We start from the raw sequence: 57,671 nt of genomic DNA on the forward strand, positions 1-57,671 counted from the left end.
AGTCTAACAAACAGACTGATATCTGCATGAATGTATAGCTTTTCATCCTGTATGTCTAATGCAAATTGGATTGAGTCTTTTTCCAATTGGGGAATGAAATCGATCATAACTTGCTCAATTAACCCCTTGACACTTACTTTTTCCATTTGAATGTTAATATTTTTATAGTTGAGATTAGCATATTCAAGCAAATCATTGACTTGATTTTTCAAATTTTCGCATTTTGCTTCTAAAATTTCGATATAGTCATGACACAGGCTAGGGTTGTCTAGATTGAGTTTAGCCAATTCTATATATCCAGACAGAGATGTCAGCGGGGTTCTTAAATCATGTGATATATTGCTGATCATTTCATTTCTAGCTTGTTCTGATTGTTTTTGTTTCTCAAGAGAATCCTTGATCGTTTCGACCATTAAACAGATATTTCGAGAAAGTTCTCCAACTTCATCATTGGTTTTGATTTCAATCAAGCTATCAAAATTCCCTTTTTTCACCGAGTTGGCATAAGCATTAAGCTGTTCGATGCGCCTAATGATTGTTCGAGAAAACACCATAAATGTGATCGTTGTGAAGATGAGGAATACGAGAAAATAAAGAAATGTATATTGTTCTTCTATTCGAGCTAAATCGTGATCACTTAAATCGAACAGTTTCGATAAGATGATTTGAAAAACAACCATCATAAGCGATGCACAAATGATACTGAAGATGAATATCATTAAAAACTTAAACTGAACGCCTTTTAATAGGTTAATTTTCAATCTTATAACCAACTCCCCAGACATTTTTAATGATTTGATCATCCCTTATTCCATCATTCAATTTTTCACGTAGCCGAGCAATGTGTACCATCACTGTGTTATGGCTTTCAAAATATCTTTCCTTCCATACACTCTCAAATATTTCCTCTAACGTATATACACGATTTGGCGTTTTTGCCAAAAGTAATAAAATCTCAAATTCCGTTTTTGTTAGTCTAAGCTTTTCTCCATATAATGAAACATCTCTGGATTGTTCATTCATTTCTAATCCACGAATCCGTATGGTTTGGTCGATAGCGTTCGTTATGTTTTGGTTGAAAAACATGTATCTTCTTAACTGAGCTTTTACTCTAGCCAGCAGTTCGACAGTGCTGAACGGTTTGATGATATAATCATCAGCTCCAACACTTAAACCAACGACCTTGTCTGTATCCGAATCCTTTGCACTGAGCAGGATAATTGGAATACTGCTCTTTTCTCTTATTTTCCGACAAACTTCTATTCCATCTATCCCAGGCATCATAATATCAAGTATGAGTAAACAAACATGATGTGTTTCCATTAGACGAATGGCCTCAAAACCATCACTTGCTTTCAAAACATGATATCCTTCATTCGTTAAATTGATGTCAAGCAATCTGACAATATCATCATCATCATCAACTACTAAAACTGTTTGCTGAGTTGTCAATTGATTCACTCCACTCTATGCTGTAGATCTTACTCATATTTTAGCACCTTATCATAAGAACCATAAGATGAAAAAAAGCTGTAAAGAAGTCGATTCTATTCACTTTTAACAAATGTTACTATATCAAGATATGGAGGCATTACTGTCAGGTAACCCGAGGATTTCGGCAATTTGTGATACCTGTCCAGTAGTGAAGATAAAATTTCAACGTGATGACGACAAAGAAAAAGCTATGAAAAGGTGATTTTTCTAGTATTTCAACGAAGTATATATCTCTTTGCTTGTTTATCAGATATTTGGCTTTTAATTTAGTGACGTATACTTTACTATTATGTTGTGCTACAATAAATATAAAATATATTTTTGAGAATAAAATTCGCAATACACATGAATACAATTGATACAAAAGAACATAATATAAAACAAAAAGATCGAAGATGCTATCAACATCTCCGATCGGCAATAGAATAGCTCCTGTAAGGGAGTCGGCTTTTTCCAAAAGTCTAATTTTGAGTAGGAACGCTAAGATGTGGGAGTCTGGGGCGTTCTTACTTTTTTTTATTCAAAAAACTATGGGCAAGCGACAGAATTCCTACAATCAGGATTCCAAAAGAAATCATCAATTGAATTGCGCTTTCCACAGCCATGATCTCACCTCCCCTCTTTCAGAACTGGAGGCTTTATAGGAACTTTATGAAAAACACAAGACCCCAAGCCTAATAGGAAGAGTCAGCTTATTAAGGCTCTTTCACCTAAGGTTTCATCCCATTTCCTTTTTAGAAGACAGTACACGAAAGTAATAACTAGGATTCCTCTTCTTATTTGCTTCTGTTAGCTTTGGAAAAGCTCATCCGTCATGTTGGTTATATGGTTTGTCGCCTAGAAGGAAAAAGCCATGCTTTCAATCTTTTATTATGTTATATTCCATTGGTGAACAGCCTGAGAAATTATAAAATGTTTCTCACTAGAAAATTTCATGTATATAGACTTGTCAACGATTGATTGAAGCTGTCCCAATACTTTTGCGAATTCATTAAAAACACGTCTTTCATGAGATCAACAGCCTGATGAATATTTCTTGATTTTATTAGAAAAACCTTCCCTTAAAAGCGACACGACTTTTTATTGCATATATTGAACAGTCGTAGTACACTTGAGTTAACTTAATTAAATTAATTTATTAAGTATGTCTGATTAATTAGGAGGAGTTATGAATACAGTAGCCGCTTTATCAAAAGAATTTCACTCCATTTTCAATACATCAAAGACTCCTAGAGCCTTTTTTGCACCTGGAAGAATCAATTTAATTGGAGAACATACGGATTATAATGGCGGTCATGTTTTTCCTGCCGCTATTTCATATGGCACATATGCACTCGGTCTGAAACGTGACGACCAAAAAATTCGCTTCTACTCAATGAATTTCCCTGACATAGGGATGATTGAATGCGAACTGACTGATTTAACCTTTAATCAATCACACAACTGGGCCAATTATCCAAAAGGGATGCTATATTTATTAAAAGAAGTTGGGAAACAAATTCTCCACGGTGCTGATATTTTGTTCTATGGGAATATACCAAATGGTGCAGGCCTCTCATCTTCAGCATCGATTGAACTTGCAACAGGTGTTTTGTTAAATGAACTGTTCGAGCTGAAAATGGAACCTATATCGTTAATCAAGCTTGGGCAAAGAGTTGAAAACGCATACATTGGTGTGAACAGCGGAATTATGGATCAATTCGCAATCGGTATGGGTAAGAAAGACCATGCCATCCTCTTAAATTGCCAAACATTAGACTACAAATATGCTCCATTTACCTTAAATGAGCATGTCATGATCATTATGAATACAAATAAGCAACGAACATTGGCTGGATCTAAATATAATGAAAGACGAATCGAGTGTGAAAAGGCATTAAGTGATTTACAAACGACACTTTCTATCAGTAGCTTAGGTCAATTAACAACTGAAGAGTTCGAGAAACATCGACATCTTATTCAAAATAAAGTAAACCAAAAACGGGCAAAACACGCTGTATATGAAAACGTTCGAACATTAAAAGCACTGGAAAAGCTTCAACAAGGTGACCTGACAGCTTTTGGCATCCTCATGAATGAATCTCATCTATCATTAAGGGATGATTATGAAGTAACCGGTCTTGAGCTTGATACGATTGTCCAGACTGCCTGGGAACAAAAAGGGGTCTTGGGCGCGCGTATGACCGGAGCTGGATTTGGCGGCTGTGCAATTGCCATTGTTGAGAAAGAAGCGGTTGAAGATTTCAAGAAAAATGTAAATACCATTTACCAACAAACAGTCGGTTATGAAGCATCGTTCTATACAGCCGCAATTGGTGACGGTGCCAAAGAAATTTAGAGATGAGGTGTTTTAAATGAGTGTATTGGTATTAGGCGGGGCAGGATATATTGGATCACATGCTGTCTACCAATTAATTGACAAAAATGAGAGTGTTGTTGTGATTGATAATTTTGATACTGGTCAAAGAAACGCCCTCCATCCTGAGGCTGTTTTCTATGAAGGGGATATCCGTAATATCGACTTCCTTCGTTCTGTCTTTCAAAAAGAAGACATTGAGGCGGTCATCCATTTCGCCGCTCATTCCCTTGTTGGCGAGTCAATGGAACATCCTCTCAAATATTTTGATAACAATGTGTATGGAACACAGGTATTACTGCAAGCGATGATTGAACATGACGTGAAAAATATTGTGTTCTCATCAACTGCAGCCACCTATGGTGAACCTGAATCAGTACCGATTACAGAAGAAATGCCAACAAGTCCGACTAGTACTTACGGCGAAACAAAACTGACCATGGAAAAATTAATTAAGCGAACTGCTGAAGCTCATGGAGTCAACTATGTTTCTTTACGTTATTTTAATGTAGCTGGTGCAAGAGAAACCGGGGAGATCGGTGAAGACCACCATCCTGAAACACACCTTGTCCCCATTATCTTACAGACAGCTTTAGGTCAGAGACCTCACATCACGATTTTCGGAGATGATTATGACACTTCTGACGGAACATGCATCCGTGACTATGTCCATGTTGAAGATCTGATCGACGCCCATTTATTAGCATTAGAATACTTGCAAAATGGTGGCAAAAGTGATGTATTCAACCTTGGCAGCAACCAAGGTTTTTCCGTCAAAGAAATGATTCAGACAGCTAGAATGGTTACTGGGAAAGAAATTCCTACGCAAATCGGAAGGCGGAGAGCTGGTGATCCAAGTATTTTGATTGCCTCGTCTGACAAAGCAAAAAAAATACTCAACTGGAATCCATCTCGGACTTCTGTAAAAAAAATCATTGAAGATGCTTGGAAATGGCATTCATCACATCCAAACGGCTATGAAAAGGGAGTGTAACCGTGATTTACAGAAACATCGAGAGTCTCATTCAAAAAGCAGTTGCATTAAACTTAATTGAATCCGCTGATGTGATTTATACCCGAAATCAGGTCATGAATCTATTAAAACTAGATTCATTTCCTGAAGAAGTCGGCACTATTCGTGATGAGTCTATCCCAGATCTGCTCGAAAAAATAGTAGCCTATGCTGTTGAGCATAACTTAGTCAGTGAGACGATCAGTGACAAAGAAATATTATCTGCAAATATCATGAACTGTTTTGTCCCAAGACCATCGGTTGTCCATTCAGTTTTCAACCAAAAATATAAGGAATCACCTGTTGCAGCAACATCATATTTTTATCATCTTAGTGAAAACAGCAATTACATCCAAACAAAACAGATTGCAAAAAATATGAAATTTAAAGTGGATACCGCTTACGGTCAAATGGACATTACGATTAATTTATCAAAACCAGAAAAAGATCCTGAACAAATTAAACGAGAACGTGCTCTTAAGCAAAACCACAACTATCCAAAATGTCTTTTATGCAAGGAAAACGAAGGATACACTGGACGGCTTGGCTACCCGGCACGGGCAAACCATAGAGTGATTAAGATTCCTTTACTCGGAGAAAATTGGTTTTTCCAATACTCTCCATACGCTTACTATCACGAACACAGCATTTTATTCTCTGAAGAACATCGTCATATGAAAATTGATGAGCATGTCTTTGAAAGGTTACTGACCTTTACAAAAAATTTCCCTCACTACTTTATTGGATCAAATGCGGATTTACCAATTGTCGGAGGCTCTATCTTAAGCCATGATCATTATCAAGCCGGGTGTTATGAATTTGCGATGACACGGGCGGATGCTGCTTTCTCATTTCAGTTAACAGCTCATCCGGATATTGAAGCTTCTGTCTTAAAATGGCCAATGTCTGTTATCCGTTTAAAAGGAACAACATTAAGCAGTCTTTCCAAGGCGGCAAATGACATTTTTACGACTTGGCAAACATACTCTGATGAACTAGCAGATGTCGTCGCATTTACAAATGGTACACCACATAATACAGTGACCCCAATTGCGAGACATCGCAACGGTATCTTTGAAATCGATCTAGTCTTGAGAAATAACCGAACAACAGATGAACATCCGCTCGGACTTTTTCATCCACATGCTGATGTTCACCACATCAAAAAGGAAAACATTGGATTGATTGAGGTAATGGGCTTGGCTGTCCTGCCTCCTCGTTTAAAAACTGAACTTACGGAAATAAAAAAATATCTGCTCGGTCAGCCAACCGAAGTCAAAGCCTATCATCAAACATGGGCAGAAGAGCTCAAAAGTAAGTATGGAACACTTACGAACGAAGATCAAGCAGAAGAGATGTTACGTCAAGAAGTTGGTAAGAAATTTGTAAAAGTACTTGAAGATGCCGGAGTATTTAAAGAACACCAAGCATTTATGCGCTTCATTCACGCTATTAATCAGAAATGACATTTTGTTTGTTGCTCCCCATAAGGTAGACAGATACCTTATGAGGAGTCTTTATGATTAAAAGAGATTGATTCGGTTGAATGGCTAACCACTACATATTAGATAGCGAAATTGGAATTGTGGCATTATCCCACAACATACTGATAGTAGCTGACATTCGCTAATTCCTTTTAGAAAAAAAACGACAAAACAAGTGGAAAAACGCCTTGTTGCATTTTTGACAGCCCCGCTATCATGGCATTTTTTAATAGACAGTGCTAGACTAGAAACTAAAATAATCTAGTAATGTTATACATAGATTGAGGATTATGGATGTTAAGGAGGCGTTTATGAAAAAGTATGTTGTTATCGCTTTATGTACAGTGATGGTTATCGCTGGCGTTATTTTTGCTGTGATTTATAAAAACAAAGAAGAAAGTGATGCAAGTCATTTTCCGTTAACTACCCAGCAAAAAACGATGATTAAAAATGCAAAGAAGTCAGGTCAGGATTTGTCTGACGTGGAGGTTGACACGTTTACCATTGGTCAAGGAAAACGATTACTCAATAAATATTTTAAAAAACGCAACTTGCAATATAAAGTTGGATCGAAAAAGTATATCGAATTTCTAGCTAGCATTGGTGAAAGCAGAGAATATCAAAAAAGGCCTGAATTTACTATCATCGATTCGTATGCCAGTGTTTATCTATCCGAGCTTCAAAAAGCTAACCCACTATTCTTTAAGTTTCATTTGAAGCGATCAACTTTGGATAAAACGATTAAAGAAATTCGGCTTGAACATAACGAATAAACTAAACGCTGATGAACTTATGGATGTCATCATATTTACAAATAGTGCACCACATCATACAGTTACCCCTATTGCAAGAAATCGCAATGATATCTTTGAAATTGATCTAGTCTTGAGAAATGAATATCCACTCGTACTTTTTCCTCTACATGCTGATGTTCACTACATCAAAGCGTAATCGGCTTAGCTTCCTGCCTCCTTGTTTACAGACTGAACTGATTTGCTAGTTAACCCACCGGAAGTCAATGCCTACCATCAAGCAGAAGAGGTTTTTGTAAAAGATGGGGGCCTGAAAGTAATGTGCATGAATGAACGTCAGGGAATTTGCTCGCTTTTCGCGGGCGATCCGCGAGCCTGCTCGAAGCTCGTTCTTTGCTCCTACGGGGTCTCGCAATCCCCCCTGATCCATGTTGCTAAAGGACTTTTTAGACAGCCCAGTATTTATCATGTGATTAACATAATTAAATAGGCTGAATGATGATTTCAGCCTATTTTTTTGATTGGATCAAATAGCTCTACCAATAGTAATGAAACTGCCCCTAATAATGTTGCATCATCACCAAGTTGAGTCACCGTCACCTTTGTTTGTCTAGCTTCAACAGTTAAAGCGTTTTTCTGGATTGTTTCGATGATGGTCGGCATCATGAATTTTTCACTTTTCATGACCCCACCACCTAAGACAATTTTTCTTGGATTTACAAGATGAATGAAGTTTGTTAAGCCGATTCCAATGATATGACCCGTTTCATGAAACAGATCGACACAAGCTTGATTACCTTTTTCTGCCATGTCAAACAAATCTTTAGCCGTAAATCGACTATCTTTCAACTGATGCCTTCCTCGTCTGGCAATCGCTGCTCCACTCACAAATGTTTGCAAACAGCCACGATTTCCACATTCACAAATCTGACCATTCATATCAATGGTCATATGCCCAAACTCTCCGGCAATTCCATGAGCCCCATAATATAACTTCCCATTGATCACAACACCTGCCCCAACACCTCGCCCAATATTAACGACAGCCATACTAGCAATATCACCATGGCCACCAAACCATGATTCACCTAATGCCATTGCGCGAGCATCATTTTCTACCTTTACCTTTAAATCAAAGTCTTTTTCTAGCTCCGCTTGAATAGGTATGTTTTTCAAATTTAAATTAGGGGCGATCAGTGACATTCCTGTTTCAGTATCAACGACCCCGTGCATCGCGATTCCAATGCCGATGATTTTTTCTTGATTTACTTTAGACAAATCTAAAATTGAACGAATGACATCCTTTAAAACTTCAATAAACTGCTCACCAGTAATCGGTTTTTTGAGTAGACAAGATGAACGCTGAAGAATATCACCTGATAAATCAGTTAATACACCTTCCACCGCTTCAGGCCCCGCATCAACCCCGATCACATAAAAAGCACCTGTATGAATGTGCAACATTGTTGGTTTCCGTCCCCCGCTAGAGTGACCTAATCTACTTTCCTTCACTAATCCTTGGTCTATTAGCTCTTTCACAATGCTGCTGACTGTCGGAGGCGTAATTTTCGTTTCCTTCGCAATCTCTGCTCTCGATATCGGCTCAGCTGTTCTAATCTTATTCAAGATGATCGATTTATTAACTGATTTCATTAATTGAAATGTACCACGCTGCATAGGGAATCCTCCATTTTAAAACTATCATAAGATTGATTGTACCACAGTTAATAAATTAAATTAATAAACATTTATTTACTTGTCTTAAAAATAGATCGTTTATAGATGTTTAGCTGCTACAATAACACTAAATGAATAAAATGAGGGGGAACCTTGCGTATATAAAGCATTCATGTTTAATCTCTCTTACCATGATAAAAGCGTTTTCTTTCAAGAATCTCTTGAACATATTGAAACACTTCCGTTATATCTACACCTACACCAATTTCAAAAGCTAATGTTAAGGAGGGGGTATATCTTTTATTTTCGATTGAAGTCATCGTTTGTCTACTAACCCCAGCTTTTTCAGCTCATTTCCTTTGCGTCATTCTTCGCTCAGCTCTTCATACAGTCATTCGATTGGTTAAATGTCCTGTTTGTTTTTGCCCCCATTCATGTTCTCTTCTTTCAACTGGTAAAGCAACCTTTACATATTATATAAATCAATTTTACTTAATGGTTTTGTGAAATCCAAATATATTGAAACCGCTTGCAAAATGAAAATGTTAGCAGTATTATACTTGTATACAAGTATACTTTATGATGAGGAGGTGAGTGGATGAACTATTTATATCCAGAAAAATGGCTTGCACGAGCTTCAACTGGTGAACGTGTAGCATGTGAACTTAGAATGCGTATCATTTCCGGAGTCATCGAAAGTGGTACAAGACTATCAGAAAACAAACTTGCCGCTGAATTTTCTGTCAGCCGGTCACCTGTTCGTGAAGCCTTGAAAATACTAGCAGCAGAAAAACTGATTCGCTTAGAGCGAATGGGCGCCATAGTGATTGGATTAACAGAAAAAGAAATTGGAGAAATATATGATGTGCGCTTGTTAATAGAAACCTTTGTATTCGAACGACTGGCAACAGCTGATGTCAATCAGTTAGTAAAAGACCTCAGCAAAATACTGGAAATGATGAAAGTTTCTATCAAATATCAAGATGCTGATGAGTTTTCACTTCAAGACGTCTTATTCCATGAAACGATTGTGAGGTCCATTCATCATTCATACATCTTGATGATTTGGAACAATTTAAAACCTGTTATGGAAAGTTTCATTCTTTTATCAATGCGGGCCCGTTTAAAAGAAAAGTATGAAGACTTTACACGAATTTTGGATAATCATGAGCTTTATATTCAAGCGATTCAAACAAAAGATAGAGCCCTGATGATTCAGTCGTTACATCAAAATTTTGATGATGTCCAAGAAAAAGTAGAAGATCTTTGGTTATCGCAACAAATGTTGTCTAAAGGGGCTGAACTAGAAGATGACTAGTTTTATGTTAGGTATTGATATTGGCACAACAAGTACGAAGGCTGTTTTATTTAATGAAAAAGGGGATATCATTCAAAAAGAACAGATCTGTTATCCGCTCTACACACCAGATATCTCAACAGCTGAACAAAACCCTGAAGAAATTTTTCAGGCTGTTATCACTGCGGCTGCTAACATCATGAAACAGCATCCACAAAAAAAGCTCTCCTTTGTATCATTCAGTAGTGCCATGCACAGTGTCATTGCCATGGATCAACATGATCAGCCATTAACACCGTGCATCACTTGGGCTGATAATCGAAGTGAGGGCTGGGCTCAACAAATAAAAGAAGAACGAAATGGTCAAGAAGTCTATAAACGAACTGGGACCCCCATTCATCCGATGTCACCTTTAAGCAAACTGGCCTGGATTGTGAACGAACGTCCTGAAGTAGCCTTAAAAGCCAAAAAATATATCGGAATCAAAGAGTACATCTTTAAAAAACTGTTTGACCAATATGTCATCGATTATTCGCTCGCTTCAGCAATGGGAATGATGAATTTAAAAAGCTTGGATTGGGATGATCAAGCCTTAACCATCGCAGGTGTGAAACGTCATCATTTATCAAAGCTTGTGCCTACGACAGCGATTTTTCAAAATTGCCACCGTGGATTCGCTAAATTGATGAGCATTGACCCTCATACACCTTTTGTCATCGGTGCAAGTGATGGCGTACTTTCCAACTTAGGTGTAGGAGCCATTAAAAAAGGAGAAATTGCCGTCACCATTGGGACAAGCGGCGCCATTCGCACAATGATAGACAAACCCCAAACTGATGAAAAAGGCCGGATTTTTTGCTATGCCTTAACCGAGGATCACTGGGTCATTGGTGGACCTGTAAACAATGGCGGAATCGTTCTTCGCTGGATTAAAGATGAATTCGCTTCTTCAGAAATAGAAACAGCAAAACGACTCGGAATGGATCCGTATGATGTATTAACTAAACTGGCTGAACGCGTCAAACCAGGGGCTGACGGATTGTTATTTCATCCCTATCTCGCCGGTGAACGTGCTCCCTTATGGAACCCTGATGTGCGCGGCTCATTCTTTGGCCTCACCATGTCACATAAGAAAGAACATCTGATTCGCGCAGCAATGGAAGGCGTCATTTACAATTTATATACTGTCTTTTTGGCTTTGACTGAATGTATGGACGGATCTGTCTCCCGAATTGTAGCAACAGGGGGGTTTGCAAGATCAAGTTTATGGCGGCAAATGATAGCCGATATTTTTGAATCAGAAGTCGCTGTACCAGATCGTTTTGAAAGCTCATGTCTGGGTGCCTGCATTTTAGGTCTATATGCCACTGAAAAAATTAACTCCTTTGACATTGTCTCTGACATGATTGGCAGTACTAGCCGACATTTGCCAAATGAAAGGGCAGTAAAAGAGTACAGACAATTGACACCAATCTTTATGAACATAGCAAAAGCTTTGGAAAAACAATATACACAAATCGCTCATTATCAAAGACATTGAATCAATAAAAAAGGCAAACGAATTGGAGATGCTAAATCATGCCATTAATTATTGTAGCAATCGCAATTGTTGTATTACTGCTGTTGATTATGGGTTTGAAGCTAAACACTTTTGTTTCCTTAATGATTGTCTCGTTTGGCTCTGCATTAGCACTGGGAATGCCATTGGATAAGATTGTCAAAACGATTGAAGAGGGATTAGGGGGAACCCTTGGTCACATTGCCCTGATTTTTGGTCTTGGTGCCATGCTGGGCAAGCTAATTGCTGACTCAGGTGGCGCACAGCGGATTGCCATGACTCTCGTCAACAAGTTTGGCGAAAAAAACATTCAATGGGCCGTTGTCATTGCCTCATTTATTATCGGTGTTGCTCTTTTCTTTGAAGTAGGATTAGTTTTATTAATTCCCATTATTTTTGCGATTTCAAAAGAATTAAAGATTTCTATTTTATTTCTCGGCATTCCAATGGTCGCAGCTTTATCTGTTACACACGGATTTCTGCCGCCACATCCGGGACCAACAGCAATTGCCGGAGAGTATGGTGCCGACATCGGGGAAGTATTGCTTTACGGTTTCGTTGTTGCCATCCCAACAGTGCTAATAGCCGGACCTCTATTTACGAAGTTTACGAAAAAATTCACCCCTCAAGTCTTTATGAAAACTGGCAATATTACATCTTTGGGTGAACATAAAACATTCAAACTTGAAGATACACCTAGTTTTGGAATCAGTGTCTTTACAGCACTGCTTCCTGTCATTATCATGTCCGTCTCTACCATCATGACTTTACTTCAAGAAACCCTCGGGTTGGCTGAAAATGGAGGACTTGCCGTCATACAATTCATCGGAAATGCATCGACTTCAATGGTAATCTCTTTATTAGTTGCCATCTATACGATGGGGATTGCCAGAAACATTCCCATTAAAACCGTAATGGATTCTTGTTCGGCCGCCATTTCCCAAATCGGAATGATGCTATTGATCATCGGTGGGGGCGGTGCCTTCAAACAAGTCTTAATTAATGGTGGGGTGGGTAACTATGTGGCCGAATTATTTAAAGGAACTTCCATGTCCCCGATCTTACTTGCCTGGATGATCGCAGCCATTTTGCGCATTTCTTTAGGATCTGCCACAGTTGCCGCATTAAGCACGACAGGATTAGTGATTCCAATGCTCGGGTCTGATGTCAATCTTGCTCTAGTGGTACTTGCAACAGGCGCCGGAAGTGTAATCGCTTCCCATGTAAATGACGCTGGCTTCTGGATGTTCAAAGAGTACTTTGGTTTAAGCATGAAAGAAACATTTGCAACATGGACATTGCTAGAATCTGTGATCTCTGTAGCCGGATTAGGATTCATTCTCTTGATTAGCCTATTTGTATAACAAAGGAGTAGATCATATGTTAAATACAATCGGTATCATAGGGTTAGGGGTTATGGGCAGCAACATTGCCCTCAACCTAGCCAGCAAAAAGGAAAAAGTGGCTGTCTATAATTACACAAGAGACTTAACTGATCGACTTGTACAACAGCTGAATGGAGAAGCTGTCTTTCCTTATGATAAACTCCAAGATTTTGTTCAATCTATTCAAAAGCCGCGAAAAATTCTTCTCATGGTGACAGCCGGTCAGCCGGTAGATTCAGTGATTGACTCACTCATCCCCTTGCTTGATAAAGGGGACATCATCATGGACGGTGGCAACTCTCATTATAAAGATACAGAACGAAGATATGAGAAGCTAAAAACAAACGCGATCGGCTACTTAGGCATTGGCATTTCAGGCGGAGAAGCAGGTGCTTTAAAAGGGCCTGCCATTATGCCCGGCGGGGACCAAGAAATTTATGAAAAAGTGGCTCCCTCTCTGAAAAAAATCGCTGCGCGAGTCGGTGATGATTCATGCTGCGTGTATATTGGCCCAAAAGGTGCAGGGCATTTTGTAAAAATGGTGCACAATGGGATTGAATACGCAGATATGCAGTTGATTGCGGAAGCCTATACATGTTTAAGAGATACATTGCATTTATCTATTGATGAGATAGCCCATATTTTTGAAACATGGAACGAAGGTGAATTGAAAAGCTATTTAATTGAAATCACAGCGCATATTTTACGGAAGAAAGACGAGCGAACAGGTCAGCCGCTTATTGACGTGATTCTTGATCAAACAGGCCAAAAAGGAACAGGCAAATGGACAACCATTCAAGCTATTCATCATGGCATACCATCATCAATTATCACAGAGGCCTTATTTGCCCGCTACCTTTCTTCTTTAAAACCTGAACGTGTTTTTGCGGAAACCATCTTAATCGGACCAAAAAGAAAAGGGCAACAACTAAATTTATCAATTGACGATGTCAGACAAGCGCTATATATGGGAAAAGTTTGTGCCTACGCTCAAGGCTTTGCCCAATACCATATGACTTCTAAACTGTACGGATGGGATTTACCTTTAAAAGATATCGCCCTGATATTCCGAGGTGGCTGTATCATCCGTGCCGAGTTTTTAAATACGATCAGTGAAGTGCTCCAAGATCAGCCGGAATTGCCTAATTTGCTAATCGCCCCCTACTTTGCTGAAAAACTGAAGGAATATCAAACAGGATTACGGAAAGTTGTCTGTAACGGCATAAATACAGGTATTTCACTCCCATGCTTAAGCACCTCCCTCTCATATTATGACAGCTATCGTACTGGTCGATCAAATGCAAACCTTTTGCAGGCTCAGCGCGATTACTTCGGTTCGCATACGTATGGACGAACAGATATGGAAGGACATTTTCATACGAATTGGCAACAGTGAACAGCACATTCAATGAACTGAATGCATACATTTATGCCATTAGACTTATCCATTTGGAATTTCATTTATATGCGATAAGACCTATTTTGATGATGATTCATACTTTGTTCAATATTTCACAAACTTTTATGATCAACTCCATGTTATGATAATTTCAGTCCTAGAATAAGGAGCTGATAGGATGAAAAAACATGATTCTTATCAAAAACAATATCAACTTAAAATTTTTTATTTCAACTTGTGAAATATTTCACAAACTTTTAGGTTGATTAGCTGTTAATGTATTTCATTTTTCTTTCAAGAAAATCCCAGAAATCCTATTTTGTAAATGAGTGAAAAACTATCAATTTCAACGGAGGGTTTACAATGGCAGTCGAAGAGAAGGAAATGAAACAAAAGCAAAATGTCTCAAAAATGATTGATCAACTCGTAGAAAAAGGTCTTAAGGCACTAGAAGAATTCCGCAGCTTTGATCAGGAGAAAATCGACCATATTGTGAAACAAATGGCGTTGGCTGGACTAGATCAGCATATGCCTCTTGCAAAGCTTGCGATTGAAGAAACAAAACGCGGTGTATACGAAGATAAGATTATCAAGAATATGTTTGCAACAGAATATGTCTATCATAATATTAAAAACAATAAAACCGTTGGGATTATTAACGAAGATCCCCATGCTGGTGTAATTGAAATAGCGGAACCGGTTGGTGTAATTGCTGGGGTGACACCAGTTACGAACCCGACATCAACCACTATGTTCAAAGCTTTAATTTCAATTAAAACAAGAAACCCGATTGTCTTTGCTTTCCATCCATCTGCACAAAAATGCAGCAGTGAGGCAGCAAGAATACTTAGAGATGCAGCCATTCAAGCAGGAGCACCAGAAAATTGCATTCAGTGGATTGAAACACCATCATTAGATGCTACTCAAGGTTTAATGACTCATCCGAAGGTTTCCCTCATTCTTGCAACAGGGGGCGCCGGTATGGTGAAATCCGCTTATAGCTCCGGTAAACCAGCTCTTGGCGTTGGACCTGGAAACGTTCCTTGCTATATTGAAAAAACAGCTCACCTAAAACAAGCTGTAAACGATCTCATTTTATCAAAAACATTTGATAATGGAATGATTTGCGCTTCAGAACAGGCTGTGATCATTGATAAAGATGTGTATTCAGATGTAAAAGCTGAAATGACATCCCACAATTGCTATTTCTTAAATGAAAGTGAAAAAGCAAAAGTTGAAAAACTGGTCATCAATGAAGATAAGTGTGCCGTAAATCCTGATATTGTCGGTATGCCTGCATATAAAATTGCTGAAATGGCTGGTGTAAAAGTTCCAGAAGACACAAAAATCCTTGTTGCCGAATTAAAAGGTGTCGGACCGCAATATCCGCTTTCAAGAGAAAAACTAAGTCCTGTTTTAGCCTGCTACAAAGTAAACGGCCTTCAAGAAGGTTTAGAACGAGCCGAACAGATGCTAGAGTTTGGCGGTATCGGCCACTCTGCCGTGATTCATACAACCGATCAAGATGCAATTCAAAAATTTGGACTAAGAATGAAAGCAGGTCGGATCATTGTGAATGCTCCATCTTCCCAAGGAGCAATTGGTGATATTTACAATGCCTATATGCCATCCCTAACACTTGGCTGTGGTACTTATGGAGGAAATGCTGTCTCTACAAACGTAGGTGCAATTCATTTAGTCAACACTAAAAAAGTGGCGAAAAGGAATGTTAATATGCAATGGTTTAAAGTTCCGCCAAAAATTTATTTCGAAAAAAATTCTACTCAATATTTAGCGAAAATGCCTAATATCTCAAAAGCATTTATTGTAACAGACCCTGGAATGGTGAAATTCGGCTATGTTGACCGCGTTCTTCACTACTTGAGAAAACGTCCGGATTACGTTCATTGCGAAATTTTCTCTGAAGTAGAACCTGATCCATCAATTGAAACGGTCATGAAAGGCGTTGACATGATGGCCAAATTCCAGCCAGATGTTATCATCGCACTTGGTGGAGGTTCTGCAATGGATGCCGCTAAAGGGATGTGGATGTTCTATGAACACCCAGATGCTAAATTCTTTGAATTAAAACAAAAATTCTTAGATATTCGCAAACGTATTGTCAAATACCCGAAATTAGGTGAAAAATCACAATTCGTAGCGATACCAACTACATCTGGAACAGGTTCTGAGGTCACTTCATTCTCTGTTATTACAGATAAAGAGGCAGGCACAAAATACCCATTAGCTGATTATGAATTAACACCAGATGTGGCGATCATTGATCCACAGTTTGTCATGACCGTACCAAAACATATTACAGCAGATACAGGAATGGACGTACTAACACACGCTGTTGAATCTTATGTATCATGCATGGCCAATGACTATACTGATGGTTTAGCAATGAAAGCCATCCAACTCATCTTTGAATACTTGCCAAGAGCATACAAAAACGGCAGTGACGAGTTGGCACGTGAAAAGGTACACAATGCATCAACAATTGCTGGTATGGCCTTTTCCAACGCATTCCTAGGAATCAACCATAGTTTAGCACATAAACTAGGAGCCGAATTCCACATTGCGCATGGACGAGCAAATGCAGTTTTATTACCGCATGTCATTCGCTATAATGCAACTAAACCGAAAAAATTCACAGCATTCCCTAAATACAACCATTTTATAGCTGATCAACGCTATGCGGAAATTGCTAGAACACTCGGTTTACCAGCAAAAACAACAGAAGAAGGTGTGGAAAGCTTAGTTCAAGCCATTATTAAACTAGCCAAAGAGCTTGATATTCCAATGAGCCTCAAACAAAACAATATTGATGCACAAGCATTTGAAAGCAAAGTAGATACCTTAGCAGACCGTGCTTTTGAAGATCAATGTACAACAGCTAATCCAAAACTTCCATTGGTAACTGAGCTGGCTGAGATTTACCGTTCTGCATTTAAAGGTGTTTAATCATCAATTCAATGAAAGTCATCCTTTTAGAGGATGGCTTTTTTTGTTTTTTAGCTCCGGTCAACCATGAATAATTTAAAACCTTCTTTCCTAACATAAATGTGACTTGCTTGTTTCATGAGGAGGAATTTTCTTGGATTTTAATTTTGTCTGGAAAGCTGTTGTCATTGTCATAGGAGGCGTACTCATTTTGCGGTTAGCTGGAAGAAAATCCATTTCACAGCTCACCGTTGCTCAGACTGTCATGATGATCGCTGTTGGTTCATTAATTATTCAACCAGTGAATGACAGAAATATTTGGATTACAATGATTGTCACATTTTTAATGACCCTCACTCTTCTGTTGATTGAGTATATGACGTTAAAGTTTGATGCTTTCGAAAGCTTTATTTATGGAAAATCAGTTCTAGTGGTCGAAAACGGCCAAATTAATATAAGTCATTTAAAAAAACTGCGCTTAACTGTAGATATGCTTGAAGTAAGGTTGAGACAACAAAACATTCAAACATTTAAAGATTTACAATGGGCGACAATCGAATCGAACGGTCAATTAGGATACATGTTAAAACCGAATAAACAATATGCCACTAAAGAGGATATAGAGCAGTTGAAAGCCTTAATTGAAATGAATATCAACCACTCTCCAATTGAGACCCCCATAACACAAGCCAATTCCTCAGATAACATTTTTTCGGAAATTAAAGATGAAATGCATTCAAAAAAACATGCGAAAGAATTGAAATGAGGTTGCTTTAAATTGATAAATTATAAAATTTTCTTACAGACTCTTGGAAAATGGATATTATGTGGCGGTGTCATTGGGGGAATTGTAGGATCTACGACTGCTTTCCTGCTAAAAGCAAATGATGATCTCGGCCACATCAGAGAAAAAAATGGCTGGCTCATATACCTTCTGCCTCTTAGTGGACTTGTCCTTGGCTACATATACATGAAATATGGAAAAGTGATTTTGGATCAAACCTTACATAACACCGCCCAATTAAATAATCTTGTCATTGACGCTGTTAACGGAGAAAAAAAGGTTCCGCAAAGAATGGGACCCATTGTCTACCTTGGAACTTTTATTACAGTTTTTTTTGGCGGATCCACGGGAAGAGAAGGGGCAGCTGTCCAAATGGGCGGAAGTGTGGCTCAAATGATCAACAATTTGTTTAAGATTCGGTTATTAGACACGAACATTTTTATAATGAGCGGTATTAGTGCCGGGTTTGGGGCTGCATTTGGTACACCCATTACTGGCGCAGTATTTGGAATGGAGATGTCCGCTTTAGGAAAATTAAAATTTGAAGGGCTTGTTCCTTGTTTGGTGGCTAGCTTCACTGGCCACTATATAACGGAGGCAGCATGGGGAGTTAAGCACGAAGAATTTATCATCAACGCTTTACCGGAGTTATCTTTTATCACATTTATAAAGATCCTTCTTGTTTCTATTCTGTTTAGCCTATTAAGCATTACATATTGTCAGTTGAGACACGGAATCGAAACAATCACCGAGAAAATTTTTAAGAAAAACCATATGATAAGAGCATTTGTGGGTGGATTCATCATTGTATGTTTATATTTATTGGTTGGTTCTCAAGATTACAATGGCCGAGGCTTACCTATGTTAGAGCAGGCTTTCAAAGAAGAGGTTCCTCCTTTTGCCTTTCTCGCTAAGTTGATTTTTACAGCGATTACTTTAGGAACAGGATTTGTTGGGGGTGAAGCGATACCGTTATTCTTCATGGGAGCAACTCTAGGTAATACACTACACTCGATTGCGGATTTACCCATCGCGTTTTTAGCCGCATTGGGATTAATTGCGACTTTTAGTGGTGGTGCAAATACACCTATTACAGCATTCCTGTTGGCTATGGAAATGTTTGATGGGAAAGGATTAGAGTATTTTTTTATTGCTAGTTTGGTTAGTTATATATTTTCTGGTCATCATGGATTATGGCCTTCTCAAAAAATGTATGAACCGAAGAGCAGATTATACAATGTTATCAACGGAGAAACGATCAAAAATATTGAAAAAAAGAAAAAGCCTTAGGGGCTGCTCCAGATATCAACGATTTCGATTGATTCTTCTGTTTTATCCTCACGTTTTTTTCAAAGTTCTTTTATCTTGACAAAAAATATATGTTATTTAATAATAAATACATAATTATAATTATTATAAAGAGATAAGATTTACAATTATACTTATTTGGGAGGAAGAATTAATATGTCTTTAATCGGAACAGAAGTAAAACCATTCGTAGCAAAAGCTTATAAAAACGGGGAGTTTATTGATGTGACAAATGAAAGCTTGAAAGGTCAATGGAGTATTTTCTGCTTCTATCCAGCAGATTTCTCATTCGTTTGTCCAACCGAACTCGAAGATCTTCAAAATCAATACGCTAATCTAAAAGAACTTGGTGTTGAAGTCTACTCTGTTTCTACAGATACTCACTTCGTTCATAAAGGTTGGCATGATAGTTCTGAAAAAATCTCTAAAATTACTTACGCCATGATCGGTGACCCATCTCAAACAATTTCTCGTCACTTTGAAGTGCTAAACGAAGAAGAAGGGCTTGCTGACCGTGGTACATTTATCATCGATCCAGATGGAGTGATCCAAGCTGTTGAAATTAATGCAGGTGGTATCGGCCGTGATGCAAGTGGATTAATGAATAAAGTAAAAGCAGCACAATATGTTCGTCAAAACCCAGGTGAAGTGTGCCCAGCAAAATGGGAAGAAGGCTCTGAAACTCTTAGACCTAGCCTTGATCTAGTAGGCAAGATTTAAGGGGGAACGTTCTATGGTACTGGAAGCAAATATCAAAAACCAACTAAACCAATACATGCAGCTCATTGAAAATGAGCTGATTCTCAAAGTGAGTGCAGGTGAAGACAAAACCTCTATGGAAATGCTAGCTCTTGTTGAAGAGCTAGCTTCCATGTCTACTAAAATCACTGTTGAAAAAACACGCTTAAATAGAACGCCCAGCTTCAGTGTTACTCGCGCCGGAGCAGAAACAGGCGTGACATTTGCCGGTGTTCCACTCGGCCACGAATTCACATCTTTAGTGCTAGCACTATTGCAAGTCAGTGGCAGAGCACCTAAGGTTGACCAAAAAGTCATTGAGCAAATTAAAAACATAAGCGGTGATTACCATTTCGAGTCTTATATCAGTCTGACATGCCATAACTGTCCTGACGTTGTTCAAGCTTTAAACATGATGAGCATTCTTAACCCAAACATCACACACACAATGATTGATGGTGCAGCATACAAATCAGAAGTTGAAAGCAAAAACATAATGGCAGTGCCAACTGTCTACTTAAACGGCGAACCATTCGGAAGCGGTCGAATGACACTCGAAGAAATTCTTAAAAAATTGGTGGGCAGTGGGAAAGACGCAGCTGAACTATCTAACAAAGACCCATATGATATGCTTATCATCGGAGGCGGTCCAGCAGGTGCAAGTGCAGCAATTTACGCAGCACGAAAAGGTATTCGGACAGGTATTGTGGCCGAACGTTTTGGCGGCCAAGTCCTTGACACAATGAGCATCGAAAACTTCATCAGTGTAAAAGCAACAGAAGGACCTAAGCTTGTAGCAAACCTTGAAGAACACGTAAAAGACTATCATATTGATGTCATGAATCTAAACCGTGCAAAACAGCTAGACAAAAAAGAACTTTTCGAAGTTGAACTTGAAAATGGTGCTATCTTGAAAAGTAAAGCTGTCATCATTTCAACAGGTGCCCGTTGGCGCAATATTGGCGTACCAGGTGAACAAGCGTTCAAAAACAAAGGTGTCGCATACTGTCCTCATTGTGACGGCCCATTGTTTGAAGGAAAACATGTAGCTGTAATAGGGGGCGGCAACTCCGGTATTGAGGCAGCAATCGATCTTGCTGGTATTGTTAAGCATGTCACGGTTCTTGAGTTTATGCCAGAGCTAAAAGCTGACGATGTCCTGCAAAAACGGCTCAACAGCCTTCCAAATGTAACAGTCCTGAAAAATGTTCAAACGAAAGAAATTACCGGCACAGACACTGTCAACGGGATTACCTATATTGACCGCACCACCGAGGAAGAAAAACATATCGAATTACAAGGCGTATTCGTTCAAATCGGACTCGCGCCAAATACCGATTGGCTACCTGAAACCGTTGAACGGAACCGTATCGGTGAGATTATCGTAGATAAACATGGAGCCACAAACATCCCCGGATTGTTTGCTGCAGGCGATTGCACAGATCATCCGTATCATCAAATTATTATTTCAATGGGATCGGGAGCAAATGCGGCTTTAGGGGCGTTTGATTACCTTATCCGTAACTAATATAAGAAGCCACTATATTACCTAATTGGTAGTATAATGGCTTTCTTTCAAATTCCTAAAATGACCTTATTTTGATCCCTAGAGTAAACACATATTTTGTTTTGATAGACAATAGGATCATGATTCGCTCCCAACAAACCCTTAATTAACTATTTAAATAGCAGTTTAAGACCATAAAGTGCACCACCAGCTACAGTCCACAGCCAATTATTTTCAAATCTCCCTCAACAATAGATCCCATTTAGTTATCTTCTTTCTAATTCATATTTATTATACGGTTAACATCGCCTTTGATTTTCATAATTACATAACACTCATTCTTCTAAAAACGAATATACTTAAACCAATTGAAAAAGTAGCAGTTAGTGATGTTACTATTATGATTTGGATAGTATCATTCATCGATATTTCTGTTAATAAAGCCAATTGAACCTGTCCAAATATTGTATAATCATATATTTTTTTAACAAAATCAATTTTCGAAGCAATCACTTGAAAAAAAACATATACATTGTAGATAGCATAGAAAAGCCCCATCGTTATAATAGGATTTTTAAGTATTAAGCAAACTAATACTGCCATAGCTGTTAATCCTATATATATAAACTCACTTAATAGTATAATTCGTATGACTGTTAAAAAAGATACATCTCCAAATCCATTTAAATATGTATTCGTAAGAACTGTAAATAATGGCATAATAGAACTCATAATAATAATCAGTACTGAGAATACGAAGCTTTTCGTTAAAATAATAATACTTCTCCTATGCCCATAAGATATATACCTTTTAAAACCTCCCGTTTGATATTCGTTTGTAATATAATATGCCCCAATAATCCCCATAAAAATGATTAAAGGAAACATTAATTGTATTTCATATACAAACTTTAACATTTCAATCCCAGTATAGGACTGAAACCAATATGATAATGCGAACGACATAAAAACCAGAGTAAGAAATAAAATAAATAGTATTCTTGACTTTTTAAGTTTAAAAATCTCTGCTTGTAACACACCACTACTTCCCTTCTATTAAGTTTAAATAATAGTCCTCCAAACTTTCGCCTTTTTTTAAAATCCCCTCAAACTTAATGCCCTTTTCATGCATAAATGAGGAAATTTCATTAATGTTCAGGTGATCATCATACAGATTTATAGCTGAATTTCCAATAATTTTATAATTATATGTTAAAAAATTCGCTTTTATCATTTCAACTATATTCTGAACCTCTTTTGTTTTAATATGTATATATTTTTGACACCGATTATTTAATTCCTCTAGTTTAATTTCTTCTATTAATTTTCCTTTGTGGACGATACCATATATTCCAGCTAATTGATATAATTCAGATAGCATATGGCTTGATATTAAAATCGTTATTCCATAGTTCTTATTTAAGGTTTTTAACATTTTTCTCATGTCGGCAATCCCTACTGGATCTAAACCATTTGTAGGTTCATCCAATATTAATATTTGGGGATCTCCTAATAATGCCATCGCTATTCCAAGCCTCTGTTTCATCCCCAAAGAAAACTCCTTCGTTTTCTTATTCTTTACATCCAGAAGATTGACCATTTTCAAGGCATTGTCTATTGAAGATTTCTCTGAAATTCCTTTATGCAATCTCTCAATCTCTAAATTTTCATAAGCTGTTCGGTTTAAATAAAGGGACGGTGATTCAATCAACCATCCAATTCTCCTCCGCAAAATCTCTTTTTTTCGTTCCACCTCTTCACCAAAAATTTCTATTTTTCCATTTTCCGGCTTGATCAATCCTGCTAGAAGACGGATTAAAGTCGTTTTTCCAGCACCATTCATACCGATAAGTCCATATATTTCTCCTTTTTTTACATGAATACTCACATTATCAAGCGCTTTACTGTGCTTATATTGTTTAGTTAACTGGTTTGTTTTTAAAGCAAATTCTTCTACCATGCACACGACCTTCACCCCTACTATTTTTTGTCATTTGACTCAACTAGCATTCCTAACAAAGGACCTATAATAAGCCCCCACATTAATTGGTCAAATATCATTCCAAACGCTACACCTAATCCGGTGAAAATACTAAAGTAATATCCCTTTTTTCTTTTCATTGCTAGTCTCCTCACATCAAAGAATAAACAGTTTATAAAAAACCTTTTATACTAAAACCTCCTCTTCTGCATCTCCCTGAAGTTTGTATAAACTAAAATACAAACCCTCTAACTTCATCAGTTCTGCATGATTCCCTTTTTCAACAATTTCTCCATTATTCATCACATAAATTACATCAGAATCCATAACTGTTGATAATCTATGGGCAATAACCACCCGAGTACACCCCAAGTTTTTAAGATATGTTGAAATATTAGATTCATTAATCATATCTAGTGAACTAGTAGCTTCATCAAGTACTATAATTTTAGGTTTATTAAGAAGAGCTTTTGCCAAAACAATTCGTTGTCGCTGACCTCCCGACAGATTTAGCCCCATTTCGGAAACAACCGTATGATATTTCATGGGCATTGCCTGGATTTCGTTATCAATATTTGCTATTTTTGCAACTTCTATAACCTCTTCTTCATTCACATCTTCATTATTCATCGTCATGTTTTCATAGATAGATTTATTTAATAATGTAATGTCTTGTGGTACAATACCAATTTGACTATTTAATGTTTGTTTATCCAATTGATAAATTGAAATACCATCATAAAAAACTTCTCCACTGGTTGGTTTATATAAACCTACTAATAACTTACTTAACGTACTTTTTCCTGATCCAGATGGACCTACTATTGCCACCTTTTGTCCAGCCTGCACGCAAAAATTAATATTCTTCACAACTGGTTTCGTATTACTAGTGTAAGAAAAACTGACATTTCTCATTTCTAAATTTCCTTCAAGTATATGCTCGATAGGATTTTCTGGGACATGTTCAAGCTGCTGCTCCCAAATGTCTTGAACTCTTTCTAAATACTGTGTTGTTAATAAATATTGGGTGTACACCCCAAACAACGATGTGCTTAGTCCAAAAAAAGTCGTTGATAGCGTCTGAAAAGCAACAACTTCACCTAGAGATAGTTTATGATTAATAAATAGATACACTCCAATAATTAAAATAACAAGCGGACCTACAGTTTGAAAAGTCCCGTTCACAGAATTAATTATATTTTGAATGATAGATCTGCTCTTATATTTAAGTAGAACCTTTTCAAAGACTTGATTCCACGTATCATATATTTTATTCTCAATTCCAGACATTTTTATTGAAGCTATAGAGTACAAAGTTTCAATTTGAATAGATTGTGATTTTGTTTGATGAATAATTTCATTATTAATAGAAACCGCTAAAAGATTTCTAGTTAATACCATAAAAATCATATTTGCCATAAATATTCCAACTGCAACCATTGTAAGGCTAGCAGAACTATTCATCATGTAAAAGAGAATAAAAATTAGCGCCCCAAAATCAATACACCCTCCAATTATTTGCGAAGTCAATAGTTCCCTTACACCGTTTAAGCTCCCTAATCTGTACATTAAGTCACCAGATGTCCTAACTTCAAAAAATTTGAAAGGTATTTTTAATAAATGGGAAAATGTTTTAGCGACAAGGTCTTTACTAGTTGCCACATTTAAATAAATATAACTAATCCCTCTAGCCATTAAAATCGAAAAATACACCAAAGATATCATAATTATTAACCAAAAATAATCATATATTGTATTGGTGTTTTGAAATATTTTTGTGTTATCTATAATACTTCTAGTGAATATGGGTATTTGCAACATAATTAAGTAACTAATAATAGAAAACATTGTTGCCAAAAAGATTTGCTTCTTCTTTTGGGTTAAGATTTGAAAAACAAACTTCCAAGGACTTTTTCTTTTTTTCTTTTGTGGTGTAAATTCTTCTGTTGGACATGCTGTTAAAATAAAGTGACTAAAGCTTTCTGCAAATTCGTCAACCGTGATTTTTTGGAAACCTCTTGCTGGATCTACTATATATACATAAGTCTTTTTTATTTTTTCAATAATAATAAAATGATCATTATTCCAATGGGCAATTACAGGCATGTTTATCTTTGGCAATTGATCTACCGTTACTTTATACATTTTTGATTCAAAGCTCTTATCTGTTAATATTTTTTGCAATTGTCTCATGGACAAACCGTCTCTGCCAATCTCTTGTACTTCTCTTAGATCTAAAAGGGTTTCATTGCTTTTATAATAGTTTAATATCATAGCGCAGCAACATAGTCCACACTCTGTTTGAACCATTTGACTTACATAAGGAACCCGTCTTTTTGTTCGAATTTTCATGTTAATGCCCTCTCACTTTACCACATTTACATCTAACGATAATACAGATGGTAAATTTAGGTTATTCAATCTTAAAAAAGTATATCCAATACCAGTTAGGCCTACCATGAAGGATAACAAATCAAAAGTATTATTTAATCCGCATTTTACAAGATTTTTTTTAATATAGTTTAAACATTTATTGCTTTCATTTACCGCTATATCTAAGTATTTACTTTCATTCAACAATTGGCCCAAAGAAATTAAAATATCTATATTCCCATAAATACCATGACACAAACTATGATCATGTTTTTCAGAAAAACCGTCCTTTATTAATTTTTCTACAGCTCGAGAGATATCTTGTTTTATCAAATTTGAATTTATACCATCGTACTGCAATATAGATGCTCTACTTAAAGCGATTCCAGGGGCTCCATGGCACCAAAATACTGGATCCAACTGTTTATTCAATCCATTTCTTAAGTCTTCCCAATTATTCTTTTCAGCATTGTAATACTTGTTTTCTACATATATTAATGATTTGGCCAATTCTAAAAATTTTTTATTGTTTAAACATTTACCAGTTTTCACAAGAGCAAGTTGTATACCTGAATAACCATGAGATAGCCCTGTTAGTTTAATTTCGTTTTTTGTTTTGATCTGATCATACAAATAACCTCCTGTTTTCCTGCAAATATCAACTATTGCTACATCTTTTTCCTGATCATATATATTTGTCAATAGAACAAGCAAGCCAGATAATCCAGATACATAGTCCAAGTTCGAGTTATGCAGATCATATTTATATATCTCTTGAATATAATACTTATATTTATCGTAAGCTTCGCGATGCCCATATAATTGATATACTGTATAATAAAGATAAATCAATGACCCGATTCCATTAAATGCAGATAGTACTTTAGGAATCTTCATATTTGATATTTGATCTTCTAAGCCTTTTAATCCTGCATAAGCTAATTTATAATACTTTTCGCTCCTCGTTTCCTTAGCTAAATGGAATAAAAACAGGATTACTCCTCCGCCTTCATATAACAAATGGTTTAAAGCTCCTAATTTTAATTTTTCGTTTTCAATATTTTGAACAAACCATGTACAGTTTGATTGATCCTTATTCCATATTGCATATTTCGCCAAAACATCCCCAATATCCCTTGCATAATCGAGGTTAGTATTACCTTTTTTGAAGTAAGGAATAAGATGATTTATTCTTGGAAAACTTTTATCACCTTTTAACCAATTATTTTTTGTTGTGGTAGATAAAGATAACCGAATATAATAAAGTTGGAATTCTAAATCTTTTTTTCCTATTCTTGATAATCTATTTTGCAAAATTTCTTGTAATGTTTTAGGGAAAAAGTTGTCGACTTTGCCTTGTTGATTACAATTTAAATGATGTGAGTCCATCTTAGTTGTGAAGTATGGAATATCTAATGTCATTAAAGCATATATTTCAAAGTATTCCCTTTTCATCTGCTTTTTACTATAAACATTTACTTTTTGATTTTTTATTTTCTCCATCAAATTATATCGGTCTTCAAAATTTCTTAAATACTTCGGGTGTGTAGATGCTTCTACAAATTTGGCATAGATACTAGTTGGTCTTAAAACTTGCCTTACCACAATATCTTGTTTTTTAAATAAATTCATTACGAAATTATTAAATTCCATTTTATTGTCTAATACTAATTGATAACTCTCTTCAAATCCACAAATAATATCCTCTATGTAATTAAAAGGCTTTACTTTTTGATTTTCAAATTGAACATAATTGGATCCTTCTAAAATATTTCCTGGTTCTTTTTTTAAATAAATTTCATCTGAATAATCATTTAATATGACATGCATTTTCCAAAAATCTGACTTTTGCTCATTTGAAGTCGATAGAGCGCTCATATCAAAATCAAATAAACTATTTTTAAAATTAAGTGGAAGAACAGCAGTACCTAGAACGGATTCATTAATATGACGATATAGCTCTTGAGCCAAACCTCGTGATGTGTTTTCAAAAGATTTATTTTCGATTAATGTTTCAAAATCGATTATATAGGGATGTTCACCACAGCATATTAAATTTTCAAAGTGGATATCCGTTGTGCCAATTATGTATAAAAACGCCAAGTTGATGCCTAATCTATAATAGAACCTTGACACTTCAGTTTCATTGCTACACGGTTTAAACTCTACAAACTTTTGCCATCCATAATCTCCATTATCTATACTAGGAATAGAACGGATTTTGCAATTTAATTTATTCTTATTATTAATATACTCTATAAGCTGTTGAAATAATAAATCAGTGGAGAGACTATGAGGTTTATACATTATCTTTCCTTCATCTGTAACTACACAAATAACCTTCTTCCCCTTATTATGTGTATCACCTGAAGTGATGTTAACATCTAACACTTCTTTGAAAACAATTCCAATTTCTTGGGCGATAGAAGAAGTATCATCTGATAATCGCTGTAAGCAATCATTGATTAATTGGACTCTATTATATATCATTGTTTCCATTAACCATGTTAAAACTGGATATTTGTTAAGGAATTGCACAAAAAATTCTTGATTTTCAAAGCTTTCATTAAAATAATTGTATCGTTCATTGGAAGTTTCGCCTTCCAATAAATTCAACATTCTTTTCTCATTAATTTCATAAATTAAAGTTCTAATACATAAAAAGTGGATATCATCAAGAAAAGAGTTAACATTATGATGAAGTATATTTTCAAAGTTGATCCTGAATTTTCTTTGAGTTTTAAACTTATTCAAAACATTATTTAATCGATAACTAAATAAATTTAAAAATCTGAGGAAAAACAAATCAAAAGAGTATTTTTTTTGTATTTCAGAAGGTACAATTTTATTTTTATCATTAAGAGAACTATTCAATTCGTCTATAAAGACTACCTCTTTATTCTGGTGATACATTACAATTCCTCCTTCTACAAATTAGGTAGGGATTATCCCTACCTAATTGGGAGTTTTTAGAACTCCTAACTCTGTTATACTAGCAAGATTTTGTGCAAGCTGATGTAGGGCATGGTGTAGCATTCATCGTTAATCCAGTGATTCCAATAATAACGGTTGCTACTGGGGTCCATCCACCAGATACATCCTCATTACCTGCTAATGCCTCAAGCTCACTTTCTTCAATCATGCCTGACAATCTTTCTAGTTCTTTTTGCATTTTTTCATTCTCCTCTCTAAAAAATATTATTTATATATAAAGACCAAATGGCCAATATATATCATTACAAAACAATTACTTCAACCATAAAAACTCCGATACTATTTCTGGAGCATAATGTCGAAGCATAGAGTAACCAAAACCAGTAATACCAATCATCAGGCCAACTGACCATGTACATTTTAGATTTTTTTTGTTCCACTCTTTAGACAGTACATTATCAAATAAATCCTGATAGGTTTGAATGGTTTTATTTTTTAAATCCACTTGCCCTGTAATTTCAGAAGCATAGTTTAGAATAGCTAAGTTACCTAAATCACCATGACAATATGTTGGATTATTTCCTATTCCATTTAAACATGTGGAAGAAATTCCAATATTGATCTCTTGATCAATTCTAGAATCTGAAAAACCGTGTTCCTTCAATATAAGTTTACTTAATAAAATACCTGGCGCACCATGGCACCAACCATTACTAAATTTATTCTTTTTAGCAGTGCTATACCAATTCTTTTCTTTATTCGAATATAGTGATCTTTCAAATTTCAAAGCCTTTTCAATACTACTCAAAATGCGATAATCATTGGTCATTGTATAAAGTTTATATAAATAAGCTATGATCCCAGAATTTCCATGCGAGAATCCCGAATATGCTGTAGAAGACCTAGATGGCCAATAAGACATCCCATTGTCATTTGTGACAGAATTAATTAGTTTGTTGCTGCATGCAAATGCCCCGTTAATGGCTGCCTCTTGTAATTCTTTATCATTTGTTCGTACTAATGATTCAAATACTCCTAGGGCTCCCGCAGCTCCACCAATAACATCATGAACAGTGTCTTTTCTAATGTTGCTCAGTATACAATCGATATTGGCGGTTATAAAATTTGTACTATTATAGTCATCATACAGTTCCGATAATTTGTTTAGTGTATAGAAGATACCACTTAACCCAGTAAATGCTCCTACGGAATGAGCTAGTTTTTTATCCATTGTATTGATAATAGTTCTAGGCATCTCCATCGCTTGAAAAGCAATTTGTTTAAAATCATCTCGATTTAATATTTTCCCTAAATAACCCAAAAATAGTGCGATTCCAGAATTTCCATTATATAAATCAAACCCAAGGACATCAGGTTTCCAGATGTTCTCTTCAAACCCTTGTAGACTTGTACTAATCCAAAAAGCATCTGATCTGTTAGAATCGTTAATACCTTGAATGCTGTTTTCTACAATAAATTCTCCTATCATCTCAGCAGATTTGATCCATTTTTCCGGTGTTAAACGATTAAAATTTGAAGCGAATTTTAAGTTTGTAATATCTGGGTTCCACATTCTTTTATTTAAATAGGACATTTCAATATACTCTATCTGTCGCTCTAAATCAGATTGTGATAAGCTAGATATTTTATCCTTTACTGATTGCATGGGGGATTTTTCTAAAAGATTATCTTGGATTTGATTTTTTGAATTGATAATTTTTTTATCATTAATATTTGTCATAAAGTAAGGAATTTCGTTATCATATAAATCATCAAACTCTGAGTCAATTAACCAAGTCTGATCTTCTGTCATCTTTAAGGCAGTTCTATGTAAAATTAATTTTCTATTGTAACTCTGTCTTAAAAAATCAGGATGAGAAGCAATTTTTAAGAGTTGACCATAAAATATAGTCGATTTAACAATAAGTCTATTTTTCTTGCCAGAAAAAATTTGTTCTATCTTGTTTAAGAAAATATTTTTATTTTTTAATATCCATGAATACATTGTTTTAAAGCCAAATTTCAATTCTTCAATAAAGTTTGCAGAATCAACAATTGAACCGTTAAGAATCGGATTATTCGATTTTGGGGTAATACCACTATTTTTTCTGATGACTCTGATAGTATCGGAGTCAATATTCTCGATAAATAAGGATTTAATGGGAATTACCTGTTCCTCGCTTACACTTAATCCACCTAAATCAAATCCAATGGAATTTTCTTCTTTTAAATCTGTTAACATTGTTGGAAGTAACCCAATTGAATTGACAGAGTTATTAGTAATTTTTCTTGCTTTAACATACCCGCTATTTAGCTCTTTTTTTTCCGATACAATATTAGCGTGGAAAATAGACTCCATATCTATTAGCATGGGGTATTCTCCTTGTGCTATTAAATTTTCATAATGAAAATCTACCGAATTTAGTACGTATAATAAACATAAATAATTCCCTGCTCGATTGTAAAAACGTTTAATTTCACTTTCATTGCTGCATTCTTTATTTTCAATGAATTCCATCCAGCCACAATAATCTGTTGAATGGATACGAGCTTTTTTAAAGTCTAATACATTAGATATATTTTTATACTTAATCCACTTTAATAATGAATTAAACCCTTCTTCTAAGTCTAAATTTCTTGGTTTATAAACAATTCTCACGCCATTAGAAAAGTGTATAATGGATACTGTCTTTCCTTGTTTATGTGTATCACCTGCACCCATTTCTATTTTTGAAATTCTTCCAAGATTTAATCCATTATTTAGTTTGGCTTCTAAAGTCGATAATTGTTTTTCTGTATTTCTGATTACTTCTTTAGTAAAATTCAAGTAATTATCAATGGACAATCTTAGAATATGAATTAATACATTATATTCTTCATATAAATTTGAAAGAAAAGCTGGATCTCTTAATAACACATTTGAAAAATATGAAATTCTTTCTTTCGAATTTTCCCCCAAAAGCTTCCCTTCTATTTTTGCTGCATTTACTTCCAAAACTAGCATCCTATATGACATTTCAAATAATTGGTCTAATAATTGTTTTAAAGTGTAATCCACAAAAATATCTACATTTTCGATTATTTTAAACTCTTGAATTTCTTTAAAAAAAGAATCAGCTTTTTTATTGATTAAAGGCAAAAAGAAATAATAGAAAGGAATGTAGTTTTTCAATTCGACAGTTTTTTTTCTCGTATAGTTGCTTAAAGTTCCATTTATTAACTCATTGATTCTTGTGGTTCCAACTTTCTGTCGCTCATATTGATTTATTGTTTTCTTCAAAATTTTCTCTTTTTCTAACTTTCCTACTTTTCTCAATAAATGATCCAACTCTATTTCGTTGTCGACTTCAGGAAAAAGTTTTAGCCAATAATTAACAATATCCTCTTTAGTAATTGACATGATATCACTTGTGACCCCCAATTAATTCCCCTCCCTTTCTATTATTTTTTAGATTTTTAGTTCAAAATTAATTATTTTTTAATACCTTTTTCTATTGCAGCTATGTAAAATCATCCACTCAGATACAGATTGATTGCTTAATAATCTTTACTACATGACACAGGAAACTTCCTTGAGTGACCTGTGCCATGTTTAAAAAAAATTAAACAATTACTACTTCCTACAATTATTTTGACATTCTACTGTTCCAGTACAAACTTGCCCTTTATCACCAATCATTATGCTCGCTGCTAAACATGACAATGTTGTTAATAATGTGCCCCAACTAATTGCTCCAACAACATCTTGTTCCCTAATTTCTTCAAACACATCTCCAGCAGGATTTACATTATTTGTGTTTTCTTTATTTCTTAAGATTGGATCTTTTATAAACCCCACGACGCTCACCTCCTTTACTTCAAATTTTTCTTTTTTGAAATATCTAGGTGAATAATTTAAGTTTATCACTATTTCAAATATATTACATAGATCGATATTTCTATTCATTCGCCAGTATTCGACAAGTTTTTCTGTGTACTTTGTACTTAACAGTAATTTTTACCCAGATCAATACTCTTATGTATGATTCCCAATACACCTGAGTTTTCAGGCTGGAAAACAGAGTCCGGATCATGAATTAAAATGTGTCTAGATTAACTAAAAAGAATAAAATACTTTGTAAATGTTATAAAAAAGAAAACAATTAAAAATTTGAACTACGAACTTTGTATTTTTATTTATTAACTGGAATCTGTATTTCATTCAAATAGTCCTCTTTATTTTTTTCATTCCAAGGTCCTTTTATAGCAACTTGGCGTGGGTTTCCGGATATCATGTACCCATTTTCTTCAATCCAATTTGCTAGGAACTGATATGCTCCTAATAAATTAGAATAATCTCCTGGGACGAGTATACTAGCCGCTTGGTCAACTGCTTCCGTTTCCTTAAAGATAAATTCATTTTCATCTTTCATGAGTTGATCAACGCCCATGACAACCTCAACATCAACTTCACCATCTTTGTAACCATTATCGTGATAGGTTGCATAAGCAATCTCTTGACAAGAGATATTGTTTGTCATGACGTATTCACTCAATTTTGACCAAAGCATGCCTTCTGCATCATAAGCTGGTATCGTATCTCTTAAAGAGATAACTTGATAGCTAGGTAGAGATTTTAATGTCACATGATCATTCATATCGACTCGCCCCTTTTTCATATTCTTGATTGTTGCATTGATTTTTTCAAGTTTTAATTGCTCTGTCTTGATATTGCTCCTAATGTCTTCACTTTTGGCTTTTAACATGTCTTCTTGCTTTTCCTCAGATTTTTCTTTCATATATATAGCGATGTCAGCTACGTTAAATCCCATATCTCGCAATGATACGATGAGGTTAATCTCTGAAATCTGTTTTGCCGAATAGTATCGATAACCTGTAAATTTATCAATTGTTGCAGGCTGAAAAATTCCAACTTCATCATAATATCTAAGCATACGTACAGACACTTTTGTTATCTTAGAAAAGTCGCCAATTTTGAATATAAATATGACCTCCCTATAAAATGACTATCATTCGAATGACATCTTTAGCTTAATATCTCACACCATGTGAGAGTCAACAGCAAAAAAAACATGCTGCTAAAATTAAGGCAGCATGGCTTTTGTTTACAACTCTTCACCGTTTGTTAGAATTACTTTATTGTACCACTCAAAAGAATCTTTCTTATATCGCTTCATTGACCCGTTTCCTTCGTTATCACGGTCAACATAGATCATTCCGTAACGTTTTTTCATTTCACCTGTTGTGAATGAGACGATATCAATAATGCCCCATGGAGTGTAACCCATTAAATCAACACCATCATAAATGACTGCTTTTTTTAATGCTTCAATATGTGATTTTAAATATTGAATTCTTTCTGGGTCATGGATTGTACCGTTCGCTTCTAATGTATCAACAGCCCCAAAGCCATTTTCGACGATGAATAATGGAATTTGATAGCGATCGTAAAGTCGATTTAATGTATACCTCAAACCAGTTGGATCAATGGACCAGCCCCAATCACTTGATTTGATATACGGATTTTCGACCCCATTAGGCAATCCACCATTGACGATATCACCGGTCTGATCTTGTTGCACATCGCTTTTAACAGTTGTTGACATATAATAACTGAAACCTAAATAATCTACCGTTCCATTTCTTAAAATTTCCGCATCTCCATCTTCAAACTTGAGATGATAACCTTCTCTTTCAAATTCTTTCAATGCATAGTTTGGATAATAACCGCGAACCTGTACATCTGGGAAGAAAAAGCGCTGTCTCATTTCCTCTTCAGCTAACATGACGTCTTCAGGATTGGATGAGTAAGGATATATTGGCACATGTGAAACCATCGCCCCGATTTGGAAAGCGGGGTTTATTTCCTTGCCCTTTGACACGGCCAATGCACTGGCAACTAATTCGTGATGTGCTGCTTGGTACATGACCTCTTTCGCGTTCTCATTTTCTCCTACCACAACACCAGAATTTGTCCATAAAAACAGAGGATTGTTCACATCCATTTGGTTATTGATTTCGTTAAATGTCATCCAATACTTCACTTTATCCTGATAGCGATTAAAGCAAACTTCAGCGAATTTCACAAAGAAATCAACGACTTTCCGATTTCTAAATCCACCATATTTTCTGGCTAGATGTAGCGGCATTTCAAAATGAGATAATGTAATAACAGGTTCAATTCTATATTTCAGCAATTCATCAAAAACATGATCATAAAATTGCAATCCTTCTTCATTTGGTTCAGCCTCATCACCTTTTGGGAAGATCCTGCTCCAACCAATCGATGTCCTTAAACATTTTAACCCCATTTCAGCAAATAAAGCGATATCTTCCTTATATCGATGATAGAAATCAATCGCTTCATGGTTCGGATAAAATTGATTCTCTTCAATTGTCTCAGTCATTTTCCTAGGTACACCATGTGCGCCCGCCGTCATCACATCAACGACACTTGGTCCTTTACCACCTTGATTCCATCCACCCTCAAATTGATGAGCAGCTAGAGCACCGCCCCATAAGAAATTGTCCGGCATTTTTTTCATTTTGCATTCCTCCTTTTAACTTACGACTGTATCCTTTATGTTTATTCTTTTCATCAGGTGTTTCATTATGAATCATTGTTTTAATCAAAGTATACACTTATATTATAATTGTACGGGTATAATTTTTCAACGACCGTCTAATAACTTTACACTCATTATATATGTAGTTGCATTATGCTATACTTCTAATATCAAATGAAACCAATGTAGTGGGGAATGAACATGTTAAAGTACCAACAAATCGCAGCGGAGATTGAAAAGTATATTGAGGATAACAAACTTCAGCAGGGGGACAAGCTTCCTGTGTTGGAAGCACTCATGGCTCAATTTAAAGTAAGCAAAAGCACAGTGACGAAGTCGTTAGATTTATTAGAAAAAAAAGGTATAATCTTTCAAGTTAGAGGTAGCGGAATTTTCGTGAGAAAGCACAAGAGGAAAGGCTATATCAGTCTCCTTTCTAGTCAAGGATTTAAAAAGAATCTTGAGGGTTTTCATATTACAGCAAAAGTGATTGAATTGGCTGTAAGAAAACCAACTCGGCAAGCCGCTGATAATTTAAACATTGAGCTTGATGCTGATGTTTATCATGTCAAAAGAGTCCGGTACATGAATGGACAAACATTGTGCTTTGAAGAATCGTATTACAATAAATCGATGATTACTTATTTGAATAAAGAAATCGTTTCTGATTCAATCTTCGATTACATTCAGGAAGGACTGGGATTGAAGGTCGGATTTTCCGATTCATTCCTTCATGTGGGAGCATTAAATGAGATGGAAGCGAAGTATTTAGGTTTGAAGACCGGTTCACCTAAACTTTACGTTGAAAGCATCTTTCATTTAACAAATGGTCAACCATTCGATTTTTCTAAAATTACTTACAACTATGAACAATCCCAGTTTTTTGTTCAGACGAATAGTTATTTGTTATAAGGTTCGGCCCTTAAGAAACTTTCTCAAAAAGTCTTAGGGGCCTTGATATTCAGCCAATATATTAGTTACAAATTTCCTTCGGGTATACAAAAAAGCTAGAAACCGCTTCATTCGGTATTCGTTACTTACTTAATAAATCCAAAATCTCTTTATTGATCACTTCTGGATGTACCCAATGAATAGCATGGCCTGATCCTTTTACAATGATTTGCTTGCTATCCGTAGACCACCGTTTTAAATTGAATTGATTTTTTCGCGCCTCTTTATAGCTATTTATTTCTTCAGATGTAATAATTCTCAGAGGTATATCTTTGATATATCCTTTTGATGCTACTTTATTAGCGTTTGCCTCTTTATTTTTACCTTCATCAACTTGATTTCTATTATTAAGTGTTTTTAAAAGCAATGCCGCATCAAGCTTTTTTAAATTTTCTGGAGCAAATTTAAAATTGTTTCTTGCAGTAACTAATACAGTAGAAGAATAAGAATCTGGTATAACATTTAATAATAACCTTGTTAAGCCGCATCTGTTAGATAAATCAATTGAATGATTCATTATTGATGTACGCAGGTTGACAAAAACTGAGGGCTTTTTTGCAGATGAATACATATCAGGATTTGATCCATCAATTAACACAACACCCTTCACTTCATCTTTATATAATTGAGCAAACCTTATCACTTCAAGTGAACCAATAGAGTGCCCGACAAGAATATACGGTGCCTTTTCACCAGATTTCTTAAGCAATTCATGCCATTCTTTTGCTATCACATCAATATCTCTAGGCGTATGAGCTGTTTCGCTCCATCCATAACCCGGTCTATCATAAACTGCTGTTCTCGTATGTTTTGATAATTCACTGTATAGTGGATAAAAGTCAACATATGGACTGGGTACCTTCCAGCCCGATGCAAATACAACTGTTGTTTTCCCTTTTCCTTCTGCAAAAATATGCATATTATGTCCATTTACACTAATGATTTTTCCTGGTGGTTGAAAACGACTACTGTCCAGAAATTGTCCAATTTGTTCATACACAATCCCTGTTAATAATACTAATAATATACCTATTAATATCTTATACTTTCGTCTTTTCTTTTTAGACGCTCTATTATCCTTCATCTTTAATTTCATAGTTGTCTTCCTTGAGATAGGCTGCTGTACATATCCTTTGGCACGATTAAATTTCTTCTCCAAATGGATAAAAACAACCCTATAGCAAAGATATGATGAAGATAGTTCGTCCCACCAAAAGAAACAAATGATAAACTAGCAGCCAAGTTGTTCACGTAACCCACTTCTGTAACAATACTAAACATAAAAGAGGTTATGAAAGAAACACTCATCCCCACAGACAAGTAAAATCCAAAAGTATTTTTTATACTGACTGTTCTGAATATCATGATAGTGAAAAGTGCTATAAGAGCAGCCAATACCAGACACCCAACAATCCAACCAAAATGCGCAACAATGATTGTTAAAAAGAAGTCCGCCCAATTTTCAGGTAAATATGTCCATCCATGCACATTTAAAAATGTTGACCTACCAATCCATTGGGCACCTTCCAAATACTTACCTACAACATGATCCATATATTTATGATGATATATATAAATCGTATGCAAAATAACGATCATTAAAGACACCACACAAATACCTATTGCTGTATATATATAACCCCGCTTTTTTTCAGCATTGAAATGTCCTTTTCCTGCAGCAACAGTAAGAATGACTGCATAAACGATTAGCATAGTAAAACCGAGAGAAAATGCACGATTAATAAATAAGGAAACAAGGGCAATTGTACATAATGTACATATTCTCAAAAAAGCAGTTATTCCTTTCCCCCTACATTTGCTTAACTCGGTAATAATAGACACCATAAATATGAAACTGCAAATAGATACTGTTGAAAAGCTGATCTGTCCTACTTCAAAGAAAAATACACCATTTTCTTTGTCTCCAAACAATATAGTCATAATCGTTAAAATCAGACCAAATAAAAATATTCTTATACCAAATCTATGAAGTCTTGTGTAATCATAAAAATATATCCCAACTAAAAGCCCCATGCCAATCATTGTATATATAACTTGTTTTATAGCAAAAATACTACTATTACCAGCCGGTACATCACCTATAAAAAACATTGTGCCAACACCGAATATGCTTAATAACAAACTTAAGCATATGACTCCCCACTCTGTTTGAGATCTATGTACCTTGTTAAGCGCTCCTCCTATTTCAATAGGATCTCCCATACATTTTATTGCTTTTTCACGTGCTGTTTTTTCATCCAAGCCTTGAGCAATGAACTGCTCCATATTATCTTCAATATGCGCAGCTAATTCTTGTTCTATTCCTTTGTGAGCAGCTCTAAAACGTACCTGTTCACATGTTTTCTGAATAAATTTTTCACTATCATTATGCAAAACGACTCCCTCCAATGACTTTATTTACTGTTCTCGTAAATATTAACCACTCCTCTTTTTTATCTGCCAGTTGTTTCTTTCCACTTTTCGTTATTTGATAATACTTTCGTTTTCTTCCTGATTCTCCAGCTGACATATATGAAACAGCCAGGCCGTTTTTTTCAAGAGAATGGAGAATAGGATACAATGTCCCCTCTTTAAGAGTGAACGTGCTTTCTGAACGCTTTTCTAATTCCTTTACTATTTGATACCCATACATATCTTGATTATCAAGCAAATGTAAAACCAACAACATTGTACTCCCTGCCACAAGACTTTTATCAAAATTCAAAATGTAAACCTCCTTAAAATAACATACCTCGAACATCTATGTATAAAATAATACATAGATGTTCGAGGTATGTCAACATTGTTCAATCCTCTAGTTTTTTTGGCTTACTTACACACCGTATAGAAAACGACTCCATCATCGTTTGTTGAACTGCATGAGGAAAGGAAAAAGTACGATTAAGCTGAACCCAGCTCATTCATTTTAAAAAGAGCGTCAAAGACTTATGATGTACTGACGCTCTTTCGAATACACCAAGATTCACTATTTACGAAGATCAAACAGCTGATGATGAATCGCAACCGTATGCGGGTAGACATCTTTATACACTTGATAAAACGCCTGATATCGTTTTACATTTTCTCGTTTAGGTCGATAGACTTTATCTGCTTTTATAAATACTTTTGCACAGTCTTTAAGTGACGGGAACCAGCCTAATCCAGTAGCGGCGATCATCGCTGCCCCCATACCAGGTCCTTGTTCATTTTGCAATTTTACCACTTTTGTATTAAATACATCGGCTTGAATTTGTAGCCATAGATCACTTTTCGCACCACCGCCGATCGAAATGACCGTATCAATGACCTTGCCATAGTTGCGGAAGATTTCAAGGCTTTCATGAATTGAAAACACAATTCCTTCAATGACTGCACGGGTAAAATCAGCGATCTTATGAGAACCATCAATACCGGTGAATGTTCCTCTTATTTTGGCATCTGCATACGGAGTGCGCTCACCCACAAGATAAGGGGTAAACATAAGTCCATTCGCTCCAATCGATGAGTAAGACGCCTCCTCTAATAAATCAGTAAATGACTGCTCCTTAGCAAATGTCTCCTTAAACCATGTCAAACTGTACCCAGCACCTAACGTAACACCCATAGAATAGTAAGAATCCTTTTGACCATGGTTAAAAAGATGGACTTTGCCACCGTAATTTTTATTTTTATCATTCTCATATGAAAGAAAAACGCCTGATGTTCCAATACTGCAAAGAGCTGTTCCTTCTGATAAAATCCCGGCACCAATCGCTCCACATGCATTGTCTGCCCCTCCGGCAAACACTTTCATATCTTGTGATAGCCCAGTCATCTCGGAAATTTCTGGAATTAGGGATCCGACAACAGCTTCTGTTTCCACTAAAGGCGGACAAATAGAAACAGGGATTCCAAAGGTTCGGAGAATGTCGGAACTCCATGATTTGTTGACAACATCAAGGAGCAGAGTACCCGCTGCATCAGAGTAATCCATATGGATGGCTCCCGTTAAACGATAGCGGAGGTAATCCTTTGGCAATAAGAACACACTTGTTTTCTCCATGTTTTCCGCTTCAAACTCTTTGATCCAAAGAAGTTTTGGCAAAGTAAAGCCTTCCAATGCCGGGTTTTTTGTAATCTCTAGTAGCTTTCCGCCTAGTTGCTGATCAATTTTTTGACATTGTGCAGTTGTTCTTGTGTCATTCCACAAAATCGCATTGCGAATAACCTGATGATGTTCATCAAGAAGCACAAGACCATGCATTTGTCCGGAAAAACTAAGACCTTTAATATGATTCGGATGTACATTTGTCTCATTTACTAGCTGTTTTAGTGCTTTGATTGTTTGTTCTACCCAGTTTTCAGGATTTTGTTCACTATAACCCTGTTGCTGTTGAATAAGCGGGTAATCCTTAGAAACTGAATCATGAACCACCCCATTTTGATCAACAAGCAGCACCTTCACAGAACTGGTTCCAAGATCAACGCCAATGACATATTTCATGATGATTCCCCTCACTTCTGAGATTAAGAAACTCTTTTCCAAGTATTCTCCATTTCCTCAAGTGTTTTACCTTTTGTTTCCGGGACAAATCTCCAAACAAAGATGGCAGAAAGAACACTCATTAATCCATAAAAACCATAGGTTATAGTTCCACTGTACTCCATCATCATTGGATAGGTGGAGGAAATAAAATAGTTTGCGGCCCATTGTGCCGCCACTGCTATTGCCACAGCACGACCTCGAATTTTATTCGGGAAGATTTCCGAAATGAGCACCCAACAAATCGGTCCCCATGACATCATAAAAGAAGCAGTATACACAATAATGAAGATTAATGTCCCCATTCCAATCGCACCTGTGTATGCCATGCTGGCAACACCAAACATTCCAATCGCCATTCCGATAGAACCGGTCATTAATAATGGTTTTCGGCCCCATCTATCTACTGTCATGATCGCCACAACTGTAAAGATGACATTAACCAATCCCATAACAGTTGTTTGTAACAATGAAGCATCTTTTCCTGCTCCCATACTATCAAAAATCCTTGGTGCATAATACAAGGCCACATTGATTCCAACAAACTGTTGGAACACGGAAAGCAAAATTCCGATCACGATAACCGTTTTTCCATAGGTAAATAGTTTTTCAGAAGCAACATTCAACGTTTGTTTGATGTCATCCAAGATCGTTTTCGCTGCTTTAGAACCATTAATTTTTGCAAGAATCGTCAGTGCTTTCTCATCTTGATTTTTCAAGGATAAATAACGTGGTGTTTCAGGAACCAATGTTAACAGAACCCCAAATAATAATGCAGGTACACTTAAGGATGCAAACATGTATCTCCAGCCTACATCATTGACCCACTCCTGGGTTTCACCACTGGAAATAGAAAAGTTAACGAAATATGCAACTAGCATTCCAAGGATAATCATAAATTGGTTAAACGAGACAAGCCGACCTCTGATATGAGCAGGTGCAACTTCTCCGATATACATCGGACAGACGGCTGATGCTAACCCAACACCAATTCCACCAATGATCCGATAAAAATTAAAGGCAATTAACAACCCTATCGTCGGTTCCCCTTTTGTAAAAAACAAAAACTCAGGATAGGCCGCTCCAAACGCTGAGAGAAAAAATAATATTGCTGCAATAAAAAGGGAATTCTTTCGTCCAAACCTAGAAGCAAAAAATCCGGAAATACAACCGCCAATGATACAACCGATTAACGCGCTTGAAATGGTTGCCCCGTGAATGAATGCCCCTAAGTCCAAGGGATCTATCATATAAAGCTTTATTGACTTCTCTGCCCCTGAAATAACAGCGGTATCATACCCAAATAGCAATCCACCAATCGCGGCAACAAGCGTAATTCCAAACAGATAAAAAGAATTCTTCTTTTGCTCCATGTTTTGATTTAAAGACAGCTGCACTGAAAAGCCTGTCTTTATCCTCCTTTTTATTTGGATTTTTTCAAGAAAAAAGGACCCACCCAGTAGATCATTGAATTGACAATTACAATTAGCGGGTCCATGAAGAAGGATTTATTCTACTTCTAAAAGATATTGGTTTAACATCGCTTTTAAGTGCTCCGATCTTCCTGATACGTTTTGAATGTTGTGATGGTGAAGTGCATGGGCTTCAAGTGTATGGAAGTTTGCTCTTCCTTCAACGATATCGAGACCGATTCCTTCTGTATAGCTGCTGTAACGCTCGGCAATCACGTCTTCAAATACACGATCTTCAATTAACTTGTAGGCGACCTTCAAACCTCTTGCAAAGGAATCCATTCCTGCAACATGGGCATAAACTAAATCATCTGGTTCAAAGGATGTTCTCCTCACTTTGGCATCAAAGTTTAAACCACCACATCCGAGGCCACCGTTTTGGAGAATCTCATACATGGCTAAAGTTGTAGCATATAAGTCAGTCGGGAATTCATCAGTATCCCAACCAAGCAGTGGATTTCCTTGGTTTGCATCGACAGATCCAAGCAAGCCACTCGTTCTGGCAACACGCAATTCGTGTTCAAAAGTATGTCCAGCCAATGTCGCATGGTTTGCTTCAAGGTTTAATTTAAAGGATTCATCTAATCCGTATTGTGTTAAGAAAGAAATCGTGGTAGCGGCATCGGTATCATATTGATGGGTGGTCGGTTCTTTTGGTTTTGGTTCAATTAAGAATTGACCAGTAAAACCGATCTCCTTCGCATACTCGACGGCCATATGTAAAAATCTAGCCATGTTGTCAAGTTCCAGCTTTAAGTCAGTATTTAATAATGTTTCATACCCCTCACGTCCACCCCAAAATACATAGTTTTCTGCTCCTAGTTCTTTTGCTGTTTCCAATCCTTTTTTCACTTGTGCTGCTGCATAAGCAAATACATCAGCATTGCAGGCTGTTGCTGCCCCATGAACAAACCGACGGTTGGTAAACATGTTTGCCGTATTCCATAAAAGTTTGGTATTGCTCGTTTTCATGTACTCTTTAATCATTGCTAAAATCGTATTTAAATTCTCGTTTGTCTCACTTAATGTTTTTCCTTCAGGTGCAATGTCACGGTCATGGAAAGCAAAAAATGGTACACCTAGTTTTTCAAAAAGTTCGAAAGCTGCTTCAACTCGTGCCTTTGCTAAATCCATTCCTGAAAAACGATCCCATGGTCTTTCCATTGTTCCTGCTCCGAACGGATCAGTACCATCAGCGGTAAACGTATGCCAATAAGCAACGGAAAAACGCAAGTGGTCTTTCATTGTTTTTCCACCGATCACTTCCTCAGGATTATAATATTTAAATGCCGACGGATTCTTAGAACTTTTTCCTTCATAAGCAACTTTGTTAACGTTTTCAAAATAAGTACCCATTTTTTCACCCTCCTGAATAAAAATTGTGTATTTAGTTAGTTTATTGGATGGATAAACTAACTGTTTTTATTCTACAAAAAGAAAGCGCTTTAATCAATAATGTTTCTTGGCAAATTTGTGTATTTTTTTTCAGTCCAACAATTCATTCCAAGAAAAAAGCCCCTTATGAGGGGTGGTATCCTTTTTGATTAAATTTGCTTTAATATCACAATGATTTCTGTTCCTTTTCCTAGTTCACTCTGAACCTTGATTTTACCTTTATGCAAATCGATGATTTTTTTTACAATTGACAAACCAAGGCCGCTCCCTCCGTAATGACGGTTTCTAGATTGATCAGCCTTATAGAATCGTTCAAAAATATGCATGAGAGTATCGTTATTCATGCCGATGCCGGTGTCATTTATGTTTATGGTCAGCTCGTTTTCAGCTGTTTTGGATGCACAAACTGTAATAGTTCCTGCTGTCGGAGTAAATTTAATACTATTATGAATCAGATTCGTCCATACTTGATCGAGTAGATCCTCATCTGCAGTGATATTTAATTTTTCAAGAGAAATATCCATTTGGATACCTTTCTCTGCCCATTGTGGTTCATTGGCCAGAATAATTCGGCGAATCTGATGATCCAAACGATAGTCTTTTAGTTCTAGGGTCAGATGATCAGCCTCTAAAGAAGTAAGTTTCAATAGGTTTTCACTTAATTTTGACAGCCTGATACTTTCCTTTTCAATAATTTGCAGATAATGTTTACGTTCCTCAGGGGTTAAGTCATCACTCTTTAGCGCATGGGCAAATCCGCTGATTGACGTCAGTGGAGATTGAATTTCATGCGAAACATTTGAAATAAATTGTTGTCGCATTTCCTCCATTTCTCCCAGTCTACTAGCCATATGGTTAATGCTCTCAATAATCTTATAATATGGATGGTTATCTCGGCCTCGTAATTGACTTCGATAATAAGAAAGATCAATATTAAAATTTCCTTCAGCCATCATCTTCATCGCATCAATCATCGGATGTAAGAATTTATCTTGTTGTGCTTTGACCCAGTCGATTCTTGTCATCAGATACATACAACATCCAAAAAAGAAAAATCCCAAGACTGAATTGATTAATTGTCTAGCAATTTCATGGGGACTATATTGGATAGCATGATAAATCGCCAATGTTAACCAATAGGCGCTTGACCAGCATAAAAGTAATGAGAGCGTCACAGCTAGAAAACCTAAGATTCGTTTCAGAAATTTAGGTAGCTTCAATGTTGCACCTCCAAGCGGTAGCCTAACCCTCGAATGGTTATAATTTTAAATGGACAGTTGTCCTGAGAAAACCGCTGTCGTAATCGTTTAATGTGGACATCAATGGTTCGTTCATCCCCTTCATAATCAAATCCCCAAATATCTTCAATAAGTTGTTCTCTTGAAAAGGTTTTTTGCTGATGTGTTGCAAGCTTAAACAACAGTTCAAACTCTTTAAGAGGTAAGGTCATCTCATGGTTTCCAATACAAACTTTATAGGTAGCATGATCAATGACAATATTGCCGATTTGAATTCGATTAGAAACGATAATTTGATAGCGTTTCAAGAGTGCTTTTACCCGAGCTACCAGTTCAGGTGGAGCAAACGGTTTAACCATATAGTCATCCGCTCCTAGACCAAATCCTTTTACTTTTTGAGCCGTTTCCCCTTTTGCCGTCAACATTAAGATGGGCAATGTATCGGAATAATAAGTTCGGACTTCTTGACAGAATGCCCAACCGTCCATGTTCGGCATCATGATATCAAGAATAATCAAATCGATTTTCTCTGAGTCTATTATAGATAGAGCCGCTCTTCCATCTACTGCCTCTACAATAGATAAACCTTCTTTCGACAGAATCACATGAATTAATTGTCTAATGTGTAAGTCATCATCTACAATTAATATTTTTGCCATATTGTTCATTCCTTTTTAAAAAATAAAGAAAATCACCAGTAACCGTTCGATTCCCATGGTGATTTTTATTTTACACGATTAAGCCTTTTTCATATAAGCGCGAACTGTAATCGGAGCAAAGATAGCCACAATCAGAACGGCTCCGATCAGAGTGATGGCAATATCCCACCCAATCGTGCCGGAATTGGTCAGCTCTCTGACGGCCGTGACAAGGTGTGAAATAGGATTTATTTTGACAAACCATTGAAGCCAATCAGGCATCGTATCTGCCGGCACAAAAGCATTCGAGAGAAATGTGAGTGGGAACAATATGATCATTGAGATTCCCTGTACACTTGAAGCAGTCCTTGAAATAACACCGAAAAAAGCAAAGATCCAACTCACAGCCCAAGAACAGAAAATCACAAGAAGACCAGCAATAACCACATGGCCTAGACCTCCTTCTGGTCGATAGCCCATCAGATATCCCATGGCAAATGTAAGTACTGTTGCAATTGTATATCTAATCGTATCAGCCAATAAAGCCCCTGCTAATGGAGCGATCCGGGCGATTGGTAATGACTTAAATCTGTCGAATACTCCCTTATCCATATCCTCTCGCAGTTGAACACCAGTAACAATTGAGGTTGTGATGACAGTTTGAACAAGAATACCAGGAATAATAACAGGCAAATAGTTTTGCACATTTCCAGAGATCGCCCCGCCAAAGATGTAGGTAAACATCAAGGTAAAGATGATGGGTTGAAATGTGACATCGAACAACTGCTCAGGTGTACGTCGTATCTTTAATAAACCCCGATAGGCCATCGTTAATGAATTTTTTACCACTTGACGAATGCTAGATCTATTTGATAATTGATTCTTGCCAATGTGTATATTAGAAACATTTTTCATAACAAACTCCTTTTCTTTTTTCTATTCATTTGCAGCCTTAGATACACCTTTCACACCGTGTCCAGTAATCGTTAAAAAGACCTCATCTAGGGTCGGTTTCTGAACACTTAACTCTGTTAATTCGATTTCTGCTGATCTTAGGGCAATTAACAAGTCGGTCACCCGGTTGGCATCTGCCAGAGGTGCCGTAATCTTTCCACCTTCAGCTGAAACGACTGACTGAATTTTTAGTACCTCTTCAACCAACTGTCTAGCGCGATGCATACTATTCGAATCTCGAATGCTTAAGTGTAGTGATGAAGTACCAACGGACTGTTTAAGTTCATCAACCGTCCCCTCTGCAACGACTCGACCGTGATCAATTACTGCGATTCGGTCAGCCAATTCATCAGCTTCTTGGAGATACTGAGTTGTTAATAATACAGTTGATCCTGTCGTAACCAACTTACGAATCGTCTCCCACATTTGATTTCGTGTTCGCGGATCTAGCCCGGTTGTTGGTTCATCCAAGAAAATAAGTGGAGGTTGAGCGATCAGACTCGCAGCAAGGTCCAGTCGACGTCGCATGCCCCCAGAAAAATGTTTCAATGGACGCTTGGCAGCTTCCGTTAAGCCGAACTCCTCCAGCAACTCCATCGCCTTTAACCGCGACTCTTTCTTCCCTAAACCTAACAGCCGGGAAAATATGATTAGATTTTCGAGAGCACTAAGTGATTCATCAACTGAAGCGTACTGACCTGTCACCCCAATCAACTGACGAACAATATGCGCTTCCTTGATAACATCGTATCCGAAAATACGCGCGCTTCCTGTATCCGGCCGCAATAATGTGGCCAGCATTCTAATCGTGGTTGTCTTCCCTGCCCCATTTGGACCCAGTACACCGTAAATTGTGCCGGCTTTCACTTTAAGATTGACCCCGTCAACCGCTCGATTATCTCCAAATGTTTTGACGAGTCCTTGAGCTTCAACCGCCCACTCGTTATTTTGTCCGATACTCATTGTGATCCTCCATTTCGCTCATATGTTCCTGATTCATTAGAAATTATAGATCACTTTTATGAACTGAATATGAACAACTAAATAAAAAATGAAAATAGAAAGTATGGAAAATTACGTATTAGATAATTTGTTATAGAACTTATTGCTTAATAACATGGGGTATGAAAAAGACGCGTGTGCGTGTCTTTGGCTTATATGGGTCTCTTGTGGATCATTGTTGGACTGCTAATTGACGGATCAAGTATTGTCTGTGGTTGTAATTTTCACTGATTTATACAGCTATCGTTATTAGACGAAAATGATGATTGTTTATCATCTATTTCTGGGTCATGAAGCTGTTGGTTTGCAAGTTGTTGGTAAGTATCATGATGTTTAACTAGCTCATGATGTGTACCGACACCCGTAATTGTTCCGCCCTCTAAAACCACAATTTGCTCTGAATTTACAACAGTTGATAAGCGATGTGCAATGACAAGTGTCGTTCTGCCTTTCATTAAATACTGAAGTGCCTTTTGGACAAGAAACTCTGAAGTGCTATCTAAGTTAGATGTGGCTTCATCTAGTAAAAGAATCTTCGGATTACGGATTAAAGCTCGAGCAATTGCAATTCGCTGCCTTTGTCCACCAGATAGTTTAATGCCACGCTCCCCAACTTCAGTATCTAGTCCTTTCGGAAACTGGGAAATAAATTCTGAAGCATTGGCAAGATCTACTGCTGTTTGAATTTCTTTCTCTAAAACTGCTTTTTCCATTCCGTAAATAATATTATCGCGAATTGTTCCTGACATCAGCGGACTTTCCTGAGATACATAACTAAACTTACTACGCCATGAACATAAACTGAAATCCTGAATACTGGTATCTCCCAGTAAAATTTCCCCGGAATTCGGGATATAAAATCTTTCTAGCAAAGCAAATAATGTCGTTTTCCCACTTCCACTTGGACCGACAAATGCCGTTGTTTTTCCATGAGGTATGGTCAAGTTCACTTGTTTTATGATCGGTTCACCATCTTTGTAACGGAAGGAAATATTTTTAAAATGAATATCCTGTGATGGGTTTTGAACAGTGAACTTATCATCAGGATGTTCTTTTTGAGTGGATAGAATGGTCTGAATACTTTCTGCTCCTCCCATCGCCTTCTGGAATGACGTAAAGAAGGAAGCCATTTGACTAAACGGAACCACAATCTGAAACATGTAAATCATAATGGCGACAAGAGACCCAGCAGATAAGGCGCCAGATGCTACGCCAACACCACCATAACCAATGAGTAGGACAAGGATGAGCATCATAATAAAGGACATGAAGGGTGTAATAACTGCAAGTATTCGCGCTTCTTGCAAACCATATTGAAATAAATGGTCGATCCGTGCATTTCCTTTCGTTTTTTCGGTTTTCTCGGCTAGAAAAGCTTTGACAAGGCGAATATCAGCCAACACCCTCCCTAAATTTGCAGAGAAGTTAGCCATCTCATCTTGGTTTAATTTTGAAATGTTATACATTTTTCGACCCAGCGGTGTGATAATGGCAATAGATAGAGGGACAGCAATGAGCATGATTAAGGTCATTTTCCAATCAATGAAAAGAAGAATAACAATGGAACCGATGATCGTAATGATCCCTGTAATAAAAGTAATTAAATGCTGAGTGATTAACGATTTGATCGTATTTGTATCCTGAGTAATCCGGCTCATCGTATCACCCGATTCATGCTGATCAAAATATGGTAGGGGCAAATGAAGAACTTGTCCCCAAAGCCTTTTTCTAATGGAGGCCACAATCGACTCTCCTATATAAGTCATGAAATAATATGAAAAACCTGATGAAACGGTCTGAACAATAAAAGCAAATACTAAAAGAAAAATCATTGATAGTTGTAAAGCTGATTGGGAAAGCTGATCAACTAATGATTTTGTAAATAGAGGGACAATTAATCCTGCCCCTGTCTCAAGCAAGCTAAGTATAACAGCCACAACAAATATTTTGACAGGTGGCTTTGATTCTTTAATTAAGAGCCAAAAAGTACGAATATGATCTACTTTAGGAAGGTTCTTTTGTTCCATCTGCATCGGTTAAACTCACTCCTTTCTTTTCTAAATAAAAGTTTAAAGCACGAGCTAGCCACTCCTCCTCTTCAGCTGAAAAAGGAGAATGGTAGTGGAATAACCATGCATCATCTTCTACGTCTTTTTCGGCAATCTCTTGGACAAAAGTAAGATCATCTCCTGTTAGATCTTTCACAATAGTCATCATTTCGTCAATGAGATTTTGAACCCGTTTATCCTCTGGATCAAGATTACATAATCTCTTTAATTCAATTGAAATTTCTACCCATTTTTTCTCTATTTCCAACTGCTTATTTTCAGGAATATCAAACATTTCTTCAACCAAATCCCCGTCTATGAAACCTTTTAGCCACTTCTTTTGTTCATGTTCCATTTGAATACTATGAATAAGGGTAATAAACACCGACGGTTCAATTTCCTGATGATCTTCTATAATATGGAGGGCATGATCCAATGCCTTGATCACACTTTCAATCTGTTGTTTCCTTTGATACATCACTTTTTTCTGAAAGGAAAGAGTATCCTTTAAGTCCCAAGTCTCTTCCTGAAAAAACCCTTTAATTTGCTCCAATGAATAACCCAAAAATTTTAATGTAAGAATTCTTTGTAAAGTAACGAAATCATGATTTGTATAATAACGTCTTCCCTTTTCTGAAACATATGATGGTTTTAATAATCCAATTTCATCATAATAATGCAGAGTTCGAATTGTTGTTGCTGTTTTCTTGGAAAACTCACCGATCGAATATTTATCTGCCATGCAAAGTCCCTCCATCTAAGATTCTATGACTATCATAAAACTTCACGTAACGTGAGAAGCAAGTGAAAAGTTTTGATTAGGTTGGAATAAGTAATATAGGAGACATTCGAAAAACGCAAAATTGTTAAGAGTTATAATTCAAGATTGCTATTCGTGAAAAGGCGTCCAACAGTAAACTTTACTACTGACGACAATGTTTTTTAATGGAAAAGGACCTTAACCGTCTTTCATAGGTTAAGGCCCTTGGGATTGGAAATCATCTGGAGCTGGCTAAAAAAATCCTTTTTCAACATAAATCAGGGGGAATTGCGAGACTTCTGCGGGAATAGCGAGCTAGGCAAGCAAATTTCCCGATTTTTCATTCATCCACACTACTTTCAGATCACCCCCGTTATTGAATTTTAAAGGATACGTTACTTATGCCTCTTCTTTTTTCTTATGATTAAAAAAATGATAAACACTGCTATACCTGCTATAAGCAGTATTGTATAAAAGATATAGATTGGATTTTTATTTATATCCTCTGGAATAAATTGATTTGCAAGGGGTCCGAGTGATATAAGCAATGCGATGATCACTGTAAACCAAGATTTTGTATAAAGTGCCGCAACAACAAATATTACAATACAAAAAACGATAATCAAGTTGTTTTGAAAAGGTGTCGCTATGTAAACGGTCTTAAAACCTTGCTTTTTATACCAAAGTAAAATGCCAACAAATAACCCAGTAACTAAAAAATTTGTTCCTATGGTCGTCAAAATCTTGCCCCATTTTGATTGAAGTTTAGGTAATACTTTGAATAACAGCAAACCAAAAATGGCTACTCCTATAATTCCTATCATAAATGCAAGCAATATCATACCTATAGATAATGAAAATTCTCCTTCGATTGCAGGTCCGATACTCATGTAGGCAGCCAATAAAAGCAGTATGATTGGTACTAATCCGAAAATTTCACGATAGTCTGTTTTCATTGATTCTCCGATACTCTTCATATATTGCTTAGGGTTTTCTCCTATTATATGTGTTACATCTTTTCCCTTTGACTCCGCTTCAAGTAAATGAACTTCAAGTTCCTCTGCAATTTCATTAATTTCTTTGTCATTTTTCCCTTTTGAAATTAAATATAGGCGAAGTTCTTCCAAAAACTGTTCTGACTTTTTAGAAAGCATATTTTTCACCTCTCCCTTCTGTTTAACACATTATCAACAGTTAAGCTTAACTGCTCCCACCGCTTGATAAATAACTTTAACTCTTGTTCTCCTTTTTCAGTTAATGAGTAATATTTTCTTTTAGGTCCAGCTGTTGATTTTCTTAACGTAGCACTAATTAATCCTTCCTTTTGCATTCGAAGTAATAAAGGATAAATGGTGCCTTCACTGAAAGAGTTAAAACCATAAGACTCCAGTCTAGTAGCTAATTCGTACCCATAGATTTCTCCATCTTTAATGATTGCTAAAAGGCAACCATCTAGTATTCCCTTTAACATTTGAGTATTATCTGCCATAGAATTTACTCCTTCCAATACCTTGTAATACAAGATATACGTTCATTATAATTTCTTATACCTTGTATTGCAAGGTATAAATTAAAAATAAAAGTGCCCGTTTGGCTCTCATCCTATTAAGTATATTAGTTTATTGGTTAAATTCAAAAAAACGATATTCTGTTTGTCCACTTGTGTTACTGTTCTGCTAACTTTATTGGATGGTAAAGAATTTGGATGTGATTGTACATGTTGCCTCCGCTACAAAAGGGACATCCTTTCATACTTAGAGATCGTTTAATCTTGAATGTTTCATTTTTAAATTCATTTCCATGAGCCCTGTGAAAGAGCTTGATTTTTAGATCATCTATGACGTAAGCTAAAGCGCGATAAACAAGCTCAATCCAGAATCACGGTTAAAAAGGGAGTATTGTTCTCCCTCTTTAACTTAATGTTTTACAAGTCATTTATTAGTAACATAGCTGAATTTTTCTATATTTGCTATGATACAATCATAGTTTGGTTTTTTAGAGAACCGTTTATAATCACCAACTACATAAAACTCTTTTTTAGCTCGCGTAACAGCTACATTGATTAGATTTGGCTTTGAACATGACCAGTTAGCTGCTCCATTGCTATTTTCGTCTGTACCGGTTACGAAATAAACAATATCTGCTTCTTTTCCTTGAAATGTGTGAACCGTACCGACAGAATTCTTCAACCAATTGTTTAATATTTCAGTAGGTATATTCATGTTTTTTAATCTTTCTTTTAGAACTTTTTTTAATCCATCTTTTACTGCGGTAAAAGGAGAAATAATATATATCTTGGGAGGACCTGAAGTTTCTTTCCATCGTTTCATAATATGGTCTGCCACCAAGTCTCCTTGCTCTTTAACAAATTGTCGGTTTGTAGCAGATCCTTTACAGACCCACTAGCCACTCTTGCCTTGTCCCTCTATCCCTAAAACCAGTGAGTGATTTACGATTATTCGATCTATTATTAATGTTGTAGTTGCTGGGTCGCCCAGGCATTCCCCTCTCTTTAAGGGCTTTGAATAATCGTCAGACCTCGTTGTAAAAAATACCCCTCTCAAGTATTACGACTAGCTATTCAACTGAATTCATTAACTCGAAGAAGTATTTTGGGTTCTGAGTCTGATAAAGATTGAACCATGCATGTAATGTTTCTGGGGCAAACACTTCTAGTACCTTCAATACATGCATTGTAAATTCTAACGGAGCTATACCTGAGGCAGTAACTAAATTCCCATCCGTTACTGCCGGCTCCATTTGGTAATATTTTTCTCCCGTATAATCAGGACAAACCATTTTCAAATAGTCTAGATTGTTGCTTGTATGCCTTCTTGCATCTAACAATCCCATCTTTGCAAGTCCTACTGTTGCACCACAAATCGCCGCAACAACAGCCCCTTCTTTTAACGATTTAGTAACTTTTTTCAATATAGGTTCATGAATCGCTTCCATCCAAGTATTTCCGCCCGGAAGAATGAAAACATCATCTCTTTCTAACATACAATCATCAATAGAAATACTAGGTCGTATTTTCAATCCTCCCATTGTAGTAACAGGATTGTTATCAACGCCTACTGTAACCACCTCTAGAGATGCTAACTCTTTTTTGAAATACCTTCCAGAGTTTAGTTCCGCAATTAAATAACCGATCTCCCAGTCTGACATCGTATCAAATACATAAAGATACACTTTTTTTGTATGCATAACACGCACTCCTTTTATCATTGATTAATCGCTATACCCTATTATAAAAAAACATGACTGACATCTTCCGTCAGTCATGTTTTTTAATCTTGATAATAATGAATTAACTCATACAGAACTTCAATCAATTTTTGCTTCAAACTGATTGGTTCAATAGCTTGAATAGATTTTCCATAAGGTAAAAGTAAATACGGTACATATGTATGGATCACTTCTTCTTCTAGTAGAAATATCACTTTATTTGAAGTCCGCTCTTTTAAATGATGCCCTAAAAACCAATGCTGACATAAGTTATTGAGCGCGCTTCTCCTACCACCAATAACTAAAGGTATAAGTCCTTGCTTATCTTCAATATTTGGAAGTAGGTTTTTCATAAAAAATTCACCTGCTGAGAAAGGTTTTGGCCGATTGAAGATCATTTCTGTTTGAATCATGCTAATCATTCGCTCCACTTTAAAGCTGCGGATTTCATTCCTTAAATGACAAAATGCAATAACATACCAATTATGATTCCAATAAATCATTCCATATGGATCTACAATCCTTCGCTTAGGTTGCTCTTCACGACTTGCAAGGTATTCAATTTCTACAGATGATTCATTAACTATAGCTTGCCCCAATTTCTTTAATATTGGTTCAACAGATGATTTTCCGAGTGGACTTATTATTTCAAGCCCTTCTAATTGCTGCTTGATCATTCTTTCCTGCTCTTGATTGGAATACATTTTTAGCTTCGATGTTGCTCTGTTTAATGCCTCCCCTAAAAAATATCCAGCTCCTTTTGCAAAACTAGCAGCATGAAGTAAAGCGGTTTGCTCATCAACATCAAAAAAAAGTGGACTTTCAATAAAATCATTTAACAAGGTATATCCCCCATTATGACCCGTATCAGATATAATTGGCACACCACTAGCTGAGAGTGCATCAATATAACGGTAAACAGTCCTTATATGAATCTCTAACTTTTCAGATATTTGTTTTGCAGTCACTTTCCTCCCTGAATTCAACATCCATAGAATCGCCATCATATTATCAATTTTAGCCATAATGTTTCACCTCGATCGCCGTAAATTCATGTTTAGGTTAAGATTATGAGTGCGTTTTATTTACAGTTTTGTTGTCTTCAATGAATCTATTAATAAGTCGATGAAGCAGGCACCCTTAAATAATGAACTGAATAGACTGAAGAAGAAAAGACATGAAGGGGTGTTTACTCGTTATGAATCCTAGATAATAAAGTTGCTCCTCTTTGTGGTTTAAGTGAACGTGCTACTGTTTAACCATCTTTTTCATTTCATAAAGGGATTCAGGGTTTATTTTTTCTTTATCTGTGTATTATCCTTCAAATGGTGCTTAAAAAGTAGATTTCTTTGCTCTTTTTCTATTATGCCTCATGCCTAGATTTAGAGCTTTGAATAGATCTTGTCGAGTTGAGAAACATTACTTCGAACGCGCTGTCCAATGTTCCACGGCTGTCTGCTGAAGGATGGAGAAATCGATGAACTCGCAGCAGCCATTCGCAAATCCACAGAAGGTAAACGAATCTTCAGCCCGGAACTCACCTTCGAAGTCATCCGCGAAACAAACCCGCTCACCGAACGCGAACAGGATATCCTGCGCCTAGCCGCTCTTGGTAAGACAACGAATTTGAACAAATTGATCAGTCGATTGATTCACCTGAATATTCTTTTAGTTGTTCCATACCGATTTTTATCGCTCTTGTCTCCGTATCAATCAGTGATAAACCTTGTGTGATTGGACTCCAATACTCATAGGCATACTCCTCATCCAGATTAAACCACATAAAGACTTCTGTTGTGTAAAGTCCATCATGTCTTTTAATAATTTCAACTTTATATTCTTTACTTGGTGATAAAATTTCTTTTATTACTTCCATTTTTTCACTTCCCCTAAAAAAATGAGCCCGATGATTCACAATTTTGATGATCTCTCTTATGATTGAAAGTGACCAAACTATCAATTAAAGAGAGAGATGCAAAGGATCAATATGGCTCATTTTATAATATCAAATTCATACCTGAGGAAGAAGAACTATAACAAAGACAAACCACTAAAAAATTCAAGCAGCACAGTATCTCCAGCACCATTCAGTGTCAAAGGAAGGATTTATGGTTATACGAGTATTCCTAATCATTTACAATGGCTTGGAGATGATCTTAAACGATGGGGAAAACAAAAACACATCTGCTGACCATCAATATATTTATTTTCCTCAATTATTTTTGTTAGATCTTCTTGAAAGAATGCCAACAATCGCCTTGCTTCATTTATAAGCTTAAATTCAATCTATTTAGAAGTTCTCTTTCATTTTCAATTTGTTTATATTCCATTTGGCACTATTCCGGATTAACCCCCTAATTGGACAGTTCCTAACTTAAGCAATTATGAAAAAGCCAACCGATACTGGATCTGCCTATCATACCCGCACCTCCTGTATATTTGACTTTATCATACAAGAAAACACCTAAAACGCTTTTTAATAAAGTTTTAGTCAGTTTTTTGGCTTATCTAATAGAACTGAGTTATTTTTTAATACTATTGTAAAAAGAAGCATTGTTCTGTTACTTTTTAAAATTTAAAATAAAAGCCGTTTTGTCCCGCACTTATCAAGTATAATGAACCATATCCAGATAATGCATATCATAATGATTGGAGAGGAATTCTATACATATGACGAAAAAACAAAAAACGAGGTTTAAAAATGAGTAAAAGAAGTTTTGCGGACTATCATGTAAGCGAAGAAATAAAAAGAGCACTAGCTTTGTTAAAATACGAATTTCCAACAGAAGTTCAAAGAGAAGTCATACCATTAGCAATGGAAAATCAAGATCTTGTCGTAAAAGCCCAAACAGGAAGTGGAAAGACTGCCTCCTTTGGTATTCCTGTTTCCGATATGATTGAATGGGAAGAAAAAAAACCACAGGCCTTAATTCTTACGCCAACTAGGGAGCTTGCAGTTCAAGTCCGCGAAGATATTACAAATATCGGAAGGTTTAAACGCATTAAAGCAGTGGCTGTTTATGGAAAAGAACCTTTTTCGAAACAAAAGGATGAATTGAAACAAAAAACTCATGTAGTCGTTGGTACCCCTGGACGAGTCATGGACCATATTGAACGAGAAACCTTAGTTTTGGATCAAATAAAGTATCTTATCATAGATGAGGCTGATGAGATGCTTAATAAAGGTTTCATCGATGAAGTGGAAGCGATCATCAAAGAGCTGCCTTCAAACCGAGTAACAATGGTTTTTTCTGCAACTCTGCCTAAAGATGTTGAAAATCTTTGCCATAAATATATGAAAGATCCTATTCAGATTGAGATTGAATCGACCAGGGTGACAGCCGATACCATTGAACATTCTTTAATTGAAGTGAGTGAAGAAGAAAAGATCACACTCCTTAAAGACGTCACGGTTGTAGAAAATCCAGACAGTTGCCTGATTTTCTGCCGAACCAAAGAACACGTTGATACTGTATATAGCGAACTAGATAAAGCTGGATATCCTTGTGAGAGACTCCATGGGGGTCTAGAACAAGAAGACCGGTTCTCTGTTATGGAAGGTTTCAAACTAGGGAACTTCCGCTATCTCGTAGCCACTGATGTAGCTGCCAGAGGTATTGATATTGATAATGTGACACTTGTCATCAACTTTGACGTTCCTATGGAAAAAGAGAGTTATGTACACCGAACCGGAAGAACAGGCCGTGCTGGAAAAAAAGGAAAGGCCATTACATTTTCGACACCTTTTGAAAGAAAATTCATTAAAGCCATTGAAAGATACATCGGCTTTGAGCTACCTGCTATAGAAGCTCCCAGCCATCTGGAAGTGGCTGGGCGAAAAGCTGCTTTCGAAGAAAAACTTAGCAGCAGGCGAATTGTAAGAAATAATAAAACAGCCCGAATCAATCAAGA

Annotated in this window: 50 protein-coding genes and 1 pseudogene (2 of these 51 cut by a window edge); 18 read left to right on the plus strand and 33 right to left on the minus strand. The window is 36.4% G+C overall.

The window, feature by feature from the left end:
- The 3 genes from PDT38_RS11200 to comI form a co-directional block, all read right to left on the minus strand.
- Positions 1 to 761, minus strand: partial view of a sensor histidine kinase gene (locus PDT38_RS11200; RefSeq protein WP_270801489.1) — the 5' portion only. It extends 319 nt beyond the left edge of the window; the window shows 761 of its 1,080 coding nt (coding positions 1–761); it begins with the start codon at positions 759 to 761; its stop codon lies beyond the left edge, outside the window.
- Positions 751 to 1,452, minus strand: a complete 702-nt coding sequence (locus PDT38_RS11205; protein ID WP_270801491.1) for a response regulator transcription factor — start codon at positions 1,450 to 1,452, stop codon at positions 751 to 753. Before PDT38_RS11205 ends, PDT38_RS11200 begins: the two co-directional genes overlap by 11 nt.
- A 548-nt stretch (positions 1,453 to 2,000) precedes the next feature.
- Complete coding sequence (gene comI, locus PDT38_RS11210; RefSeq protein WP_270801494.1) at positions 2,001 to 2,099, minus strand: competence inhibitor ComI; 99 nt, start codon at positions 2,097 to 2,099, stop codon at positions 2,001 to 2,003.
- Between the two features lie 563 nt (positions 2,100 to 2,662).
- Here comI and PDT38_RS11215 point away from each other — a divergent pair.
- The 5 genes from PDT38_RS11215 to PDT38_RS11235 all read left to right on the plus strand — a co-directional run bounded on the left by PDT38_RS11215 (position 2,663) and on the right by PDT38_RS11235 (position 7,297).
- Positions 2,663 to 3,832, plus strand: a complete 1,170-nt coding sequence (locus PDT38_RS11215) for a galactokinase (RefSeq protein WP_270801496.1) — start codon at positions 2,663 to 2,665, stop codon at positions 3,830 to 3,832.
- 16 nt (positions 3,833 to 3,848) lie between these two features.
- Entirely contained in the window at positions 3,849 to 4,844 is a 996-nt protein-coding gene (gene galE, locus PDT38_RS11220; RefSeq protein WP_270801498.1) for a UDP-glucose 4-epimerase GalE, read from the plus strand.
- A gap of 2 nt (positions 4,845 to 4,846) precedes the next feature.
- Entirely contained in the window at positions 4,847 to 6,328 is a 1,482-nt protein-coding gene (gene galT / locus PDT38_RS11225; protein ID WP_270801500.1) for a UDP-glucose--hexose-1-phosphate uridylyltransferase, read from the plus strand.
- A 329-nt stretch (positions 6,329 to 6,657) separates the two neighbouring features.
- Complete coding sequence (locus tag PDT38_RS11230) at positions 6,658 to 7,119, plus strand: hypothetical protein (RefSeq protein WP_270801501.1); 462 nt, start codon at positions 6,658 to 6,660, stop codon at positions 7,117 to 7,119.
- A complete protein-coding gene (locus PDT38_RS11235) occupies positions 7,103 to 7,297 on the plus strand; it encodes a hypothetical protein (RefSeq protein ID WP_270801503.1) in 195 nt (64 codons plus the stop codon). Before PDT38_RS11230 ends, PDT38_RS11235 begins: the two co-directional genes overlap by 17 nt.
- A 305-nt stretch (positions 7,298 to 7,602) precedes the next feature.
- Here PDT38_RS11235 and PDT38_RS11240 read toward each other — a convergent pair whose 3' ends face one another.
- Positions 7,603 to 8,775, minus strand: coding sequence for an ROK family transcriptional regulator (locus tag PDT38_RS11240; protein WP_270801505.1), 1,173 nt, complete (start codon positions 8,773 to 8,775; stop codon positions 7,603 to 7,605).
- Positions 8,776 to 8,951: 176 nt separating this feature from the next.
- Complete coding sequence (locus tag PDT38_RS11245) at positions 8,952 to 9,095, minus strand: hypothetical protein (protein ID WP_394356253.1); 144 nt, start codon at positions 9,093 to 9,095, stop codon at positions 8,952 to 8,954.
- Positions 9,096 to 9,373: 278 nt separating this feature from the next.
- Between PDT38_RS11245 and PDT38_RS11250 the strand changes: the two genes are divergently transcribed.
- The 9 genes from PDT38_RS11250 to ahpF all read left to right on the plus strand — a co-directional run bounded on the left by PDT38_RS11250 (position 9,374) and on the right by ahpF (position 21,718).
- Complete coding sequence (locus PDT38_RS11250; RefSeq protein WP_270801507.1) at positions 9,374 to 10,093, plus strand: GntR family transcriptional regulator; 720 nt, start codon at positions 9,374 to 9,376, stop codon at positions 10,091 to 10,093.
- The gene (gntK, locus tag PDT38_RS11255; RefSeq protein ID WP_270801509.1) at positions 10,086 to 11,612 is read left to right on the plus strand and encodes a gluconokinase; all 1,527 of its coding nucleotides are present in this window, start codon (positions 10,086 to 10,088) and stop codon (positions 11,610 to 11,612) included. Before PDT38_RS11250 ends, gntK begins: the two co-directional genes overlap by 8 nt.
- 38 nt (positions 11,613 to 11,650) lie before the next feature.
- Complete coding sequence (locus PDT38_RS11260; protein WP_270801511.1) at positions 11,651 to 12,994, plus strand: GntP family permease; 1,344 nt, start codon at positions 11,651 to 11,653, stop codon at positions 12,992 to 12,994.
- 16 nt (positions 12,995 to 13,010) lie between these two features.
- On the plus strand, positions 13,011 to 14,411 hold the full coding sequence (gnd, locus tag PDT38_RS11265; RefSeq protein WP_270801514.1) for a decarboxylating NADP(+)-dependent phosphogluconate dehydrogenase: 1,401 nt from the start codon (positions 13,011 to 13,013) through the stop codon (positions 14,409 to 14,411).
- 366 nt (positions 14,412 to 14,777) lie between these two features.
- Positions 14,778 to 17,381 (plus strand): bifunctional acetaldehyde-CoA/alcohol dehydrogenase, encoded by a 2,604-nt coding sequence (gene adhE / locus PDT38_RS11270; protein WP_270801517.1) that lies wholly within the window; start codon positions 14,778 to 14,780, stop codon positions 17,379 to 17,381.
- Between the two features lie 133 nt (positions 17,382 to 17,514).
- Complete coding sequence (locus PDT38_RS11275; protein ID WP_270801520.1) at positions 17,515 to 18,126, plus strand: DUF421 domain-containing protein; 612 nt, start codon at positions 17,515 to 17,517, stop codon at positions 18,124 to 18,126.
- Between the two features lie 12 nt (positions 18,127 to 18,138).
- On the plus strand, positions 18,139 to 19,434 hold the full coding sequence (locus tag PDT38_RS11280) for a chloride channel protein (RefSeq protein WP_270801523.1): 1,296 nt from the start codon (positions 18,139 to 18,141) through the stop codon (positions 19,432 to 19,434).
- A gap of 174 nt (positions 19,435 to 19,608) precedes the next feature.
- Complete coding sequence (ahpC, locus tag PDT38_RS11285; protein ID WP_270801524.1) at positions 19,609 to 20,172, plus strand: alkyl hydroperoxide reductase subunit C; 564 nt, start codon at positions 19,609 to 19,611, stop codon at positions 20,170 to 20,172.
- A 13-nt stretch (positions 20,173 to 20,185) separates the two neighbouring features.
- A complete protein-coding gene (gene ahpF, locus PDT38_RS11290; RefSeq protein ID WP_270801525.1) occupies positions 20,186 to 21,718 on the plus strand; it encodes an alkyl hydroperoxide reductase subunit F in 1,533 nt (510 codons plus the stop codon).
- 303 nt (positions 21,719 to 22,021) lie between these two features.
- Here ahpF and PDT38_RS11295 read toward each other — a convergent pair whose 3' ends face one another.
- The 10 genes from PDT38_RS11295 to bglA form a co-directional block, all read right to left on the minus strand.
- Positions 22,022 to 22,735 (minus strand): ABC transporter permease, encoded by a 714-nt coding sequence (locus PDT38_RS11295; protein ID WP_270801527.1) that lies wholly within the window; start codon positions 22,733 to 22,735, stop codon positions 22,022 to 22,024.
- Between the two features lie 4 nt (positions 22,736 to 22,739).
- Entirely contained in the window at positions 22,740 to 23,657 is a 918-nt protein-coding gene (locus PDT38_RS11300; protein WP_270801528.1) for an ATP-binding cassette domain-containing protein, read from the minus strand.
- A 20-nt stretch (positions 23,658 to 23,677) separates the two neighbouring features.
- Positions 23,678 to 23,818 (minus strand): hypothetical protein, encoded by a 141-nt coding sequence (locus PDT38_RS11305; RefSeq protein ID WP_270801530.1) that lies wholly within the window; start codon positions 23,816 to 23,818, stop codon positions 23,678 to 23,680.
- Between the two features lie 46 nt (positions 23,819 to 23,864).
- A complete protein-coding gene (locus PDT38_RS11310; RefSeq protein WP_270801531.1) occupies positions 23,865 to 26,030 on the minus strand; it encodes a peptidase domain-containing ABC transporter in 2,166 nt (721 codons plus the stop codon).
- 12 nt (positions 26,031 to 26,042) lie between these two features.
- Positions 26,043 to 28,964, minus strand: a complete 2,922-nt coding sequence (locus PDT38_RS11315; RefSeq protein ID WP_270801534.1) for a type 2 lanthipeptide synthetase LanM family protein — start codon at positions 28,962 to 28,964, stop codon at positions 26,043 to 26,045.
- 79 nt (positions 28,965 to 29,043) lie between these two features.
- Complete coding sequence (locus PDT38_RS11320) at positions 29,044 to 29,223, minus strand: class II lanthipeptide, LchA2/BrtA2 family (RefSeq protein WP_270801537.1); 180 nt, start codon at positions 29,221 to 29,223, stop codon at positions 29,044 to 29,046.
- A gap of 75 nt (positions 29,224 to 29,298) precedes the next feature.
- The gene (locus PDT38_RS11325; protein ID WP_270801539.1) at positions 29,299 to 32,406 is read right to left on the minus strand and encodes a type 2 lanthipeptide synthetase LanM family protein; all 3,108 of its coding nucleotides are present in this window, start codon (positions 32,404 to 32,406) and stop codon (positions 29,299 to 29,301) included.
- A 192-nt stretch (positions 32,407 to 32,598) separates the two neighbouring features.
- The gene (locus PDT38_RS11330; protein ID WP_270801541.1) at positions 32,599 to 32,823 is read right to left on the minus strand and encodes a plantaricin C family lantibiotic; all 225 of its coding nucleotides are present in this window, start codon (positions 32,821 to 32,823) and stop codon (positions 32,599 to 32,601) included.
- A gap of 334 nt (positions 32,824 to 33,157) precedes the next feature.
- Positions 33,158 to 33,973 carry a MerR family transcriptional regulator gene (locus tag PDT38_RS11335; RefSeq protein ID WP_317134953.1) on the minus strand — a complete coding sequence of 272 codons (816 nt, stop codon included), beginning with the start codon at positions 33,971 to 33,973 and terminating at the stop codon, positions 33,158 to 33,160.
- Positions 33,974 to 34,090: 117 nt separating this feature from the next.
- Positions 34,091 to 35,530 (minus strand): 6-phospho-beta-glucosidase BglA, encoded by a 1,440-nt coding sequence (gene bglA, locus PDT38_RS11340; RefSeq protein WP_270801543.1) that lies wholly within the window; start codon positions 35,528 to 35,530, stop codon positions 34,091 to 34,093.
- A 222-nt stretch (positions 35,531 to 35,752) separates the two neighbouring features.
- Between bglA and PDT38_RS11345 the strand changes: the two genes are divergently transcribed.
- A complete protein-coding gene (locus tag PDT38_RS11345) occupies positions 35,753 to 36,463 on the plus strand; it encodes a GntR family transcriptional regulator (RefSeq protein ID WP_270801545.1) in 711 nt (236 codons plus the stop codon).
- Between the two features lie 121 nt (positions 36,464 to 36,584).
- Here PDT38_RS11345 and PDT38_RS11350 read toward each other — a convergent pair whose 3' ends face one another.
- From PDT38_RS11350 to PDT38_RS11430, 17 genes are all read right to left on the minus strand, one after another.
- Complete coding sequence (locus PDT38_RS11350) at positions 36,585 to 37,598, minus strand: alpha/beta fold hydrolase (RefSeq protein WP_270801546.1); 1,014 nt, start codon at positions 37,596 to 37,598, stop codon at positions 36,585 to 36,587.
- Positions 37,595 to 38,896, minus strand: a complete 1,302-nt coding sequence (locus PDT38_RS11355) for an FtsW/RodA/SpoVE family cell cycle protein (RefSeq protein WP_270801548.1) — start codon at positions 38,894 to 38,896, stop codon at positions 37,595 to 37,597. The genes PDT38_RS11350 and PDT38_RS11355 overlap by 4 nt, the downstream gene beginning before the upstream one ends.
- Positions 38,889 to 39,227, minus strand: coding sequence for a PadR family transcriptional regulator (locus PDT38_RS11360; RefSeq protein WP_270801549.1), 339 nt, complete (start codon positions 39,225 to 39,227; stop codon positions 38,889 to 38,891). Before PDT38_RS11360 ends, PDT38_RS11355 begins: the two co-directional genes overlap by 8 nt.
- Positions 39,228 to 39,488: 261 nt before the next feature.
- Positions 39,489 to 40,985 (minus strand): xylulokinase, encoded by a 1,497-nt coding sequence (gene xylB, locus PDT38_RS11365; protein WP_270801552.1) that lies wholly within the window; start codon positions 40,983 to 40,985, stop codon positions 39,489 to 39,491.
- A 23-nt stretch (positions 40,986 to 41,008) separates the two neighbouring features.
- Entirely contained in the window at positions 41,009 to 42,397 is a 1,389-nt protein-coding gene (xylE, locus tag PDT38_RS11370; RefSeq protein ID WP_270801751.1) for a D-xylose transporter XylE, read from the minus strand.
- Positions 42,398 to 42,532: 135 nt separating this feature from the next.
- Positions 42,533 to 43,852, minus strand: a complete 1,320-nt coding sequence (gene xylA / locus PDT38_RS11375) for a xylose isomerase (RefSeq protein WP_270801554.1) — start codon at positions 43,850 to 43,852, stop codon at positions 42,533 to 42,535.
- 188 nt (positions 43,853 to 44,040) lie between these two features.
- Entirely contained in the window at positions 44,041 to 45,111 is a 1,071-nt protein-coding gene (locus PDT38_RS11380; RefSeq protein WP_270801556.1) for a sensor histidine kinase, read from the minus strand.
- Positions 45,108 to 45,788, minus strand: a complete 681-nt coding sequence (locus tag PDT38_RS11385) for a response regulator transcription factor (protein ID WP_270801558.1) — start codon at positions 45,786 to 45,788, stop codon at positions 45,108 to 45,110. The genes PDT38_RS11380 and PDT38_RS11385 overlap by 4 nt, the downstream gene beginning before the upstream one ends.
- 78 nt (positions 45,789 to 45,866) lie before the next feature.
- Positions 45,867 to 46,682 carry an ABC transporter permease gene (locus tag PDT38_RS11390; protein ID WP_270801560.1) on the minus strand — a complete coding sequence of 272 codons (816 nt, stop codon included), beginning with the start codon at positions 46,680 to 46,682 and terminating at the stop codon, positions 45,867 to 45,869.
- 21 nt (positions 46,683 to 46,703) lie between these two features.
- Positions 46,704 to 47,684 (minus strand): ATP-binding cassette domain-containing protein, encoded by a 981-nt coding sequence (locus PDT38_RS11395; RefSeq protein ID WP_270801562.1) that lies wholly within the window; start codon positions 47,682 to 47,684, stop codon positions 46,704 to 46,706.
- 263 nt (positions 47,685 to 47,947) lie between these two features.
- The gene (locus PDT38_RS11400; protein ID WP_270801753.1) at positions 47,948 to 49,750 is read right to left on the minus strand and encodes an ABC transporter ATP-binding protein; all 1,803 of its coding nucleotides are present in this window, start codon (positions 49,748 to 49,750) and stop codon (positions 47,948 to 47,950) included.
- On the minus strand, positions 49,728 to 50,513 hold the full coding sequence (locus PDT38_RS11405) for a MerR family transcriptional regulator (RefSeq protein ID WP_270801565.1): 786 nt from the start codon (positions 50,511 to 50,513) through the stop codon (positions 49,728 to 49,730). Before PDT38_RS11405 ends, PDT38_RS11400 begins: the two co-directional genes overlap by 23 nt.
- Positions 50,514 to 50,926: 413 nt before the next feature.
- On the minus strand, positions 50,927 to 51,685 hold the full coding sequence (locus PDT38_RS11410; protein WP_270801755.1) for a hypothetical protein: 759 nt from the start codon (positions 51,683 to 51,685) through the stop codon (positions 50,927 to 50,929).
- Positions 51,686 to 51,690: 5 nt separating this feature from the next.
- On the minus strand, positions 51,691 to 52,020 hold the full coding sequence (locus tag PDT38_RS11415) for a PadR family transcriptional regulator (protein WP_270801567.1): 330 nt from the start codon (positions 52,018 to 52,020) through the stop codon (positions 51,691 to 51,693).
- Between the two features lie 442 nt (positions 52,021 to 52,462).
- On the minus strand, positions 52,463 to 52,876 hold the full coding sequence (locus PDT38_RS11420; RefSeq protein ID WP_270801568.1) for an AAA domain-containing protein: 414 nt from the start codon (positions 52,874 to 52,876) through the stop codon (positions 52,463 to 52,465).
- Positions 52,877 to 53,108: 232 nt separating this feature from the next.
- Positions 53,109 to 53,738 carry a type 1 glutamine amidotransferase family protein gene (locus PDT38_RS11425; protein ID WP_270801570.1) on the minus strand — a complete coding sequence of 210 codons (630 nt, stop codon included), beginning with the start codon at positions 53,736 to 53,738 and terminating at the stop codon, positions 53,109 to 53,111.
- A gap of 83 nt (positions 53,739 to 53,821) precedes the next feature.
- Complete coding sequence (locus PDT38_RS11430; protein ID WP_270801573.1) at positions 53,822 to 54,784, minus strand: helix-turn-helix transcriptional regulator; 963 nt, start codon at positions 54,782 to 54,784, stop codon at positions 53,822 to 53,824.
- Between the two features lie 421 nt (positions 54,785 to 55,205).
- Here PDT38_RS11430 and PDT38_RS11435 point away from each other — a divergent pair.
- A pseudogene (locus PDT38_RS11435) lies at positions 55,206 to 55,382 on the plus strand (DNA-binding response regulator); the annotation flags it as partial.
- 16 nt (positions 55,383 to 55,398) lie between these two features.
- Here PDT38_RS11435 and PDT38_RS11440 read toward each other — a convergent pair.
- On the minus strand, positions 55,399 to 55,635 hold the full coding sequence (locus PDT38_RS11440) for a hypothetical protein (protein WP_270801574.1): 237 nt from the start codon (positions 55,633 to 55,635) through the stop codon (positions 55,399 to 55,401).
- Positions 55,636 to 55,867: 232 nt separating this feature from the next.
- Between PDT38_RS11440 and PDT38_RS11445 the strand changes: the two genes are divergently transcribed.
- A complete protein-coding gene (locus PDT38_RS11445) occupies positions 55,868 to 56,032 on the plus strand; it encodes a hypothetical protein (protein ID WP_270801575.1) in 165 nt (54 codons plus the stop codon).
- 428 nt (positions 56,033 to 56,460) lie between these two features.
- Positions 56,461 to 57,671: the 5' portion of a DEAD/DEAH box helicase gene (locus PDT38_RS11450; RefSeq protein WP_270801576.1), read on the plus strand. Its footprint extends 235 nt past the window's final position; only the first 1,211 of its 1,446 coding nucleotides appear in the window; its start codon is at positions 56,461 to 56,463; its stop codon lies off the right edge, out of view.

Source organism: Bacillus changyiensis (assembly GCF_027706145.1).
GTDB lineage: Bacteria > Bacillota > Bacilli > Bacillales > Bacillaceae > Bacillus > Bacillus changyiensis.

What these genes read in the sequence shown, in the direction of transcription:
- PDT38_RS11215 (WP_270801496.1), top strand. Translation starts at nt 2,663, where the DNA reads ATGAATACAGTAGCCGCTTTATCAAAAGAATTTCACTCCATTTTCAAT.
- PDT38_RS11415 (WP_270801567.1), bottom strand. Translation starts at nt 52,020, where the DNA reads ATGGCAGATAATACTCAAATGTTAAAGGGAATACTAGATGGTTGCCTT.
- PDT38_RS11315 (WP_270801534.1), bottom strand. Translation starts at nt 28,964, where the DNA reads ATGTATCACCAGAATAAAGAGGTAGTCTTTATAGACGAATTGAATAGT.
- PDT38_RS11425 (WP_270801570.1), bottom strand. Translation starts at nt 53,738, where the DNA reads ATGCATACAAAAAAAGTGTATCTTTATGTATTTGATACGATGTCAGAC.
- xylA (WP_270801554.1), bottom strand. Translation starts at nt 43,852, where the DNA reads ATGGGTACTTATTTTGAAAACGTTAACAAAGTTGCTTATGAAGGAAAA.
- PDT38_RS11310 (WP_270801531.1), bottom strand. Translation starts at nt 26,030, where the DNA reads ATGAAAATTCGAACAAAAAGACGGGTTCCTTATGTAAGTCAAATGGTT.
- PDT38_RS11440 (WP_270801574.1), bottom strand. Translation starts at nt 55,635, where the DNA reads ATGGAAGTAATAAAAGAAATTTTATCACCAAGTAAAGAATATAAAGTT.
- adhE (WP_270801517.1), top strand. Translation starts at nt 14,778, where the DNA reads ATGGCAGTCGAAGAGAAGGAAATGAAACAAAAGCAAAATGTCTCAAAA.
- PDT38_RS11385 (WP_270801558.1), bottom strand. Translation starts at nt 45,788, where the DNA reads ATGGCAAAAATATTAATTGTAGATGATGACTTACACATTAGACAATTA.
- xylE (WP_270801751.1), bottom strand. Translation starts at nt 42,397, where the DNA reads ATGGAGCAAAAGAAGAATTCTTTTTATCTGTTTGGAATTACGCTTGTT.
- ahpC (WP_270801524.1), top strand. Translation starts at nt 19,609, where the DNA reads ATGTCTTTAATCGGAACAGAAGTAAAACCATTCGTAGCAAAAGCTTAT.
- xylB (WP_270801552.1), bottom strand. Translation starts at nt 40,985, where the DNA reads ATGAAATATGTCATTGGCGTTGATCTTGGAACCAGTTCTGTGAAGGTG.
- PDT38_RS11320 (WP_270801537.1), bottom strand. Translation starts at nt 29,223, where the DNA reads ATGCAAAAAGAACTAGAAAGATTGTCAGGCATGATTGAAGAAAGTGAG.
- PDT38_RS11400 (WP_270801753.1), bottom strand. Translation starts at nt 49,750, where the DNA reads ATGGAACAAAAGAACCTTCCTAAAGTAGATCATATTCGTACTTTTTGG.
- galE (WP_270801498.1), top strand. Translation starts at nt 3,849, where the DNA reads ATGAGTGTATTGGTATTAGGCGGGGCAGGATATATTGGATCACATGCT.
- PDT38_RS11345 (WP_270801545.1), top strand. Translation starts at nt 35,753, where the DNA reads ATGTTAAAGTACCAACAAATCGCAGCGGAGATTGAAAAGTATATTGAG.
- gntK (WP_270801509.1), top strand. Translation starts at nt 10,086, where the DNA reads ATGACTAGTTTTATGTTAGGTATTGATATTGGCACAACAAGTACGAAG.
- comI (WP_270801494.1), bottom strand. Translation starts at nt 2,099, where the DNA reads ATGGCTGTGGAAAGCGCAATTCAATTGATGATTTCTTTTGGAATCCTG.
- bglA (WP_270801543.1), bottom strand. Translation starts at nt 35,530, where the DNA reads ATGAAAAAAATGCCGGACAATTTCTTATGGGGCGGTGCTCTAGCTGCT.
- PDT38_RS11230 (WP_270801501.1), top strand. Translation starts at nt 6,658, where the DNA reads ATGAAAAAGTATGTTGTTATCGCTTTATGTACAGTGATGGTTATCGCT.
- PDT38_RS11430 (WP_270801573.1), bottom strand. Translation starts at nt 54,784, where the DNA reads ATGGCTAAAATTGATAATATGATGGCGATTCTATGGATGTTGAATTCA.
- PDT38_RS11260 (WP_270801511.1), top strand. Translation starts at nt 11,651, where the DNA reads ATGCCATTAATTATTGTAGCAATCGCAATTGTTGTATTACTGCTGTTG.
- PDT38_RS11410 (WP_270801755.1), bottom strand. Translation starts at nt 51,685, where the DNA reads ATGCTTTCTAAAAAGTCAGAACAGTTTTTGGAAGAACTTCGCCTATAT.
- PDT38_RS11445 (WP_270801575.1), top strand. Translation starts at nt 55,868, where the DNA reads ATGGTTATACGAGTATTCCTAATCATTTACAATGGCTTGGAGATGATC.
- PDT38_RS11350 (WP_270801546.1), bottom strand. Translation starts at nt 37,598, where the DNA reads ATGAAATTAAAGATGAAGGATAATAGAGCGTCTAAAAAGAAAAGACGA.
- PDT38_RS11245 (WP_394356253.1), bottom strand. Translation starts at nt 9,095, where the DNA reads ATGACTTCAATCGAAAATAAAAGATATACCCCCTCCTTAACATTAGCT.
- PDT38_RS11250 (WP_270801507.1), top strand. Translation starts at nt 9,374, where the DNA reads ATGAACTATTTATATCCAGAAAAATGGCTTGCACGAGCTTCAACTGGT.
- PDT38_RS11405 (WP_270801565.1), bottom strand. Translation starts at nt 50,513, where the DNA reads ATGGCAGATAAATATTCGATCGGTGAGTTTTCCAAGAAAACAGCAACA.
- PDT38_RS11305 (WP_270801530.1), bottom strand. Translation starts at nt 23,818, where the DNA reads ATGAAAAGAAAAAAGGGATATTACTTTAGTATTTTCACCGGATTAGGT.
- gnd (WP_270801514.1), top strand. Translation starts at nt 13,011, where the DNA reads ATGTTAAATACAATCGGTATCATAGGGTTAGGGGTTATGGGCAGCAAC.
- PDT38_RS11240 (WP_270801505.1), bottom strand. Translation starts at nt 8,775, where the DNA reads ATGCAGCGTGGTACATTTCAATTAATGAAATCAGTTAATAAATCGATC.
- PDT38_RS11300 (WP_270801528.1), bottom strand. Translation starts at nt 23,657, where the DNA reads ATGGTAGAAGAATTTGCTTTAAAAACAAACCAGTTAACTAAACAATAT.
- PDT38_RS11390 (WP_270801560.1), bottom strand. Translation starts at nt 46,682, where the DNA reads ATGAAAAATGTTTCTAATATACACATTGGCAAGAATCAATTATCAAAT.
- PDT38_RS11395 (WP_270801562.1), bottom strand. Translation starts at nt 47,684, where the DNA reads ATGAGTATCGGACAAAATAACGAGTGGGCGGTTGAAGCTCAAGGACTC.
- ahpF (WP_270801525.1), top strand. Translation starts at nt 20,186, where the DNA reads ATGGTACTGGAAGCAAATATCAAAAACCAACTAAACCAATACATGCAG.